The 57671-nt window shown below is 39.0% G+C and carries 45 protein-coding genes (1 of these 45 running past the window's edge); 20 read left to right on the top strand and 25 right to left on the bottom strand.

Going from position 1 to position 57671, the window contains the following annotated elements:
- The first annotated feature begins 201 nt into the window (after positions 1 to 201).
- Positions 202 to 1563 (top strand): DEAD/DEAH box helicase, encoded by a 1362-nt coding sequence (locus tag H9565_RS12555; protein WP_215440128.1) that lies wholly within the window; start codon positions 202 to 204, stop codon positions 1561 to 1563.
- Positions 1564 to 1648: 85 nt separating this feature from the next.
- Here the strand turns inward: H9565_RS12555 and H9565_RS12550 are convergent, their stop codons facing one another.
- Positions 1649 to 2035: a hypothetical protein gene (locus H9565_RS12550; RefSeq protein ID WP_215440126.1), complete on the bottom strand. Its 387-nt coding sequence runs from the start codon at positions 2033 to 2035 to the stop codon at positions 1649 to 1651.
- Positions 2036 to 2169: 134 nt separating this feature from the next.
- Here H9565_RS12550 and H9565_RS12545 point away from each other — a divergent pair, with 134 nt between their 5' ends.
- The gene (locus H9565_RS12545) at positions 2170 to 2715 is read left to right on the top strand and encodes a pyridoxamine 5'-phosphate oxidase family protein (RefSeq protein WP_215440123.1); all 546 of its coding nucleotides are present in this window, start codon (positions 2170 to 2172) and stop codon (positions 2713 to 2715) included.
- A 23-nt stretch (positions 2716 to 2738) separates the two neighbouring features.
- Here H9565_RS12545 and H9565_RS12540 read toward each other — a convergent pair whose 3' ends face one another.
- From H9565_RS12540 to H9565_RS12530, 3 genes are all read right to left on the bottom strand, one after another.
- Entirely contained in the window at positions 2739 to 3743 is a 1005-nt protein-coding gene (locus H9565_RS12540; RefSeq protein WP_215440121.1) for a sugar kinase, read from the bottom strand.
- A 138-nt stretch (positions 3744 to 3881) separates the two neighbouring features.
- Positions 3882 to 4235, bottom strand: a complete 354-nt coding sequence (locus H9565_RS12535; protein ID WP_215440119.1) for a TerB family tellurite resistance protein — start codon at positions 4233 to 4235, stop codon at positions 3882 to 3884.
- Between the two features lie 8 nt (positions 4236 to 4243).
- Complete coding sequence (locus tag H9565_RS12530; RefSeq protein WP_215440117.1) at positions 4244 to 4579, bottom strand: TerB family tellurite resistance protein; 336 nt, start codon at positions 4577 to 4579, stop codon at positions 4244 to 4246.
- A gap of 367 nt (positions 4580 to 4946) precedes the next feature.
- Between H9565_RS12530 and H9565_RS12525 the strand changes: the two genes are divergently transcribed.
- Complete coding sequence (locus H9565_RS12525; protein ID WP_215440115.1) at positions 4947 to 8921, top strand: chemotaxis protein CheB; 3975 nt, start codon at positions 4947 to 4949, stop codon at positions 8919 to 8921.
- A 15-nt stretch (positions 8922 to 8936) separates the two neighbouring features.
- Positions 8937 to 9332 carry a response regulator gene (locus H9565_RS12520; RefSeq protein WP_215440114.1) on the top strand — a complete coding sequence of 132 codons (396 nt, stop codon included), beginning with the start codon at positions 8937 to 8939 and terminating at the stop codon, positions 9330 to 9332.
- 21 nt (positions 9333 to 9353) lie between these two features.
- Here H9565_RS12520 and H9565_RS12515 read toward each other — a convergent pair whose 3' ends face one another.
- Positions 9354 to 11591 carry an FUSC family protein gene (locus H9565_RS12515; RefSeq protein ID WP_246560585.1) on the bottom strand — a complete coding sequence of 746 codons (2238 nt, stop codon included), beginning with the start codon at positions 11589 to 11591 and terminating at the stop codon, positions 9354 to 9356.
- 199 nt (positions 11592 to 11790) lie between these two features.
- Between H9565_RS12515 and H9565_RS12510 the strand changes: the two genes are divergently transcribed.
- Together H9565_RS12510 and H9565_RS12505 are read left to right on the top strand one after the other, a co-directional pair.
- Positions 11791 to 13716 carry a DUF294 nucleotidyltransferase-like domain-containing protein gene (locus H9565_RS12510; RefSeq protein ID WP_215440110.1) on the top strand — a complete coding sequence of 642 codons (1926 nt, stop codon included), beginning with the start codon at positions 11791 to 11793 and terminating at the stop codon, positions 13714 to 13716.
- Complete coding sequence (locus H9565_RS12505) at positions 13716 to 14372, top strand: 3'-5' exonuclease (protein ID WP_215440107.1); 657 nt, start codon at positions 13716 to 13718, stop codon at positions 14370 to 14372. The genes H9565_RS12510 and H9565_RS12505 overlap by 1 nt, the downstream gene beginning before the upstream one ends.
- 5 nt (positions 14373 to 14377) lie before the next feature.
- On the opposite strand, the gene H9565_RS12500 is transcribed toward H9565_RS12505, so the two are convergent.
- Together H9565_RS12500 and H9565_RS12495 are read right to left on the bottom strand one after the other, a co-directional pair.
- Positions 14378 to 15328, bottom strand: a complete 951-nt coding sequence (locus tag H9565_RS12500) for a phosphoribosylaminoimidazolesuccinocarboxamide synthase (RefSeq protein ID WP_215440106.1) — start codon at positions 15326 to 15328, stop codon at positions 14378 to 14380.
- A gap of 36 nt (positions 15329 to 15364) precedes the next feature.
- A complete protein-coding gene (locus H9565_RS12495) occupies positions 15365 to 16318 on the bottom strand; it encodes a PhoH family protein (RefSeq protein ID WP_215440104.1) in 954 nt (317 codons plus the stop codon).
- A gap of 290 nt (positions 16319 to 16608) precedes the next feature.
- Between H9565_RS12495 and H9565_RS12490 the strand changes: the two genes are divergently transcribed.
- The 4 genes from H9565_RS12490 (at position 16609) to dnaN (ending at position 21248) form a co-directional block, all read left to right on the top strand.
- Positions 16609 to 17442, top strand: a complete 834-nt coding sequence (locus H9565_RS12490; protein WP_215440102.1) for an SAM hydrolase/SAM-dependent halogenase family protein — start codon at positions 16609 to 16611, stop codon at positions 17440 to 17442.
- Positions 17443 to 17603: 161 nt separating this feature from the next.
- A complete protein-coding gene (gene gldF, locus H9565_RS12485; RefSeq protein ID WP_215440101.1) occupies positions 17604 to 18335 on the top strand; it encodes a gliding motility-associated ABC transporter permease subunit GldF in 732 nt (243 codons plus the stop codon).
- Positions 18335 to 19999 (top strand): gliding motility-associated ABC transporter substrate-binding protein GldG, encoded by a 1665-nt coding sequence (gene gldG / locus H9565_RS12480; protein WP_215440099.1) that lies wholly within the window; start codon positions 18335 to 18337, stop codon positions 19997 to 19999. Before gldF ends, gldG begins: the two co-directional genes overlap by 1 nt.
- A gap of 130 nt (positions 20000 to 20129) precedes the next feature.
- The gene (dnaN, locus tag H9565_RS12475) at positions 20130 to 21248 is read left to right on the top strand and encodes a DNA polymerase III subunit beta (protein ID WP_215440097.1); all 1119 of its coding nucleotides are present in this window, start codon (positions 20130 to 20132) and stop codon (positions 21246 to 21248) included.
- Between the two features lie 72 nt (positions 21249 to 21320).
- Here dnaN and H9565_RS12470 read toward each other — a convergent pair whose 3' ends face one another.
- Together H9565_RS12470 and H9565_RS12465 are read right to left on the bottom strand one after the other, a co-directional pair.
- Positions 21321 to 21686 (bottom strand): DUF4870 domain-containing protein, encoded by a 366-nt coding sequence (locus H9565_RS12470; protein WP_215440095.1) that lies wholly within the window; start codon positions 21684 to 21686, stop codon positions 21321 to 21323.
- Positions 21687 to 21820: 134 nt separating this feature from the next.
- A complete protein-coding gene (locus tag H9565_RS12465) occupies positions 21821 to 22273 on the bottom strand; it encodes a hypothetical protein (protein ID WP_215440093.1) in 453 nt (150 codons plus the stop codon).
- Between the two features lie 139 nt (positions 22274 to 22412).
- Here H9565_RS12465 and mnmE point away from each other — a divergent pair, with 139 nt between their 5' ends.
- Entirely contained in the window at positions 22413 to 23810 is a 1398-nt protein-coding gene (gene mnmE, locus H9565_RS12460) for a tRNA uridine-5-carboxymethylaminomethyl(34) synthesis GTPase MnmE (RefSeq protein ID WP_215440091.1), read from the top strand.
- 118 nt (positions 23811 to 23928) lie between these two features.
- Here mnmE and H9565_RS12455 read toward each other — a convergent pair whose 3' ends face one another.
- The 3 genes from H9565_RS12455 to H9565_RS12445 all read right to left on the bottom strand — a co-directional run bounded on the left by H9565_RS12455 (position 23929) and on the right by H9565_RS12445 (position 29543).
- Positions 23929 to 26250: a hypothetical protein gene (locus H9565_RS12455; protein WP_215440089.1), complete on the bottom strand. Its 2322-nt coding sequence runs from the start codon at positions 26248 to 26250 to the stop codon at positions 23929 to 23931.
- Positions 26251 to 26594: 344 nt separating this feature from the next.
- Entirely contained in the window at positions 26595 to 28121 is a 1527-nt protein-coding gene (locus H9565_RS12450; RefSeq protein ID WP_215440207.1) for a sulfatase family protein, read from the bottom strand.
- A gap of 300 nt (positions 28122 to 28421) precedes the next feature.
- Positions 28422 to 29543 carry a BspA family leucine-rich repeat surface protein gene (locus tag H9565_RS12445; RefSeq protein WP_215440088.1) on the bottom strand — a complete coding sequence of 374 codons (1122 nt, stop codon included), beginning with the start codon at positions 29541 to 29543 and terminating at the stop codon, positions 28422 to 28424.
- A gap of 284 nt (positions 29544 to 29827) precedes the next feature.
- Here H9565_RS12445 and H9565_RS12440 point away from each other — a divergent pair, with 284 nt between their 5' ends.
- Positions 29828 to 31642: a hypothetical protein gene (locus tag H9565_RS12440; protein ID WP_215440086.1), complete on the top strand. Its 1815-nt coding sequence runs from the start codon at positions 29828 to 29830 to the stop codon at positions 31640 to 31642.
- Positions 31643 to 31827: 185 nt separating this feature from the next.
- On the opposite strand, the gene H9565_RS12435 is transcribed toward H9565_RS12440, so the two are convergent.
- From H9565_RS12435 to H9565_RS12425, 3 genes are all read right to left on the bottom strand, one after another.
- Positions 31828 to 32250: a hypothetical protein gene (locus H9565_RS12435; protein ID WP_215440084.1), complete on the bottom strand. Its 423-nt coding sequence runs from the start codon at positions 32248 to 32250 to the stop codon at positions 31828 to 31830.
- Positions 32251 to 32370: 120 nt separating this feature from the next.
- Entirely contained in the window at positions 32371 to 32853 is a 483-nt protein-coding gene (locus tag H9565_RS12430; protein WP_215440082.1) for a hypothetical protein, read from the bottom strand.
- 226 nt (positions 32854 to 33079) lie between these two features.
- The gene (locus tag H9565_RS12425; RefSeq protein WP_215440080.1) at positions 33080 to 33664 is read right to left on the bottom strand and encodes a hypothetical protein; all 585 of its coding nucleotides are present in this window, start codon (positions 33662 to 33664) and stop codon (positions 33080 to 33082) included.
- A gap of 324 nt (positions 33665 to 33988) precedes the next feature.
- Between H9565_RS12425 and H9565_RS12420 the strand changes: the two genes are divergently transcribed.
- From H9565_RS12420 to H9565_RS12410, 3 genes are all read left to right on the top strand, one after another.
- Positions 33989 to 35338, top strand: coding sequence for a hypothetical protein (locus tag H9565_RS12420; RefSeq protein WP_215440078.1), 1350 nt, complete (start codon positions 33989 to 33991; stop codon positions 35336 to 35338).
- A gap of 286 nt (positions 35339 to 35624) precedes the next feature.
- Complete coding sequence (locus H9565_RS12415) at positions 35625 to 37355, top strand: tetratricopeptide repeat protein (RefSeq protein WP_215440076.1); 1731 nt, start codon at positions 35625 to 35627, stop codon at positions 37353 to 37355.
- 13 nt (positions 37356 to 37368) lie between these two features.
- Positions 37369 to 38037, top strand: coding sequence for an SCO family protein (locus tag H9565_RS12410; protein WP_215440075.1), 669 nt, complete (start codon positions 37369 to 37371; stop codon positions 38035 to 38037).
- A gap of 34 nt (positions 38038 to 38071) precedes the next feature.
- Here the strand turns inward: H9565_RS12410 and H9565_RS12405 are convergent, their stop codons facing one another.
- On the bottom strand, positions 38072 to 38827 hold the full coding sequence (locus tag H9565_RS12405; protein ID WP_215440073.1) for a DeoR/GlpR family DNA-binding transcription regulator: 756 nt from the start codon (positions 38825 to 38827) through the stop codon (positions 38072 to 38074).
- Positions 38828 to 39025: 198 nt separating this feature from the next.
- On the opposite strand from H9565_RS12405, the gene H9565_RS12400 reads away from it, so the two are divergent.
- From H9565_RS12400 to H9565_RS12380, 5 genes are all read left to right on the top strand, one after another.
- Entirely contained in the window at positions 39026 to 42115 is a 3090-nt protein-coding gene (locus tag H9565_RS12400; RefSeq protein WP_215440071.1) for a SusC/RagA family TonB-linked outer membrane protein, read from the top strand.
- 10 nt (positions 42116 to 42125) lie between these two features.
- Entirely contained in the window at positions 42126 to 43430 is a 1305-nt protein-coding gene (locus H9565_RS12395) for a RagB/SusD family nutrient uptake outer membrane protein (RefSeq protein WP_215440069.1), read from the top strand.
- 129 nt (positions 43431 to 43559) lie between these two features.
- Complete coding sequence (locus H9565_RS12390; RefSeq protein WP_215440067.1) at positions 43560 to 45026, top strand: sodium:solute symporter; 1467 nt, start codon at positions 43560 to 43562, stop codon at positions 45024 to 45026.
- Positions 45019 to 45852, top strand: coding sequence for an N-acetylmuramic acid 6-phosphate etherase (murQ, locus tag H9565_RS12385; RefSeq protein WP_215440065.1), 834 nt, complete (start codon positions 45019 to 45021; stop codon positions 45850 to 45852). The genes H9565_RS12390 and murQ overlap by 8 nt, the downstream gene beginning before the upstream one ends.
- Before the next feature lie 214 nt (positions 45853 to 46066).
- Entirely contained in the window at positions 46067 to 46426 is a 360-nt protein-coding gene (locus H9565_RS12380; protein WP_215440063.1) for a hypothetical protein, read from the top strand.
- 2 nt (positions 46427 to 46428) lie between these two features.
- On the opposite strand, the gene H9565_RS12375 is transcribed toward H9565_RS12380, so the two are convergent.
- The 9 genes from H9565_RS12375 to H9565_RS12335 form a co-directional block, all read right to left on the bottom strand.
- The gene (locus tag H9565_RS12375; RefSeq protein WP_215440061.1) at positions 46429 to 47049 is read right to left on the bottom strand and encodes a Pycsar system effector family protein; all 621 of its coding nucleotides are present in this window, start codon (positions 47047 to 47049) and stop codon (positions 46429 to 46431) included.
- Positions 47050 to 47059: 10 nt separating this feature from the next.
- The gene (locus H9565_RS12370) at positions 47060 to 47713 is read right to left on the bottom strand and encodes an NAD(P)H-hydrate epimerase (RefSeq protein WP_215440059.1); all 654 of its coding nucleotides are present in this window, start codon (positions 47711 to 47713) and stop codon (positions 47060 to 47062) included.
- Between the two features lie 2 nt (positions 47714 to 47715).
- Complete coding sequence (locus H9565_RS12365; protein WP_215440057.1) at positions 47716 to 48450, bottom strand: hypothetical protein; 735 nt, start codon at positions 48448 to 48450, stop codon at positions 47716 to 47718.
- Positions 48451 to 48600: 150 nt separating this feature from the next.
- Positions 48601 to 50238 (bottom strand): sulfatase family protein, encoded by a 1638-nt coding sequence (locus tag H9565_RS12360; RefSeq protein ID WP_215440056.1) that lies wholly within the window; start codon positions 50236 to 50238, stop codon positions 48601 to 48603.
- Positions 50239 to 50254: 16 nt separating this feature from the next.
- Complete coding sequence (gene bglX / locus H9565_RS12355) at positions 50255 to 52528, bottom strand: beta-glucosidase BglX (protein ID WP_215440055.1); 2274 nt, start codon at positions 52526 to 52528, stop codon at positions 50255 to 50257.
- 112 nt (positions 52529 to 52640) lie between these two features.
- On the bottom strand, positions 52641 to 54035 hold the full coding sequence (locus H9565_RS12350) for a glucoamylase family protein (RefSeq protein ID WP_215440053.1): 1395 nt from the start codon (positions 54033 to 54035) through the stop codon (positions 52641 to 52643).
- The gene (locus tag H9565_RS12345; protein WP_215440052.1) at positions 54028 to 55395 is read right to left on the bottom strand and encodes a glucoamylase family protein; all 1368 of its coding nucleotides are present in this window, start codon (positions 55393 to 55395) and stop codon (positions 54028 to 54030) included. The genes H9565_RS12350 and H9565_RS12345 overlap by 8 nt, the downstream gene beginning before the upstream one ends.
- A gap of 41 nt (positions 55396 to 55436) precedes the next feature.
- The gene (locus tag H9565_RS12340; protein ID WP_215440050.1) at positions 55437 to 57230 is read right to left on the bottom strand and encodes a LamG-like jellyroll fold domain-containing protein; all 1794 of its coding nucleotides are present in this window, start codon (positions 57228 to 57230) and stop codon (positions 55437 to 55439) included.
- 25 nt (positions 57231 to 57255) lie between these two features.
- On the bottom strand, positions 57256 to 57671 hold the 3' portion of the coding sequence (locus tag H9565_RS12335; RefSeq protein WP_215440048.1) for a RagB/SusD family nutrient uptake outer membrane protein. 1123 nt of this gene lie beyond the right edge of the window; only the last 416 of its 1539 coding nucleotides appear in the window; its start codon lies off the right edge, out of view — the gene reads right to left on this strand; the stop codon is at positions 57256 to 57258.

The following is a 57671-nucleotide window of genomic DNA, read 5'->3' as shown; positions in this document are numbered from 1 at the left end:
CTGTTGGATATTCATTCCGTTAACTAAACGGTAGACTCATCTTTTCTAAATTAGAGTCTACCGTTACTTATCGGTTGCTGAAACCTTATCTAAGCTATAGAAAATTACTTCTCTCATTTCCTTTATACCTAACTATCTTATCCACTAAGTATAATCCACTTCAAGTGCTAACAAGAGTGTTTTTTTCCATTACTTTGCAAAATGGATAATTTCGAAGATTTCAAAATAAAAAAGCAGTTACAAAAGGCCATTGTAGACTTGGGGTTTGAAACACCAACACCCATTCAACAAGAATCATACTCCCCTATTCTTGGTGGCTCTGATTTTGTAGGAATCGCCCAGACCGGAACCGGAAAAACAATTGCGTTTCTGTTGCCTATTTTACAAAACTTGAAGTATTCGGACCAGTTGCATCCTAGAGTGCTAATTCTAGCTCCTACCAGAGAATTGGTAATTCAGATAGTTGAACAGATTGAAAAACTAACACCCTACCTAAGCGTAAGAACTTTAGGTGTATACGGTGGTTCTAATAATATAAACCGACAAAAAAGAGCCGTTGCTGAAGGTCAGGATATTATAGTAGGTACCCCAAGAAGAACTTATGATTTGGTCCTTTCTAACGTATTACGACTAAAATCAATTAAAAAATTAGTGATTGATGAAGTTGATGTTATGCTGGATTTTGGATACAAAACACAGCTAAGAAACATCTTTGAATACCTGCCCACAAAACGTCAGAACATTCTTTTCTCCGCTACTATGACCACGTATGTGGATCAATTGATGAACGATTTTTTAATCAACCCAATTAAGAAAACCATATCCATTAGCGGTACGCCATTGGAAAGTATTAGCCAAGAAGCATATGCAGTACCCAACTTTTACACCAAGGTAAATTTATTGAACCACTTATTGGCGGACAAAGACGAGTACCATAAAGTATTGATTTTTGTTGCCAGTAAAACCAGTGCCGATCGTCTTGCTGAAACATTGGATTTTGAATCTGAAATTTCAGTAATACACTCCAGCAAAGAACAAAACCATAGGACTAAATCCATAGAAAAATTTGAGAGCGGCAAAAGCAGGATTCTTATTGCTACCGATGTTATTGCCCGTGGTATAGATATTGAAAAAATTAGTACCGTAATTAGTTTTGACACCCCTTTTTATCCAGAAAATTATATTCACCGTATTGGTAGGACAGGTAGAGCCGGAGAACAAGGAAGGTCTATTCTTTTCTATAGCGAAAAAGAAGCCGAACTAAAGGACGCCATTGAAACGCTTATGAACTATACCATTCCGTTTAATGACTTTCCTGAGGAAGTAGAAATAAGTTCTGAACTCACCCCTGAAGAAACGGATAAACCCTTTGACCCCAACAAAGAACTAGAAGAAGACTCCGAGGTTAAAAGAGGCGCTTCCTTCCATAAAAAATCTTCTAAAAACAGTAAAGTTAAATACGAAGTAAAAAGCTACGAGAGAAAACTAAAAAAGAAGTATAAAAAGCCACAAAAACGAGGGGATAAAATTCAAAACAAGAAAAGTAAACGAAAAAAAAGATAATGTCTGTTCGAGTTTGGGACTTGGCTGGGTTTAGCCCCTGTGTACATGTACTTAAAAAACCGTAACCCCACCAAACTTCCTATTCCTAATCGGTTTTGGCCTGTAGGACATTGCTGAAAGAAGGCTGCGTTTCCGTAATACTCCCCGCCCCTTTTTTATTCACTTTAAAAATAACGTCCTTTTCCGTGGTGAATAATAAAACTGAAAAAAAATGAGTTTTCAGGTTAGATTTTAAGATAAGAAATGCTTCGTCCAGAGTAAGCTCTTCTTCTTTATCCTCCGTCTCTTTTGACCTGTAGCTAAATTTCAACAAGACTTTAAAACCATCTTTGGCATAGAGAGGTCTCAAAAAAATATTCTTAAGATTTGGTTTACCTATGGTCTTTGCCATGGTCAACTTAGCAAAACTCCCCTCTTGGGCACTTTCTTTTACCTGATTCCAAAAAAGAAGAAACTCATCCTGATATGTCATACATAGAGATTTTGAGGTAGCTTTTTGCATTTCAAAACTACTACTATTTATTTGATACGGTAAACTAAAACTAGAGACCTAAAGTTTCATGCTAGCCTTTCTTTCCATAAATTTACAATACAGTTACTAAAGCAATGGGAAAACAATTAGACTCTATCACTCCTGAACTAAAAGGGTTCATTGAAAAACAAAAAATCTTTTTTGTTGGCACCGCTGCCGATAGCGGAAATGTAAATGTGTCCCCAAAAGGTACGGATTCGTTTAGGGTCATAGATAAAAACAAGATTGTCTGGTTGAACTTAACCGGCAGTGGAAATGAAACGGCCGCCCATCTACTAAAGAACCGTCGCATGACCATTATGTTCTGTGCTTTTGAAGGAAAACCTTTAATCTTACGCCTATACGGAACGGCCAAAATCTATCATAAGCGAGATACTGATTATCATAAGTATATAGAGCGTTTTCCAAAAAATATTGGAGCTAGACAAATTATTGAGATGCATGTAGAACTTGTACAGACCTCTTGCGGTTTTGCCGTACCATTTATGGAATTTAAAGAAGAACGTACTACTCTAAATGATTGGGCCTCAAAACAAGGGGAAGACAAAATTAAGACCTATTGGAAGAACAAAAACACCACCAGCATTGACGGCTTTGAGACAAATATTCTAGAGCCTTAACCCAAAATAGCTTATTCCCTATCCTATCTCACTAAACGCCCCGTTATATTACCCGCCAATATATTGTTTACTTCGCTTACCGTAGCAAGGTTAACATCTCCTTCGTAAGTGTGTTTTAGGGCACAGGCAGCGCTTCCAAACTCCATGGCCTTATAATCATCAAATTTTTGTAAACCATATATCAATCCGGCAGCAAAAGCATCTCCTGTACCTATTCTGTCCACCACATGGGTAATGTCCAAATCTTCTGTTTCCCGGAACTCAACACGGTTCCACATTCTAGCCCGGATTTTATGCCAAGAAGAATTTAATGAGGTCCGTATTTTATCGAACACTTTTTCAATCGTGGGGAAAGTTTCCATCAGTTTTTTGCTAGCTTCAATGAAATCATCGTTACTATATCCAAACTGTGTACCTAATACCTCGTTTATTTCATTAACACCACCAATAAAAATTGTAGAATAATGTAGCAGTTCAGTTAAGGCTTCTTTGGGGTCTTGTCCATACTTCCATAAATCACTACGGTAAGTAGGATCGGCAGATACGGCCATTCCTTTATTTCTTGCCAATTTCAAGCCCTCTTTAAGCGTATCAAAGGCTCCTTGAGATAATGCTGGTGTTATTCCGGTCCAGTGCATCCACTCCCCTTTTTCCAAGGCTTTTTCCCAATTTACCTTTGCCGGTACAATTTCGGAAAATGCGGAGTGAGAACGATTATAAGAAATCATACTAGGCCTAATTACGGCTCCAACCTCAAGAAAATATACTCCCAAAGGGCGTTTTGAAAGAACTATAGAAGAAGTATCCATACCAAATTGGCGAATATACGCCAGTGCGGTTTCTCCAATGGAATCTTCGGATACCACACTAATATGCTTTACCTCTCCACCAAAATTGGAAATGGAAATGCCAACATTTAGCTCGGTTCCGCCAAAATAAAACTCAACAATATTAGACTGTATAAATTTTTTGTTTCCCCGCGGAGAAATACGCATCAACACCTCCCCAAATGTTATAATCTGTCCCATACCCTAAATTTTGGGACTAAATTACCCAATGTGAAGGAAATAATAAGGGCCGATTACAAAAGATTTTCTGGCAAGGCCTCATAGGTATGCAAGAATCCAAAAGACCAATTTATCATCTAATAACAAGAAACCTATTAATTACTCAGTTTCCCCTCCTATACCAATATTTTTGAACGTCTGTATAATGAGCTGCATTTCGTTTTCATGTAGGTGATTGTCCGAAATGGCCATATCCTCAAGAATTTGAGCCAAAATTTTCTTTTTAGGATATGACATGTTATGCAATGCCACTAGCGCCTCATCTGTACTGGTTTCTTTGGCTTCATTAACCAAATTAGGGCTCATTCCTATTCCTTCCTGAAGTTCTTTCATTTCTGCCAGCTCGCTAGGATGAACCTTGCCATCTGCTAAAATAACCTCATTGCTCATTACAAAAATGGCTTTCTTTTCCGTTTGAGTAAATTGTACGTTATGTATTGTTCCATTTTCCATAGTTGTGTTTAGTTACAATTGTTCATAGATTTGAAGATATAGGCCATAAGGGTCTTTTCCGTAGTGTGCTTAAACCCATCTGAAATTGCGGTCATCTCCAGAATAGTTTCAAGGTTACTTTTCTTTTCCTGAGACATTTGTTTCAGAATTAAGATGGCCTGCTCACTTTCAATATTTCGGGCTTGCATAATAAAATTACTGTCAAAATCAATTTGTTCCATTAATTGCGTTACTGCGTTGATTTCTCCAGTATGTACTTGTCCATCTGCTAAGATTACAGAATTTACAACATGTACCATAGCCAGTTTCTCTGCCAAGGTAAAGGCTTTTGTTTCTTGTTGCATTAATTGTTAATGGTTTGTGTTAGTAGCCGTAATATAATGAATTATCCGAAAGTGCTACTCCATGTGTTTTAAAAATTCGATGCGAAAAACACACAAGTTTTAGGATTTGACATAATCACCTTCAACCTATCACTAGCAAATGCATATTTTGATTCTAACGTTTTAAAAACAACTTCACATCTAATTAAACTCTACCAAGTAAATTTTAAACAAGATCATTCAAAAGGAAACTAGAACAAAACCATATTTAGTTGAACTATAAAACGTTGCTATTAAACAGTTACCAAAATGGATAAAATTATTTATTTACTATTTATATTATTGTAAGATATTCATTACTTTTATTGAGACGAAATCAATCTACTAAATGATAGAACCTAATATCTCAGGTATTGACCAAGAACAAAATAAATTAAAAAACAAATTCTCAATAATAGGCATAGGGGCCAGTGCTGGTGGATTAGAAGCATTAAAGTCTTTTTTTGACAACCTTCCTTTAAAATTTGCCCATAGCTTTGTTGTTGTTCAGCATTTAAGCCCCGATTACAAAAGTTTAATGGGAGAGCTTTTGGCTAAGAACACAGACATGCCCATTATTGAGGTTACTGAGAAAACCAAAATAAAGTCAGGGACTATCTACCTTTTGACACCTAAAAAAAACATCTTTATTAAAGATGGTTATTTAATTTTAGAAGACAAGCCAACCACTAGGACCTTAAATCTACCTATAGATTTATTCTTTAAATCTTTGGCGCGTGAAATGACCAATAATGCTATTGCTATCATTCTAAGCGGCACAGGTAGCGATGGTACTTCCGGAGCAAGAGATATTAAGGAATACGGCGGAATGGTAATGGTGCAATCCCCAGATCAAGCAGAGTTTGAAAGTATGCCTCAAAATGCAATCAACACTAACTTGGTTGACTTTGTCCTGCCTACCGAGCAAATGGGTGAAGAACTTCAGAGATTCCTTCAACACCCAGCCGTTTATGGTTCCTTGGAGGAACATATTCTAAACGATGAGGAAACACTGGTTAAAATTCTGAGCTTTTTAAACAGTCAGACTAAATTAGACTTTGAATACTACAAAAGACCTACCCTAGTACGTATGATCGCCCGAAGGATAGGGATAAACCGTTTAGAAACCCTTCCAGAGTATAAAGACTATTTATTTGAAAGACCAGAAGAAGCGCATTTTCTGGTAAGGGAGTTTTTAGTTGGGGTCACCAGTTTTTTTAGAGACGAAGCTGTTTGGAATGTTCTTGCCACCGAAATCATACCAAAAATAGTAGCTAACAAAAAAAAGGGAGATACCATTAAATGCTGGTGTGTTGGGGTTAGCAGCGGTGAAGAAGCCTATTCTTTGGCTATTATTATTAATGAACTCCTGATAAAGTACAATAAAAAAAATGTAGTTAAAATTTTTGCTACCGATATAGAAAAAAACCATCTGAACGACGCTGCGAAAGGCATGTACAATGAAAGTACTATTGCCAATATTTCCGAAAGACGGCTAACGATGAATTTCACCAAAAAAGGAGATTATTACCGTGTTAACGAGAACATTAGGCGTATGGTCATATTTAGCAAACATAATGTGCTCAAAGACCCTCCTTTTAATAAAATGGATATTTCTCTGTGCAGAAATATGCTTATTTACCTTCAACCTGCAGCACAAAACAGAGTTCTTGATGTTTTGCACTACTCACTTAATTTAAATGGAACCTTAGTTCTAGGTAGTAGCGAATCTCTAGGAAGGCAGAAAAACTCATTTGCTGAAATACATCGGAAACAAAAAAATTACAGTAACATAAGACCTGCAAAAATACTTGGTCTACAACCTTACGGCCCAAACAAAACCCAAAAAAATCCGTTTGGTCTAAAAACCATGAGTTACGAGCGAAATACAAGGCAGCTTATGGTAGAAGCCTTAAGTGATAATTTAGACCTTGCCGCTATTCTAATAGACGGTAATTTTAATATCGTTGATGCTTTTGGAGACCTCAATAATTATATAAGCTTACCGAACAAGGGGTTTAGCATGAACCTATTAAAAATGGTTCCTGAGAACGTGGCAACAGTTTTGAGCTACTCTTTAAGAAAAGTTGCAGGAACCAACCAAAATTTAAGGCACGAGAACCTTAATTTCTCAACTGAAAAAAAGCCCACCATTGTTAACATGCATGTGGCATCCTTTAATAACCCCCTAAGTAGCAATCCTCCGAATTTTTTAATCATCATCAAACCTTCGGACATACAAAAAATAACAAGCCCTACTCATAACGAGAACGAAAGCACAAATAATAGTTCAAGGGAAATAGAATTAGAATCCGAACTAAAAGAAACAAGTGAAAGTCTTAAAAACATGATTGAAGAGGTAGAGACTAGCAATGAAGAGTTGCAGGCTACCAATGAAGAGCTCTTGGCTTCTAATGAGGAATTACAAAGTACCAATGAAGAACTACAAAGTGTAAATGAAGAATTACATACCGTAAATACGGAACTTCAGGAAAAATTAGAAGAGCTAGCTCTATTAAATTCAGATTTGGACAACCTTTTTCAAAGCACGGACATAGGAACCATTTTTCTGGACAATCAACTGAGAATAAGAAAGTTTACCCCTAGCGTTGCCAAGCATTTCAACCTAATGGAAAGTGATGTTAATCGCCCTCTAGAACACTTTGCCAGTACATTTCATAAGTCCAATTATAAAAACTTCATTTCAGACATTAAAGCTGTAGTCGTAAATGGAGTTTCACAGCAAAACGAGGTGAAAGATGCAAAGGGGCGTTGGTTCTTGCAAAAAATAGTCCCTTTTCGTGATTCCATCGGAAATATTGAGGGGGCAACCCTTAGTTACGTAGACATTAACGAACCTAAATCTGCGGAACAAAAGCTTAAAAATCAATTACTTGCATTTGAGCAAACATCAGACAGTTTTTGGGATTATAACTTAATAAACAATACCTATTACGTTAGCCACTCAATCCGCCATATTCTAGGTTACGAGGCAGATGAAGTTGAAGAAACTCCTGAGTTCTGGAACCAACTGGCCCATCCGGAAGATTTAGAGACCCAAGATAATACCATGCAAAAACATTTGCAAACCAACGGTAAATACCCATATGCAGTAGAAATAAGATACAAACATAAAGCTGGTCATTATGTAACCTTGTTCTTAAGGGGTAAAATAGTAGAGTGGACAGAAGACCACAAACCTAAGAGAATGTTGGGTACCACTACCGATGTTTCTATGATAAAAAGAATGCCTCAATTAGAGCAGGAACTGCTTGATAAAAATATGGTGTTTGAACAGGTTCTTGAAATAACCATGGCCGGTTTTTGGGATTGGAATATACAAGAAAATACAGAGTATTTGAGTCCTACTTTTAAACGAATGTTCGGGTATGAAGATGACGAAATGGAAAATACACCTGAAGCATGGCAAAATATCATGCACCCAGAAGATCTTCCAGGCGTGCTAGAAACGTTTGATGCCCATGTTAAAAGTAAAGGAGAAGTACCCTATGATAATGAAGTTCGCTATTTTCATAAAAACGGAAGCATTGTATGGGTTTGGTGCAAAGGTCAGGTAATAGAATGGGGTGAAAAGGGGGAACCTATAAGAATGGTTGGTAGTCATATAAACATTACTAACTTAAAACGCCTATCTCAAAGCAACAAAGAGCTAGAACGTTTTGCTTATGTTGCAAGTCATGACTTGCAAGAACCCTTACGTACCATACGAGATTTTGTAACGCTATTTAAAGAAGAATATATAACTTTATTAGACGATAAGGCCAATACGTATTTGGCCTTCATAGAAGAAGCCTCGTCAAGAATGGGCGAATTGGTAAGGGTTATACTTGCCTATTCAAAAATAGGGAGCAATACCAGGCCTGAACCTGTAGACCTAGAAACCATAGTAGGGAACGTAATGAAAGACCTTCGTATGCGTATTAAAAATACAGGTGCAAAAATCAAGGTTAAAGACCTCCCCGAAATATCAGGACATAAATTAGAACTTCACTCCCTTTTTCTTAACCTTATTGGTAACTCAATAAAATTTACTGATAAAAACCGAAATCCGATAATTGAGATAGGAACCTTGCCCTCAGAAAAAGGACATCATATTTACGTAAAGGATAACGGTATTGGAATGGAAGCAAAAAATCAACAACAGATTTTTGAAGTATTCAAAAGATTACATAACCAAGAAGATTACGAGGGAACCGGTATTGGCCTTGCCCATTGCAAAAAAATTGTGGAACTACATAACGGTAAAATTTGGGTGGAGTCCAAAATTGGAAAAGGAAGCACCTTTCACTTTAATCTAAATTAATAACTTGTCTGAACTATGATAAAATCTATTGTACTTGTAGATGATAACAATGCTACGAACTTTATTCATGAGACCTATTTAAGACGCGTAAATTGTGCCGAAAGAATCTACTCTTTCACCATGGGCAAAAAAGCTCTTGAACATCTTATGAATTCAAAAGTTTTTCCCGAACTCATATTTGTGGATATTAATATGCCCACCATGGATGCTTGGGAGTTCATGGAATTATACAAGGAATTGGATGTAGCGCTTAAAATCAACACAAGGGTTATTCTCTTGACCACCTCCATAATCCCATCTGATAAAGAAAAAATGGAGATGTACCCAGAAATTGATGCTATGATGTACAAGCCATTAAACGAATTAGCTATTAAACAGATTATGGTTGAACATTTTAACCTTACTCTTTAGCTATAATAACACGTTGCGGAATTAACTTGCTGTTTCCGCAGGCTTCATTTCGGCTTCTATTTTCAAAGCTAAGTTCAACATTTTACCACTTAGCGTAAACAACCATCGTAATTGACCAAGTATTAAATGTGCCTCTTGCAAATTACGCTCCTCCCCCACTTTTACGGCATTTTCAAAATCCCATGCTATTGTCTTAAACTTAGAACGGTTACTTTTAAAAGATTTCTCGTGATGTTTCAACGAAAAATCATCTTCTATTTTCATATGGGCCAAAGTATCTGTGGTACGACCCAAATTTTCCATTATATGCGCTACCGCAGACCTAAAACCTTCTGATGCTTCCGTAGTACAATGATTCTGTATATACGAACTTAAGGAAGCCAAGGAAGACAAAAAAGAGTGACTCAGAGTTACCAGTTCATAAACCTCATTTACTTTTTTTTGTTTTGATTTGGGTTCTTGAACCATTTGTTGAAAAGCGGCACTTAGATTAGAAGTCTCTTCAAAAGCTTTTTTCCGGCTTATTCTCAGTGCGGTAGGCTCCTTTTCCTTTTGATCATAAATAAGGGCTATTTCATTTAGAAAATTTTTATTGGCCGTCAGGCAGGTTCTTAAGTTGTCATTAATATTTAAAAAACTCCATGAAGGCCAAAGTACCAAAGTGGCAAAAAATGAAAGTAACGCTCCTAGAACCGTATCCAAAATCCGAAACTGAATGACCGTAACAATGTCCGGCAATAAAATTCCATAAATAAAAATTACGCTCAGCGTAACAAAAGTAGCTGCCGTCTTATAGTTTCTCTGCAGCATAGAAAAGGCCATGACCAACGAGGTCAGCCCTAGAATCCCAAAAACATAAGTATTCTGCACCAAAGCTACAATTACAAAAGCAATGGTAGCACCAATTAACGTACCTATAATCCTATCTTTTGAGCGGGTCTTGGTTAGCCCGTAACTAGGCCGTAGTATAATAATAATGGTCAATAAGATCCAATAGGGTTTCTGAAAGTCAAAGATGGTTCCTATGCTGTACCCAACCATTACCGTAACGGCCAAACGCAAAGCATGTCTAAAAATGGCCGATTTAAAATTAAAGTTACGAACCAACATTTTGAGGTCGTAATCTTGCAAGGTCATAAACTTGCGTACGTAACTCTCATCTATAAATTGCAACTCCTCTGTTTTGGCCTCATTGCGCAACCAATTGATTTTTCCAAGCAACTCTACCTGCTTCTCTTGATACTCGTAAAGATTCTGAAGCATTAAATACGGGCTTAGATTTTCCTTTTTAGGAATACTTTTAAGTTGATTTATATTAGCTGAAATCCTATCTAAATACGGCTGTAGTTCTACTGGTGGCGGCAATTTTTTTCCGTGCCTTCCGGCAAAAGCAATACGTTCTAACTGTTCCGCGATCTTAAAAATAAGCTCTTGAAAACCGCTTTTGTATTGACTGTACGTTTTAAAGACCACATCCATTTGGCTATAGTTAATGGGGTTGGCAATTGCCGCTTCCAGCATTTCCACCAATTGTGCCAGAACCAGTAATTGTTTTCCGTGGTAAACGGAATACCGAGATCTTTTTCGGTTAAGGACTAACATCTCCCTTAAGGTTTCATGCTTTTCTATAAGCTGCTCTTGTAGTTTGTTCAGTTCGGACAATAATTTTTTCCGGTCAGAATCTGGTTCTACCAACTTCCCCCTAACTCGCAAAAATTTGGCTGTCAGCAGATAGGTTTCCCTAAATATTTCCTCAATTTCACCTTTAGGGTTTATATAATGCCAAACCATAACCACCAACAAGTACCACAAACTACCTATACCTACAAAAAATGCATATTCATAGGTGTTAAGCACCTGAGGTTCATGGGCAAAACTAAGAACCAAAGCCAATAGACCGGAAAAGCTGACTAAAGTAGCCCTAAAACCAAAAATAGATATATAGGCAAGCAGGAAAGAAAGTACTCCTAGAACTGGAATCAAAATATAGGCCGGCAAATTCAAATACCCCCCAATAAAACTAATGATGACCACCAATACCGTAGCGCAAAGTATACCTGTAATTTTTTGCTTAAAGCTTCCATTAGCATTACTAGGTGCACTCCATAAAGCTCCAAAACAAACGGCAAGACCTATTTCTAGTTGATTAAAGTAAAGTCCCAACAAAATAGGGAAACTAACCGTAACGCCCACCAAGACCGCTTTTGAAAAATCAGTGCTTTTCAAAAACTGAAAAAGTTCCCTTAAACTGTTTCCCATGTTTCCATACATTTATCTAAAACCATGCTTTACGGTTCAAAGATAGAAGATAACTTTGGCGTACCTGAATATGCAGGGCAATCTTTATTCAAAGCAACTTCCTTACAACGGATAGAAAGTGTAAAAGGATGCAATTTGTTTGGGCATTTTCCTTTTTTTAATGCACTTCCTGATATAACTTTAACTTTAAATTTGCCGCATGAAGAATACCATTTCTATTAGAGTTGCCGATTTTCTTAAAAACTACCCGCCTTTTAACGAGGTAGCCATTAAGGAACTAGAAAGTCTATCTGAAGAAATAAGTATTGTCTACAAGATAAAAGGTGAAGTAATCTTTGCCATAAACGAAGAGGCCCACCCCTATTTTTATGTAGTTCATAAAGGTGCCGTAGTACTTACCAAAGAACCCAATGACGAAGTTGTAGATTTGTGCGATGAAGGTGATATTTTTGGTTTACGCCCCCTTATTGCCAATGAAAACTACAAAATTGGAGCCAAAGCATATGAAGAGACCATCTTATATGCAATACCAATAGCGGAGTTTAAACCCATCATTAAAGATTACAAGGAAGTAGGTAATTTTTTAATTGAAAGCTTTGCCTCCAATACCCGAAATCCCTATTCAAAAAGTTACAGGGGCAAGCTTTACGAAGGCACTCCCCAAGCCAGTGAAAATGGCGTAGGAGACAAAGAATTGCTTGATTTGCAAGGCGTACCCTATTCAAAAAAACTAATAACCTGTTCAGAGAATACCACCATAAAGACCATAGCGGTTAAAATGACCGAAAAAAAGGTGGGCTCCGTATTAGTAGTAAAGGACAAACTTCCCGTGGGCATCATAACGGACAAGGATTTAAGGAATAAAATCGCCACTGGTCTTTTTCCAATAACCACGAGGGCCAAAAATATCATGAGCTCACCGGTAATTACGTATCCAAAAAAAATGACCGTTACCCAAGCACAGATGGCCATGATGAAAAGTGACATCAGCCATTTATGTCTTACGATGGACGGAACCCCAAATGCAGAGGCCGTTGGTATCATTAGTAAACATGATATTATGTTTGAGCTGGGCAACAACCCCGCAGTGCTTTTAAAAGCAATAAAAAGAGCAAACGGATTTAAAAAATTAAAGGCGGTACGCAGAAGAATCATGAATCTACTGCAAGGGTACCTAGATCAAAATATACCCCTCACCTTAACTTCCAAGATTATTTCGGAGCTAAACGATGCCTGCATCAAGCAAATTATAAAAATAGCCTTGGATAAGATGGATGCCCCCCCACCGGTTAAGTTTGCATGGCTGGCCATGGGTAGCCAAGGCCGAAGTGAACAATTGCTACACACCGATCAGGACAATGCACTGGTCTTTGAAAATGTACCCGAAGACCAACTCACAGAAACAAGAGACTATTTCTTGGCACTGGCAAGAATCGTTACCAAGGGGCTTTTTGACATTGGATACGAATATTGTCCGGCGGAGATGATGGCCTCCAACCCGGAATGGTGCTCAAGCTTGCAAGAATGGAAAGAACGTACACTCCATTGGATTACCAATCCTGGACCGGACCAAGTGCTCTTATCCTCCATATTTTTTGATTACAACCTTTCTTATGGCGATTCTAATTTGGTAAACGAGCTAAGTGCGCACCTTTTTGAAACTACGGAACAATACCCCAATTTCTTTTTGCATTTGGCAAGCGGAGCACTTCAAAGTCCGTCTCCCAGTGGTTTTTTCAGAAGCTTTTTGGTGGAAGAAGATGGTGAATACAAAGATTTTTTTGATTTAAAGCGAAGGGCCTTAATGCCTTTGATTGATGGAGCAAGGGTCTTAGTGCTCTCTCACCAAGTAAAGTCCATCAACAATACTGCAGAACGCTTTGAAAAGCTTGCGGAACTGGAACCCAACAACCAAGAACTATTTTTGGCCTGCTCCTACGCTACCAAAGCCCTATTAAAGTTCAGGACAAAACACGGTCTTTTGCATAATGATTCCGGGCGTTTTATTGCTTTGAACAAACTTACGAAGGAAGAAAAAATAAAATTGAAGCGTAGTTTTAAGACCATAAAAGATTTACAGGAACTTCTTAAAATTCGTTTTAAGGTCACAAACCTATTGGGCTAATGGATTTCTTCAAAAAGCGAAAACAGAACTATCCTGACTTTTGGATGGACTATGAGGCCAAGTTTGATATGAAAGTGGATTATACCCTGTCCGAAATACGTTTTGTGGTGTTTGACACGGAAACTACAGGCTTTGACTATGATACGGACCGCATTCTATCTATTGGAGCGCTATCTTTAATGAACAATAGCATAGCTGTTAACGATAGTTTTGAAGTGTTTCTCTACCAGCATTTTTACCATGCCAAAAACATAGAGATACACGGAATTTTACAAGAGGAAAGACAAGAGCGCATAACGGAATTGGAAGCCCTGATTCTATTTTTGGAATATATTGGAAATTCGGTTTTGGTGGCGCATCACGCAGGCTTTGACAGAAATATGATTAATCATGCCCTGAACCGTCATGGTATGCCGGATTTGAAAAATAAATTTCTGGATACATCGGTATTGTACAAGCGTACACTAATCAAATCTCCTTTGCTTCCCGTTAAGCCACAATACTCATTAGACGAACTCGCAGAGAAATTCGATATATCAAAAAAAGACCGGCATACTGCTTTAGGCGATGCCTACATTACGGCAATCGCTTTCATTAAAATTGTTCAGAAACTAAAAACCAAGAAGAACTTTTCCGCAAAAAAATTACTTAAATAGTAAATTCATCTCTTTAAGTAATCTAACACATTACCCTCTATACGATTCTGTATATCAGATATATCTGCTTTAACAAATGCTTCTCCAGTAATATTCTCGTAAAGTTCTATGTATCGGTCAGAAACAGACTCAATATACGCGTCTGTCATTTCGGGTAAAGTCTGCCCTTCTAAACCTTGAAAATTATTCTGAATCAACCACTGACGCACAAATTCTTTGGACAACTGCTTTTGAGGTTCACCCTTTTCCTGCAACTCTTTGTATGTATCCGCATAAAAATAACGCGAAGAATCAGGGGTGTGAATCTCGTCTATCAAAACAATTTTACCGTCTTTGGTCTTCCCAAATTCATATTTGGTATCCACAAGAATTAGCCCTCTTTCTGCAGCAATTTGAGTGCCTCTTTCAAAAAGGGCCCGTGTATATTTCTCAAGAACCTCATAGTCCTCTTTTGAGACAATACCTCTTTTAAGAATATCCTCTTTAGAAATATCTTCATCATGATCACCCATTTCGGCTTTGGTGGCCGGCGTAATAATAGGCTCCGGAAATTTATCGTTTTCCTTCATACCTTCCGGCATTTCTACACCGCACAACACACGTTTGCCCAATTTGTACTCCCGGGCCGCATGACCGGACTGATACCCCCTTATCACCATTTCTACCTTGAAAGGCTCACAAGCATGCCCTACCGCAACATTTGGGTCCGGAGTTGCCATTAACCAATTAGGAACAATATCCTTGGTAGCATCCATCATTTTAGTAGCAATCTGGTTCAGAATCTGTCCTTTATACGGAATACCCTTGGGCATAACCACATCAAAAGCAGATAAACGGTCTGTAGCTACCATAACCAAAATTCCATTCTCTAACTCATATACTTCACGCACCTTTCCTTTATAAACACTTTTCTGGCCGGGAAATTCAAAATTGGTATCTGTAATGGTACTGCTCATTGGGTATTGGTAATTTTCTGTTGTAAAAAGTATTTATTAATTCTGGTGCTCAATATTCTTGTAGGCGTCAATAACCTTTTTCACAAGTCTATGGCGTATAACATCTTTATCGTCTAGATAAACAATTTCTATACCTTCAGTATTCTTTAGGATCAAAAGAGCTTCTTTTAAACCCGAAATAACCCTTCTTGGCAAATCTATCTGCCCGGGGTCTCCCGTAATCAAAAATTTAGCGTTCTTACCCATTCTGGTAAGGAACATTTTCATTTGGGCATGGGTGGTGTTCTGAGCCTCATCCAGAATTACAAAAGCATTATCCAGCGTACGTCCGCGCATAAAGGCCAAGGGCGCAATTTGAATGATGTCACTCTCTATTAAATGGGCCAATTTCTCCGATGGAATCATATCTCTTAGTCCATCGTACAACGGCTGCATGTAGGGGTCTAATTTTTCCTTTAAATCCCCTGGCAAAAATCCTAAATTCTCACCAGCCTCTACCGCAGGTCTTGTTAAAATAATACGCTTTACCTGTTTCTCTTTCAGCGCTTTAACAGCAAGAGCAACCCCGGTATAGGTTTTACCTGTACCAGCGGGACCAATAGCAAAGACCATATCATTTTTCTTGGCGGCATCTACCAGTTTACGTTGGTTAACGGTCTGTGGTTTTATCAACCTGCCATTAACACCGTGCACCAAAGTTTCCCCACTATTTTCAGGAGACTCATAGTCCGAAGAGGTATTGCTCGTAAGCACTCTTTCTATGATGTTTTCATCTAGCTTGTTGTACTTTCCAAAATGTACGGTAAGCATATCAAAACGGCGCTCAAATTCCTCTAAGAGTTCTTCATCGCCATAGACTTTGATTTTACTTCCACGCGCCACTATTTTCAACTTTGGAAAATACTTTTTAAGCAGGTCTATATTTTCGTTCTGTTGCCCAAAAAATTCCCTCGGGCTTATCTCGGTAAGTTCTAATATGAGTTCGTTCAAAAAGTAGAGGTGTTAAAATGAAAGCCTGTGAACATAATATTTCGCTTGGCTGTTTTTTTGTTATAATTTTGTTTAACAAACTTAACGAAAATTTCAGTTTGCCTAACTAAAACATATCAACATTACTGTATGATAGCGAACTTAAATAATCTAATTCATTTATTTTCTAACAGCATCCTGCACACCTTTCTTCACAGGTTTAGCGTGGTCATTACGGTTTCACGCCCTATTACCCTATTGTCTCAAGTTATCCCAACTCCTATTTTTCCTGATGTAAATGAAAATAATTTATGAATCCGATTATAACGCTAACCACAGATTTTGGTCTTAAGGACTATTTTGTAGGCACCCTAAAGGGAACCATTTACAAAGAACTTAGCGATGCCCGAATTGTTGATATATCCCACAACATTAGCCCTTTCAACATTCAAGAATGCGCTTATATTTTGGAGAATTCGTACAAACATTTTCCGGAAGGCACCATACATATTGTGGGTGTAGATTCCGAACCCACTCCGGAAAACCAACATATAGCCGTTCTGGTGAACGGACATTATTTCATTAGCGCCAATAACGGGGTCATTGGTTTGATTACAAGTGAAATACAGCCCGAAAAAGTGGTAGAATTAAATATTCCCAACCCCAGCCATGGTTCTTTTCCCGTCCTGGACGTTTTTGTTCAGGTAGCCTGCCATATTGCACGTGGAGGCACATTAGAAGTAGTAGGGAGGCCTTTTGACCAACTGAAAGACCTTCGTGAATTTTCGCCCACGGTTACGGACAATGGCAATAAAATAATAGGTAGTGTCATTTACATTGATGCTTATGGAAACGTGGTGACCAATATTAGCCGAAACTTCTTTGAAGCGTACCGCAAGGGGCGGGATTTTGAAATTACCGCTCGTACTACAAAATTCACCAAACTCCATAACAAGTATAGCGACATTATTAATTTTGACTTGGATAAAAGTCAACGTAAGGGAGCAGGAGACCGTTTGGCCTTATTCAACAGCGCTAACTACATTCAACTGGCTATTTACAAAAGCGATTCCAATACCGTTGGTGGCGCCTCCACCCTCTTAGGCTTGGATTTTAGGGATACCGTCACCATTACTTTTTCATAACAATTGTAAAAAACAAGCCCTGTTGTGGCCAACAATTGCCGTTTAATTTGAAATTGTTTGTAAATTTGATGTTATGCTTTTTAACATAAGCTGAAAAACAACCTCAAACTTAACTCTATAGTGTTCTTAAAAAAAGGAGCATTTATAATTTGAAGTCACCTATGCTTGCCATTTTTAAACGCGAAATACAATCGTTCTTTACCTCTCCCATTGGGTATTTGGTCATTGGACTTTTCCTTACCCTAAACGGATTATTTCTTTGGGTCTTTAAAGGCCCATTTAATATTTTTGATTACGGATTTGCAGATTTAAGCAACTTCTTTCTATTGGCGCCTTGGGTCTTCCTTTTTCTGATTCCGGCCATTACCATGAAGAGTTTTTCCGAGGAGAAAAAACTGGGCACCTTAGAACTACTTTTTATTAAACCTCTTTCTATCTGGCAGACCGTTTTAGGAAAGTTTTTTGGAACCCTTACTTTAGGGATTATAGCACTTGTGCCCACATTGCTGTATGTGCTCACGATATCCCAACTGGGTACTACCGTAGGAAATCTAGATATGGGGCTAGTGATAGGCTCCTATTTTGGCACGCTGTTTTTAATGAGCTGCTATACCGCTATAGGGCTGTTTACCTCTACGTTGTCCGAAAATCAAATTGTTGCTTTTATCATGGGATTGATACTCTGCTTTCTATTTTATTACGGATTTGAAGGTCTATCAACCATTTTTGGAAGCGGAGATACCTCGGTTGCTATAGCAAGTCTGGGTATGAAGCACCATTTTGAAAGTGTAGCAAGAGGAGTTTTGGATACTCGTGATCTAGTCTATTTTATTACGCTAACGCTTTTCTTTCTTTTTCTAACCGTTCTTCAACTTAAAAACACCAATCGGTAATGAAAAAATCCCTTACCCCTATAGCTGTAGCACTTGTTATATTAGTTGTGATCAATGCCGCTGCCAGTTTCTTATATACTCGTTTTGATTTAACCGAAGACAGGAGATATACACTATCCGAAGAAGCAATTCATACCGTGGAGGCTTTTGAACGCCCGGTGATTATAGATGTACTTTTAGACGGAAACCTCCCCCCTGAATTTGTTAAACTAAAAACGGAGACGCGTCAGTTACTTGAAGAATTCGAGTCCAAAAACAACAACATAAAGTTCAGTTTTGTAAACCCGCTTGAAGACGCCGCACAGATTGATGGCACTATAACCGATTTACAGTCTCTAGGGTTGACGCCCGCCCAGATTACAGTAGAAGAAAATGGTAAGACCTCCCAAGAAATAGTTTTCCCTTGGGCCATGGTCAACTACAACAACAAAACGGTAAAAGTTCCACTTCTAAAAAACAAACTAGGAGCTACTACGGAAGAACGTGTGAACAATTCCGTACAACATTTGGAATACGCCTTTGCCGATGCTTTTTCCAAAATAAACATTACGGAAAAGAAACAGATTGCCGTGCTAAAAGGAAACGGAGAGCTAGATGACATTTATCTAGCCGATTTCCTGACCTCTATTAAGGATTACTATAACATTGGGGCCATAACGTTAGATTCCGTGGCTACCAACCCTCAAAAAACCCTAGACCAGCTTAAAAGCTACGACCTGGCCCTAATCGCCAAACCAACAGAAGCTTTTACCGATGCCGAAAAATATGTATTGGACCAATATATCGTAAATGGCGGAAAATCCATTTGGCTCATAGACCAAGTGAATATGGAGCTAGATAGTCTTTTCAATGAAAGTGGTTCTGCTATGGCTTTGCCAAGAGATTTAAACCTGAACGACTTTTTCTTTAAATACGGGGTGCGCATCAATCCCAATTTGGTGAACGACATGTATTTTACCCAAATTGTACTTGCCTCCGGAGAAGGAAACTCTTCCGAATACAATCCTGTGCCTTGGTTTTACAATCCTATGGTTTTCTCTAAAAATGACCATCCCATAAATAATAATCTAGAGGCACTACGGTTTCAATTTGCCAATTCTATAGATACGCTGGCCAACAGCAATAAAAAGACCGTACTGTTAAGCAGTTCTCCCCTATCCAAACTAGATGGCACACCTAAACAAATTAATTTAGATGTAATAAATATGTCACCCAAAAAGGAACTCTATAAAAAAGGAAACAACCCTATGGCGGTTCTTATTTCGGGGGAATTCACATCGGCATTCAGCAATAGGGTCAAGCCCTTATCGTTAAACGGCACTTTGGAGAAAGGAAAAGAAAACCAAATGTTAGTAGTATCGGATGGTGATATTATCCGTAATCAAATACGAAATAATAGACCTTTGGAATTGGGTTATGATAAGTGGACGAACAACTATTATGGTAACAAAGAATTTTTAATAAACGCCCTGAATTACCTTTTAGACGAAAAAGGACTTATAAACATTCGAAATAAAAAAGTTGCCGTACCCTTTTTGGACGCACAAAAGATGACAGACCAAAAAACTAAATGGCAGCTAATAAATATTGGCCTTCCCATAGGGTTGACACTTCTTTTTGGAGCTTTTTTCAACTATTTTAGAAGACGTAAATACGGGGCCTAGATGTTAATAAGTTTGTTTCGCTAAAAAATGCATTTCAAATATCTTTGTTTCATTCAGGTTTTAGAAGACTTGGTTTAAATTCGAGACATTTTAGACACTATATCCCACAAATTGAAATAACGATTCTCCTATGAAATTCATAGTATCCAGTACGTATCTCTTAAAGCAGTTACAAGTTTTAGGTGGTGTTATCAACAATAGCAACACACTACCTATTCTAGACAATTTTTTATTCGACCTAGACAACAACAAATTAACGGTCTCGGCTTCTGACCTTGAAACTACAATGAGCTCCGTACTAGATGTAGATTCGGATAACCAAGGTACCATTGCCGTTCCGGCAAGGCTTTTATTGGAAACCTTAAAGACTTTTCCTGAGCAACCGTTGACCTTTGTTGTAGAAGATAACAACACGGTAGAAATTAGCTCTAACCACGGTAAGTACGCTTTGGCTTATGCAGATGGGGCAGAATTCCCTAAAGCGGTGGAACTGGCCAACCCAAGCTCTACTACGCTACTTGGTGACATTTTAGCTACCGCAATAGACAAAACCATATTTGCGGCCGGTAACGATGATCTTAGGCCTGTAATGAGCGGTGTGTTCTTTCAGTTCTCTCCGGAGAATTTAACTTTTGTTGCTACGGATGCGCATAAACTGGTGAAATACCAACGTACGGATGTTACGGCTTCTCAAGTTGCCGAATTTATTATGCCTAAAAAACCTTTGACTCTTTTAAAGGGAATTCTAGCAGGCAGTGAATCTGACGTAGTAATCGAGTATAATGACAGTAATGCCAAGTTCAGTTTTGAGAACACGGAGCTTATCTGTCGTTTGATAGATGGAAAATACCCTAACTATGAAGCGGTAATCCCTAAAGAGAACCCTAATGTGCTTTCTATTGCAAGAAATCAATTCTTAAGCTCCGTAAAAAGGGTTGCTATTTTCTCCAATAAAACTACGCACCAGATACGTTTAAAAATTGCCGGTGCTGAACTTAATATTTCTGCGGAAGATATTGATTACAGTAACAAGGCCGAGGAACGCTTGACTTGTTCTTACCAAGGTGATGATATGCAAATTGGTTTTAACTCCCGTTTCTTGACCGAAATGCTGAACAACCTAAACTCGGACGATGTATCATTGGAAATGAGCTTACCGAACAGAGCAGGTATTCTTACTCCTATTGACGGACTTGATGAAGGTGAACACGTAACCATGCTTGTAATGCCGGTTATGCTGAACAGCTAAACGATATGCACCAAAATATAAAAGCCCCAAGAATTTCTTCTTGGGGCTTTTTAATTATATAGGTTTTCACTTCTATGAAATAAACGGAATGGTCATAAATGTATTCGGTTTTTCACCGTTACTGGCTCTTACCGCATTTACTATAGGCATAATAAAAGCTACAATTCCAATAAAAATCAAACTTAAGATACCAAGACCTAAAAGTAATATGGCAGGGATGCTTAAAATGGTAATTAGCAGTACGCTCAATTGAAAATTCACAATAGCTTTACCATGCTCATCCATACCCGTTACGGAATCTTTGGTCGTTAGCCACAGAATTAGCGGCACTACCAATCCGCCAAAACCTGTAATATAGGTTAAGAACTGCGATAAATGTGCAATTACCAATAATTGATTATTCTGTTCAAGTGTTTTTTGTTGATTGATGATTTCCATTTTTTGATTGTTTTAGGGGTTCTATAGATAAGACGAACAAAAACACAAAATGTTACAACTACCCGAACTTGCAAACGAAAAAATCCCGTAAGAGCGGTATCTTACGGGATTTTGAATTACTTTTTTGTATGCAATTAAAGCTTTTGCTCCAACTTGATCAGCTTTTCCCTGCTTTTGTTTATGCTCATTTTTAATTTGCTCAGCTTCTTTTCAATTTTGGCAACATCATTAGGAGAAAGTTTTCCTTTGATTTTGTCCACTTCCATTTTGTCGCTGATCTTAGAAACCTTCTTCTCGTCCTTTTCCAATCCCTTTTTTAAGGAGTTGATTTGGCCGGTCAGTTTTTCGTATTTCTTATTGGCCTTTTCAGATTTCTTTTGCGCTTTTTTTGCTGCTTTTGCTTCTTTTTCAGCAGCTTTTGCCTCTTTTTCGGCCGCTTCTATTTGCTTTCTAATTTCCTTGGCCTCACGTTCCGCTTGCTCAACCTGAGAAATTGAATCCATCTGAACCTCTCCTTCTTCCTGCGCGAATGAAAAAGTTGTAACCCCAAAAAGAATCACCACAAATGTTACTAATCGCATCTTCATAATTATATAATTTAAATAGTTAATGGAGGACGAAGGTACTTATTTTCCGTTATTCAAAAACATTCGACCCATAAATTTTTGATGTGCCGCAAAGAATTTCCATCTACTTGTTTTTGCCTATTTTTGCAAAAACTTTTTGATGATTCCTAACGATAATATTATAGCATTGGCCACCCCTTCAGGAGCTGGTGCAATTGCGGTAATCCGTATTTCCGGGGCAACCGCAATAGATACGGCCGCTGCTTTTTTTAAATCTGCCTACGGTAAGGATTTAAGAAAAAAGAAAAGCCATACCATTAGTTTAGGACACATTATAGAAGACGATAAAATACTGGATGAAGTTCTGGTCTCTGTGTTTAAAGGCCCTAATTCCTACACTGGGGAAAATGTAGTTGAAATATCCTGTCATGGCTCATCGTACATTCAGCAACAAATCATACAATTGTTCCTAAGAAATGGCTGTAGAACAGCGGATGCAGGGGAATTTACCCTGAGAGCGTTCCTTAACGGCAAGATAGATTTAAGCCAGGCCGAAGCTGTAGCGGACCTGATTGCCAGTGATAATGCCGCGAGCCACCAAATTGCGATACAACAGATGCGCGGTGGTTTTAGTAACGAAATTAAAAGCCTGCGTTCCGAGCTTTTAAACTTTGCATCGCTTATAGAATTGGAACTGGATTTTTCAGAAGAGGATGTTGAATTTGCGGACCGCACCCAGTTTAACGACCTTCTTGCCCGTATCCAAAAAGTTCTAAAAAACCTGATAGATTCTTTTGCGGTAGGAAACGTGATTAAAAACGGTATTCCCGTTGCTATTGTTGGAGAACCTAATGTTGGAAAATCCACCTTGCTCAATGCTTTTCTTAACGAAGAACGTGCGTTGGTTTCCGATATAGCCGGAACCACCCGTGATACCATTGAAGACGAAATTGCGATTGGCGGAATCGGTTTTCGGTTTATAGATACGGCCGGCATCCGAGAAACCCAAGATGTGGTGGAAGGCATGGGCATTAAACGGACATTTGAAAAGATTGAACAGGCCCAAGTAATTTTGCTTTTAGTAGATGGTTCTAAAATTCTGGCCGATGAGGAAAAACTGAAAAACATCACCATCGACTTTGAAAAAATAAAAAACCAGAATCCGCTAAAACCACTTCTCTTATTGGTCAATAAAGCCGATACGCTTTCCGAGAGCGATAAACAAAAAATAGCCCAGCACTTAGATTCCGTTAATTACTTATCCGCCAAAACAGGTGAAGGTGTTGAAGAGCTCAAAAACCGACTGTTGGAATTTGTAAATACCGGAGCGTTGCGCAACAATGAAACCATAGTGACCAACACGCGCCACTATAATTCCTTGCTTAAAGCATTGGAAGAAATTGAAAAAGTACAATTTGGCATGGAGGAAGAACTTTCTAGCGACCTAATGGCCATTGATGTACGTGAGGCTCTTTATCACTTAGGAGAAATCACAGGGCAGGTAACTAATGATGAGCTGTTGGGTAACATTTTTGCTAACTTTTGTATCGGGAAGTAATAAGGTCAAACAACATCCGATCAACATCTTATTAAACTCTAATTATCAGTTAATTATAATAATGGAATGTCACTAAAATAAGATTGGCTCGTAATAACCTTAGCACTCGACTCCCGAGCTATAGCTGGACATCTTTTATAGCCCGAACTCGAAATTTCCGATGTGTTCCTGAGCTGTTATAGTGATATGACGCATTACCATCGCTGAATTTTACAAGACGCGCTTGATGCTTATCAAAAGGCGTAGCGCTCCAATACAACTCAGCTACGAATTTACCCTTGTTGTCTGCACCCTGCCCAATAGTTTTATAAAGGAGACGTAATTCATCTAGCTCGGGTAACCGCCAGCCTTCACCTAATTGTTCGTGAATATTCATGGCATCTTTCCATGCCATTGGACCTTTATCTTCCAAATATGCTATTTTTCCGGTGTTACTGGATGGGTCAATCGCAAAAATTACACCCTCGTTATGCATATCCCCAACGCCTAGTTTTAACGTGCCCCCTGCGCGATTCTCCTTTTTATTTATAGTTCCCGCACCAGCGTCAGAAACTACTTTTACCTCCTTATTTTTAACAAGTGAAGAGGGTTCTTTTGCGGAATCTTCTATTTCTAAGTTAGCAGCTGTGCGATTCTCTTGATTACTTTCAGGAGAGACACTGGCATCAGAAACTTCTTTTACTTCCTCAACTTCCGATAGTGTATAGGATTGTTTTTCAGAACCTCCAACAAACAGGTACGTTAATACTCCAAAAATAACTACAGCAGCAATTAAAAACTCAGAACGGATTTTTCTCTTTTTGTTTGCACCTATGTTCTTTATAATTTTTTGAAAGAATTGATTAATTGCCGCAATACTTTTGATAGCAAAGCCTTTTACCGCAAAGAAATAACTTTTAGTTACGCTCTTTAGGACTGCAAACTTTTTATACAGTTTCTTATCCCATTCCGCCTCTCGTGAGCTTTTTACTATTGCATTCCATTTCTTCTCCCCTACAGCCAACCAAACCTTTAATTTTTCATTGCTCGTTCTCTCTTCTTGAATATTTTGAGGCTCAACCTTCAACTTTTTATTGAAAAAATGAATAGACTTTGCGAAGAGTACAGTAGCTGCATTTTTAAGGGCTACAAACTTTTCATGTAGTTTCTTGTCCCACTCCAACTCTCGCAAGGTTTTAACTATTGTATCCCATTTTTTGTCCTCTACAGCCAACTGGGTTTTGGGCTCTTCATTGAGACGAGTTTCTTCTCTAACTACCTCTACAACTTCAACCTTGTTCTTGCTATCAAACCGGTAATTATATTTTGCCAGATCTGATTTTCTTGTAACAGTTTGGTCTACCAGGACCGTTTCCTCTTGTTTTTTTGGTTGTTGTATCTCTTTTAGAGGCGCTATTACTTCACGCTCCCTTTTCTCTACAACCGCTACTTGAGTTTTTAACTCTTTAGTAACAAACCTTTCCTCTTTAACTACACTTAAGGCCGGGGCCTCTTTCTCATTATTAAAGCGATAGTTATATTTTGCAAGTCCACTTCCTATTAAAACTCTTTTGGGAGCATTTACTGCTTCTTCATGTCTTTTTTTCCGTGCAGCCTCTTTTAGAGTATTTAATACTTGCTCTCGTCTTTTTGCTTCTATTTCTATTCGAGCCTTTTCTAATTCACCTTCCTGAATTTCTTCTTGAACTATTTTTTTGGCCTGAATCTCTTTTTCAATTCTACTCTGGTTTTCCGCTTTCTGCCTTAACCATTTCTCTTTTCTAAGCTGTTCTTTTACTTCAGCTTCTTCATGAAGTCTATTCTCGCTTTCTACTTTTCTTTTTGCTTCAACCTCTCTTGTAAAAGCGCTTTCTCTATTGGCTTTATTGTCATCAACTATTTCCTCACCAAAATCAATTGCCATCTGACCTTCTCCTCCCAAATTAAGTATGCCCTGTTCGTCTGTACTTACAGTAGCAATGCTTTTTTTAATGGATGAGCTAAGCAAGCCCATAAGGAAATAGACAACCTGCGTAAAAACCTTATCCGTTGGGTTCCATTCCCCTATTGAAATAACATCTTTGCGAAAGATCTGTACTTCTCCAAAATTAAAATTGTAATGATCAAAAGTAAATTCGTTCTTCCAAGAACAATCATCTAGAAGTATGGGGATTAGTTTAGCCTCACCCTTTTTATATCGGTCTATAATAGTTCTAAATCCATCGTTTTCAACAAATTCAGAATTCATAAACGCATTACTCAAAAGAAGCAGAAATACATCCGTATGGTTCAATCGCTCTACATCTATAGGTTCCCATTGCTGCTTATCATCAATGGCATCATTACTCCATATAGCGGTGTGGTAGTCTTTTTCTATAGATTGTAAATGGCGTAAAAGATTCTGTAGCTCCCCTTTATCTTGGCCAGTACAAATTGCAAAGATATTTTTTGTTAAATTCATTTTAAAAAGGAGTGATTGTAAGTAAAATCTTTATAATAAATTAAGTTTAAAACTACTTCTAGCTTTAATTTGAGAAATTGCACATTTAGCGGCTAAAATTAGGGATAAATATTGTCTAAACCGTACTATCAATAAATTATTTCGGTTTTGAAAAATTACGTAAAGTATCACATAACCAACCCTTTTGCGGAAATTTTAAAATTATTCAGGGTAATTAAGAGCTAACGCTTGAATTAGAAAATGACAGAAAGTTAAAAAGCTGAACAATCAAATGATTGTTCAGCTTTAAAAGACTTAAGTATGGGGCATTTAAAATATATAACCACCTACTTGTTTAATTCAAACTAGTTCCAATTTTCATTAACTACCTTTTCTATTTCAGGGTATTGAGAATCGTCTTCTTTTACCTCCTTTCTTAAAGTTTTGAGTCGGTCTTTTAAATCAGAAATAATAGAAGCATACTTTTCATCATCATATCTATTATCCATTTCTTCCGGGTCATTTTTAAGATCATAGAATTCCCAGGATACAGGAGTAACAAAATCGGACATAGATTCAGGGTTATGAGCCCATTCCTGCTTGTTTGTATTCCTTTGCATATAATCTCTACCGTAATAAAAGATAAGTTTATAGTCTTTGGTGCGTATTCCAAAGTGCGCAGGATTATTATGCTTATGGGCCATGTGCATCCAATATCTATAATAGGTGTCTTGCTTCCACCCTTCTGGTTCTTTACCTGTTTCAAGAATAGATTTAAAACTGGACCCTTGCATATAATCAGGAACTTTACCTCCGGCCATTTCAATCATAGTAGGCGCAAAATCGGTATTATTGACCATAGCATCCGTACGAGATCCCGCCTTTATTGTTTTAGGGTAACGAACCAAGAATGGCATACGTTGAGACTCTTCATACATCCACCTTTTATCAATATAATCATGTTCGCCAAGCATAAAACCTTGATCGCCCGTATAAATAATAATGGTGTTATCCATAATTCCTTCTGCCTCTAGGTAATCAAAAATTCGTTTTACATTATCATCCACACCTTTTACGCATCGTAAGTAACGTTTTAAATACTCTTGGTATGCTAATTTCTTATACTCCGGATCAGGAATACTGGGGTCTATCTTCATATGCATTCCCATATTTCTAATGACATTTCTATGTCCTATAGAGGAGCCAATAGTATCTGTAAGGGAATTGTTCTCCCCTCTTGTAGCTATAGATCCGTTGTTACCATTATACCACATACTGGATGGTTCCGGAATTTCCACATCTTCCAAATACTCCTCATATCTAGGCGCATATTTAAAAAAATCATGGGGAGCTTTAAAATGATGCATTAAAAAGAATGGCTTGGATTTGTCCCTTTTGTTTTTTAACCATTCCAAGGAGATGTCTGTAATAACATCTGATGAATGTCCTTCATAGGTTGTGGCATTCACCTCTCTTACCAAATCCTCTTCAAAACGAATTTCTTTCTTTTCTCCGCCTTCCCTGCTATAAAGTGTTGGGTTATGGTAATCTCCTTGACCCGGTAATACATTATAGTAATCAAAAGCTTCTGGGGCATGTTTTAAATGCCATTTTCCTATCATTGCGGTTTCATAGCCCTGTTTTTTAATCTCTATAGGCAGGTATTGGTTTTCCGGACTTAATTTACCACTTAAGTCCACTACCCCATTTACTTGCCCAAACTGACCGGTAAGAATACTGGCCCTAGAGGGCGTACAAATTGAATTGGTACAAAAGGCATTTTCCAATAATACCCCTTCTTTTGCCAAGCGATCAATTGTTGGTGTTGGATTTAAACGTGCCAGTCTTTTACCATATGCCCCAATTGCCTGGGAAGTATGGTCATCGGACATTATGTAAAGTATGTTTGGCCGTTCTACTTTTCCTTTCTTTTTGGTTTGACAATAGGAAAGCGTTACGGTAAAAAACAGGAAATAAATTAGTGGGTTTTTAAATGCTTTGTGTTTCAAGGTTCTCGGTTTTGGTTAAAAATGTAATTTACTAAAAACTACCAAAACTTAAATAAAAAAGTAGCCCTTATACAACAGGAAAAACATCTCTATCTTAGAAAACTAATTCATTCATTTGTACCATAAAAAATGTCCCCACAAAATAACAATGTGGAGACATCTATACCTTATAATTAGTTTGGTTTAACCTCCAAAACAAGTTCCCGCCGTTGGTAGCTGACTCTCTACCAATGAACTACCATACCAAAATGAGTTGCACTCCGTAACATTGTCCGTAGCCCATCCAGATAAGTTTTGACTAAATAATAAAGCGTCTTTAAACATATTCTCCATATTGGTCACTTTACTTACATCCCATTCAGATATATCTTGATTAAAAACATCCGCGACAAAAAACATCCTGTGCATGTCTGTTACATTACTAACGTTCCATTCTCCTATAGGACTGTTAAAAACATCAGCGCCATAGAACATATTCTGCATTAGGGTAACTTTGCCCACATCCCAAGTAGAAATGTTTTGGTCGAATTCTTTCGCATGGAAGAACATATATGTCATACTGGTCACATTACTTACATCCCATGTAGAAATGTCTTGATTAAAATTATTTGCATCGAAGAACATATAACCCATATCCGTAACATGGCTTACATCCCAATCCTTAAGTTCGCTATTAAAATACGTAGCGTTGGCGAACATAGCATACATATCCGTAACTCTGGATAAATCCGGCACATCAGTAGCATTGAATATTACATTTTCGCAATTATTGAATGCACGGTTCATACTCTCCCATTTAATTGCCCCCCAATTTTCCACGGTTCGTAATTTTTTGGCGTTCAGTTTCCAGTCACTATGCTGATAAATTGCAGGGAAGTCTCCCGTTATTTGTATTGTATATACCCCCGGTATGGCATATTCATGTCGAGCATTCTCACTCAATCCTGTTTCTATTGTTCCATCGCCCCAATTAACCGTATAATTATAGGGTGTACTCACGTCTGGATTAGTTCTAATCAAGATATCATCAGTTTCATATGTGGTTTCCCAAGTAGTTATAAAGGCATTTTCATCGTAAGGGTCATCTTGAGGACCTTCTATTATCTCTTCCTCCTCTTCTACAACCTCCTCTTCTTCCTCTGAATTCTCTTCTTCTGTATTTTCTTCATTTGTTGGGTTTTCAGAAATAGTTTCTTCGTCTATAACCTGCATGTCTTCAGTAACACTGTCCGAGCTACAAGAAATGGCAAAAATGAGTACGAATAGGCCAAGTATAATTCTTTTAAAAACGTTTAGATGGGACATATTATAATTGAGTTTAAATTATTTCTAAATCGAAAAAACTAAATAACGAGCTCAAAGTTGACCTTATTGTCTATCATACCTGTTATTCGTTTTACTACATATGTATGCCACTCGTGTCAGGTATGAAATATATAATGTGTCTGATTAAGTTGTTTTACACGAAGTAAATCATGTTTTAAAGCTGATTAAAATCATGTTTTAAGAGTTACATAAATCCCAATTTTGTTGGCTATTGCCAAAAAGCAAATTTGTTCTACACACTTAAATCACCATAAAAATATTCTATGACATACGCACATTCATTTCACATTCCGGTTATGGGTATAGGTTTTACTATTGATTCTCCATTAAAAGTTTCACAATACGGGATTGACTCGGTCATATCACTGGTAGATGATATTCTTTTGGAAAAGCTACGAAAAATGTACTCAGGAAAGCATAATCTACCCTATACAGAAATCACGGACAAACAGGAAGATTTTAGGGCAAAACGGATCAGTTCGTATTTAGATATGATACACGACTTGGCCCAAGAAAAGTTCGAGAACTTTAAAAACTCAACTACCGAAACAGCTAATGGCATCCGGTCTTATTTCAACACCTTACCGGACGATTCATCTTTTAAAAATGAATTTTTACGGCTTTCTGAACACACTTTTAATTTTTCCGAAATTAAAGAATGGGTAAAACACCATATGCCCATGGGAAGTATTGATGTGAATATCATGACGAAGGTAGATAAGGACAATTACGTTAAAAAACAGAAGCTCACCTCAGAATTTAACGATGCCCATGCTGCGCTACGCGGATATGCACAGAGCAAACTGAATTCTTCGGTCATCCTTTCCGCAGGTATGAACCCAAGACTGTACAGCTATCTGGAACAATTTGATGATTTTTATCCGGACAGCAACGGTAACATTAAAAAGAAAATTGTTCTTAAAGTAAGTGATTATCGTTCGGCACTGATTCAGGGGAAATTCTTGGCAAAAAAAGGCATCTGGGTTTCGGAATACCGTATAGAATCCGGGCTCAATTGCGGGGGACATGCCTTTGCTACGGATGGCTATTTAATGGGGCCTATTCTAAACCAGTTTAAGGAAAACAGACAAGAATTAACAAATACGGTCTTTGACCTGTTGACTAGCTCACTGCAATTGAAAGGGCGTTCCGTTCCTAACGACCCCCTACCCTTAAAAATCACGGCACAGGGAGGCGTTGGCACAGCAGAGGAACACCAATTTCTGTTGGACAAATACCAAGTGGATTCCATAGGTTGGGGTTCCGCTTTTCTTTTGGTCCCGGAAGCGACAACAGTAGACCAAGACACTTTAGACCAATTGGCAAAGGCCAAGGAAAAAGACCTGTACTTAAGCAATATTTCGCCATTGGGCATTCCTTTTCACAGTTTAAAAGGAAACACCAAAGATGTTGAAAAAGCGGCCCGTATTGCCGATGGAAAACCGGGAAGTCCCTGCCCCAAAAAGTTTGTAGCGCTGAACAAGGATTTTAACGAAAAGGGACTTTGTACGGCATCCCGCCAATACCAAAACCATAAACTAAAAGAACTTAAAAGTAAAAACTTATCGCAAGCTGAATACGATTACCATTTTCATAAGATTACGGAGAAATCCTGCACCTGTGTTGGCCTGGGAACATCGGCTCTGCTTGCCTATAATCTGGATACAAAAATTGAAGGCGAGGGCGTTTCCGTTTGTCCAGGGCCCAATATGGCCTACTTTTCAAAAGTATCTACGCTAAAAGAAATGATAGATCATATCTATGGCAGGGCGAATGTAATGTCACATCCCAATCGCCCAAATATGTTCATTAAAGAACTGCATATCTATTTGGAATATTACAAGGAGCAGGTTTCGGAATATAAAATGATGCCTGCCGCCAAACGCAGAAAGCAACTACTATCTTTTAGCTGTAATTTAATGGAGGGTATTGGGTATTATGAAAATCTATTTGGGGCAAAAAAAGATAAGGCACTCCCCTATTATAACCTTGCGCTACAACAATTAAAAGAGTCACGGACTACCCTGTTATTACTAACTGAAAAAATTGAAACACCTAAAGCGAATGTAACTTTTTAACCCTAGTTCTGCGGAAATAGTTTTACAAGGTTCTATAAGAATCCAAAATAGAGAAGCCTTACCTGAAACGGTAAGGCTTCTTTGATATTCTATATTTTATAATTATGATAACTCTTGGAAGTTGATGCAAAACTGGTTTGAAGTAAAATAGTTTGATTGATGGTTATCCTTAATCATAATCCTTACTATTGGCTTTGATATTTGTAACTACATCCTTCTATACAAATAGGTCCACTAGTGGGGGTTAGTACAAAGTAACTTTTATAAAACTCAAGGTTATATGTTATAAAACCTTCTGTATTAACTAACTCTGCATCAATTTCATCACAATCATAGTTCAATAGTAACCTACCTTCCTCTATGGAATACATACCGCCATTACAATCGGGAAATCTATTTGAGGTGAAGCTTCCGTCATCAGAAAAGCTTATTTCTTCTCCATTTTCAATGGCTACCCAATAGTGCGGGCCCGCATCACTAATATATGCCTCTGTTTGTTTCCATTTTCCAGCTATTAAAGATTCATTGGCAGGTACGGGCTCGTCTTTTGTTTTATCACACGCAATAAAAAGCAGCAGGATTGCGACGGCATAGTATTGAAATTTCATTTGGCATTCTTTTTCACTAAGATGCGATTGTGATGTAGAGGTTGCGCGTATTATTAACAGTAAATGTTTTAGGGGCCTTCAAGACATGAGTTTCTTAAAAGGTTACTTTTCTGCTTTCCTTTATTTTTTCTGTCTAAAAATACTGGAAACACTTTTTTGTTCATCCCCATAGAAAGTTACGTCTATGGTAATGTCCCATTCCGTTTCGGATATTTTCTTTCCACTTATAGTTCCCTTTGGCGGAACGTCTTTCTCTCCATTATCCGAAAAATCACAAAAACAACTTTCGGAATACACTGCATTTATATCCTCGAGTTCATCATCTGAAAAACTGAATTCTGTGGTTGATGGGTCAATCTGGAATCGAATATATTCTGAATATTCGTCATCAGCAATATTAACATCATCTGCAGCATTATACTCATATGAAAATACCACATCAGCACCCTCAGTTATGCTGGAGAATTTCATGTAAAATCCTTCACTACTCTCTATATTTAATTGAGCATTCTCTACAAAATTGTAGGCAAATGTTTCGTCCGTTTTTTTTGAACAAGAGATTATGGACATACATAAAACCAATAGTGTAATACTTTTTTTCATCGTAATTAGAAGTTATATTTTTAATTCTTTAAAATGGATACTTACGTTTCAGTTGAGTATTGTACTAAAACATTATGTTCTTCCATATTTCTAAGCTGAAAGCTATTTGTTTCATTTTATTCCAAAGCTACATCCATAAGACTCACTATCATGTTATAAGATCACAGGCTTTTCGATTCTATCCATAAATCCACATTTAATTTAGATCAAACTTTTTTATCCATTTTTATCCACCGTAAATTGCTGGGTTGGTAAGTATTCCTGCAACTATATTTGTGGCAACATCAGTTCCAAAACTCTTTAGTTTTTTTATAATATCTCTTTTTTTATCATCAGGTTTACCGTCCTTATCAATTATATTTTGTAATTCTTTGAGCTGGGTTCCTGTTAGCTCATCTTTAATTGCATCAAGGATGATATTGATACTTATTTTTTGTTTTACAGATTGAGTTTGATTTATTGCAATATTGATTTCGTTACTATTATCCTTTGGCTTTTTAAATTCAGGTAGACCAAAAAATTTTAAGTCAGTAATTATTCCATTTATTAAATGGATACATTGTTTATTACAACTTGATATATTATTTGAACTCGGTATATTTTGAGCGCCTCCCGGACCAACAAAATATAGTTCATCAGACGAGCTATATCTAACATTGTTTATTTGCTCCTCTTGCTTGCTTTCTGCACCATAAATCCGAGTAACCAAATTTATCGCGTTAGCTTTCCAACCATGTAAATCATCTTCGTCATCTATCTTCTTTTCTTTTAAGGTTTCTAAAACTTCTATAAATTTTTCAACTTTTTTCAATTTGGAAATATTATAATTAATAAAATGTACGCTAAAGCATCCGATAACACGTAAATCTATTTCACCGGTAATTTACTCAAATCTAAAATACGGTCAATATCTGTAAGAAAAAATTTAAAAAAAATATAATGTAGTACATAAAACCCCTACAGCCAGTGCCATTCATCTCATCCCTGTTTTTTACTGTGTGTAAGCCCTAAGTCAATTCTTTCAACATCTGTTTTAACAATAATTCACCGCTCCCCTAATCTGTTAAAAATCAAAACCGTAAGAACCATATACCCAATTTAACCGTACATTTTTAAGCCCCGAAATCTATTTCTTATGAACAAAGTGAAAATGTACCTGTTATTTTTTTGCATTGGTTTCAGCGTTATGAGCTGTACTAGTGACAACTTAAATTTCATTCCTAATGACGATTCCGAAGAACAGGAATCCGAAACTCCGCAAGAAGAGAATTCCGATGAGGAAACAACCGAGGAAACTTCTGAGGACGAAACCCAAAATTCGGTTGATGTAGCCACAGAATTGGTGGCCAATGACTTAGAGCCACACCCCATGCAAGATGTGGCCAAACCCGGGTATCTTGAAACTATTGTAGACCCTTCTTTTGGAACAGTTATCCGAAGAATTTCCAATGGTGGCGACGGTACCGTTACAAAACCTATGTACAGCACGGTACAAGCTTGGAACGCAGATGAAACCCGAATGATACTGTATGACCAGACTAATGGAGTACATCAATTACTGGACGGTAAAACCTATGCTTTTATTAGGAATTTGGACGATGTTCGCCCTGATGATATAGAGCAATTATTTTGGGATTTTAATGAAGCCGATATTCTCTACTACTTGGATAAGTCTACAGATGATTTTATTAAATATACCGTCTCTTCCGGTAATAAAGAGGTTTTGGCCAACTTAAAACAACTAACGGGTTGCAATGGAAGCATTAGCATGGGCAACGATGTGCAAATGATGTCTTGGGACTCTGATGTTATCGGCTTTCGATGTGATAACAACAAAACGTATTCCTACAAAATATCCACTCAGCAATTGACAACTTTTGATATTGATGACGTTAATTATGCTGCCGTTATGCCTGCCCCTAGTGGTAATTTATTTTACCACAATGTATCATCCTATGATGCCAACGGTAACTTTGTGGCCAGACTCAACAAACAAAAACCGGAACATTCCAGTTTAGGCAAAATGGCCAATGGAACGGACGTAGATTATTCCGTAAGTTTTGGCGAAGGCCCACGTGGCGGATGCTTAGGAAATATCATAGCTTTTGATTTGAATACGGGTGATTGCTTACCGGTAATATCCGAAGATTTGGGATATGACTATCCAAAGAGCGGTACGCATATTTCTGCAGTGGCACATAAAAATCCGGGATGGATAGCGGCCTCTATGATCGGTTTTGAAGAAGACGGACAAAAATTGTTGGACCAAGAATTGGTTATCGCAAGGGTTGAACCGGGCAATATAGAGGTATACCGTATTGGGCACCACCGTGCAGATGAAGATGAATTTGATTATTGGGGAGAGCCCCATGCTGTAATTAGCCCTACCGGAACCCGAGTACTTTTTGGGTCCGATTGGAGCGGTAGTGAAGATGGCAAATCCGTAGAATCCTATGTAGTTGAATTACCTTCGTATCAACCCTAAAACCCCTGTAGCTAATACAGAATAAAATATAAACAACTAAAAACGGGCCCTTACTTAAAGGGTCCGTTTTGGTTTGTACAAACACCATTTACACAGAATATCCGGTAAACCGAACAGAATACGGTTCCTTTCATACAAAACCACATCGTTATTCTTCATTACTCCCTATTTTAGTTACTGTCACACAGCCATATTGTTTTAGACTACCGTTAAAAACCAATTGTTAATGGCTTAGCACCTGCATCCCCCTTCTTACGATTACAGAAGAACCCACTAAAAGACCGCTATGAAAGCAAAAATTAGTCTACCAATGGTTACCGTATTGTTTTTTTTGACCATCTACTTTATAGATGAAGATGCCAGGTATAATGAAAGAACGGACCGTAATAGAGCGGCTTTAAGTTTTACGACATGTACCCCTGCAAAATTTATGCTGGATGGTGTGGACACCACAAAGCAGATTTCACCATTGTTCAATAACTTGGGGAATCTTCATTTTTCGATATCAACACAAAATAAGCGGGCACAACAGTTCTTTGACCAAGGCATAAAATTGTCCTATGCCTTTAACCATGCTGAGGCCCATCGTTCATTCTTGGAAGCCGCCAGACTGGATTCTAAATCGGCTATGGCTTATTGGGGCCAAGCCTACGCCCTAGGCCCAAATATTAACGACCCCTTACCGGACGAACAACGAAAAAATAAAATTAACGAAGCGCTGGTCATGGCTCATAAGCTAGCACCAACCGCAACCGCAAAAGAACAGGCTTTGATAAAAGCGCTTACCGCCAGATACAGTACGGACCTAGATGCGGACCCAGACCTTCTAGACCTTGCTTATTTTAAAACAATGGAAGAAGTTGTAAAACGGTATCCGAACGACGCCAATATCCTCATCCTATTTGCACAGTCCGCAATGAACACGTCACGATGGAACTATTGGGACAAGAGCGGCAACCCAGGCCCAAGTATAGAAGCGGCAAAAGTAGCCTTGGAAAAAGCTATGGAACTTGAGCCTGAAAACCCCGGTGGACACCATTATTACATTCATATGGTAGAGTTACCTCATCCTGATATGGGCGTAAAAAGTGCCGACAAATTGGCTTCCCTAATGCCCGGTGCAGGCCATATTGTGCATATGCCCAGCCATATTTATATTCGGGTAGGAAGATATCTAGATGCCGTAAAAACTAATCAAACCGCTATTGTTGCAGATGAGGATTATATTTCCCAATGCTTTTCCCAGGGGCTTTACCCGCTAGCCTATTATCCGCATAACATTCACTTTTTATGGTCGTCCGCAAGTCTTTTAGGTGCTAGCGAAATTGCTGTGGATGCCGCTAAAAAAACAGCTGAAAAGGTTCCTACGGGCGAACTCAAGGAGCTACCGTTTCTGCAAGATTTTGCGGCTACGCCCCTATTGGCCTATACCCGATTTGGTAAATGGAACCAAATTTTGACCATCCCGGCCCCTGATCCGGAAATTAAGCACCTTAACCTTATTAGACATTACGCCCGCGGTATCGCTTTTATTAGAAAGGGCAACATTAAAAAAGCCCAAGAAGAATTAGAGAAGCTCAAATCCATAAAAAAAGACCCTGAATTGAAAAACCTTGTTGCAACAGCCAATAATGCCTCCATCCATTCGGCCAATATAGCTTATGAAGTGGTGTCCGGTGAATTGGAAGCCCTAAAGGGGAATTATACCCAAGCTATAGCACATTTGGAAAAAGCGGTAGCACTAGAAGATGGACTCACCTATACGGAACCCGCTGCCTGGCATATCCCTACCCGACAAAATTTAGGCGCAGTGTTATTGAAAGCGAAACATTATGAGAAAGCCGAAAAAATATACAAGGAAGATTTAGATATCCTAAGACAGAACGGATGGTCCTTAATGGGGCTCTATCATGCTTTACAATTCCAAAACAAATCAGAAGAAGCCAACAGCATTAAAGCCGAATTTGATAAAGCTTGGGAGCATGCCGATATAGAAATTGAAACTTCCGTCTTATAATCCCAAAAATATAATGAACCTACTCAAGAAACTAAAACACCCGCTTTCTACTATTCTGTTTTTTACTGTTTCTACGGGTATATTGTTGTATGTTCTAGTTTCTTTGAACACTAAATTACCGATTTACAATGCAACGGATTTTAATGCGAAATTAGTTGACGTTTCCATGCATGGGAGTTTGGAAAAACACACGATAGCCAATTTTGACTTGGTTAACCAGAACAATGAAAAAATTACCCAGGAGAACTACCGCAATAAAATTTATATTGCTGATTTCTTCTTTACTCGTTGTCCAACGATTTGCCCCATTATGGCCAACAATATGAAAAAATTACAGGACGAATTTCTGAAAGAAGAAGATATCATGCTCCTTTCCATATCCGTTACGCCTGAGATGGACAGCGTGCCTGTTTTAAAGGAATACAGTAAAAGACACGGAGCCATAGCTGCTAAATGGAATATTACCACAGGAGATAAAAAACATATTTACAACCTAGCGAGAAAAAGTTATTTTGCCGTTGTTGACCACGGTGATGGCGGTTTTCAAGATTTTATACATACCCCTAATTTTACACTCATCGATAAAAAAAGGAGAATCAGAGGTGTTTACGATGGCACGGACAACAAACAATTGGCTCGCCTCATTGCCGATATTAAGACTTTACAAAATGAGAGTCCGTAGTAGTTTAACTATTTGTAACCCTAAAATTATAGTATTATATCAGTTCCACCCCATTATCACGGTACGTACGCAGCAACTCTGCTTCGGGTTCAAGTTCCGTAACCAAGGCATCTAAAGTGTTGATATCACATATTTTATAGCGGTTTACCGTATTCAGTTTTTTACTTATGGTTAGGGCCACTAATCTTTTTGAGGCGTTGATCATGGCTTTTTTCATCTGAGCAATTTCCCAATCCGCTTCGGTGATTCCTTTATTGGAGTCAAGGTAGCCCGTACCCAAGAAACAAAGGTCTACGGTAATGTCCGCCAAACTATTAATGGAAAGACCACCGGTTACCAACTGAGATTCTTTTGATAACTTGCCCCCAATTAAATTTACCTCATGGTGATGAGACATATTGTTCAACAGTTCTATCGCCATTGGCAAACTAGGAGTAAAGAACGTAAGATCCATTTTTCGCGGAATAAGTTTGGCCAATTCAAGGTTGGTAGAACCCCCGCTTATTAAAATTACATCGCCATCTTTTAGAAGCGATACTCCCTTTTGAGCAATCTTCACTTTACTATCTTGCTCAAATATTTCCCTAGAACGGTCTGTATATATGGTAAAGCCGTTGGATATGGCTCCGCCATGAACTTTCCGGAGTTTGCCGGAATCGTCCAATTCCTTTACATCTCTTCTCACGGTATCCATAGATACATTTAAAATTCCCGCAAGATCGGTCAGAAGTACTCGGTTATGCAATTGCACTTCCTCTAGTATCACCTGATGTCTATCGCTTTTTCTCAAATTTCTTTGCTTTAATTCCCACAATAATATCAAATTAAGAATAAAATCACATCAAATGCAACAAAACATTGCAAACAATGCTTAAAATTTAAGATTATCGGATAAAACTTCTTTTTTTGCTGTTTTTATGCAATAATTAATTGCAATTATTGAAATATTCTGCTAGGTTTGTTCAAACAACAAGCTAAAGACTCTATTATGAAAAAAACGTATCATGTGCTCTTTGCGCTACTGCTAGCTTTCTTCTCGCTCAGTTCATTTGCGCAATCAACAACAATTTCGGGAACAGTCCTTGCCGAAGATGGCTTTCCGCTTCCCGGTGCCAGCATTCTAGTAAAGGGAACAACCACAGGAAGTTCTTCCGATTTTGACGGAAACTTCAGCCTTCAGGTAACTGATGCCGCCAACCAAGTATTGGCCATTAGCTATATTGGCTACAAAACACAAGAGGTTGTCCTGACAGGCAAGGACCAAGTAGTTAACGTAACCCTTACCGAAGACTCCAATGCGTTGGACGAGGTTATTCTAGTAGGTTCGTCCATTACCCAATCCAGAAAAAAATTAGGTAATGCCATTACCACGGTAAAGTCTGTTGAGCTGGTAAAAGCGGCACCCGCAAATATTACTTCTTCCTTGCAGGGAAAAGTTCCAGGTGCCCAGATTACACAAAATTCCGGTGATCCTGCCGGAGGGTTTTCCATTCGTTTAAGAGGACCAAGCACCATAAAAGGTTCTTCTGAGCCCCTTTATGTTGTAGATGGGGTTATTACCAGTAACCTTACTACTAATGTTACTAACTTAAATGTTGATAGTGGAGATGCTTCCCCAGGTCAAAATAGAATGGTAGACATTAACCCAAATGATATAGAAAACGTGAATATCCTAAACGGCGCAGCCGCCGCTGCAATTTACGGATCTAGGGCATCTAATGGTGTAGTTGTGATAACCACCAAAAAAGGTGGCGTTTACGAAGACGGACCCGAATTTTCCTTTAAGTCTACTTTTAACGTGAATACGGTTCGAAAAAAACTGGACCTGAACCTAAGAGGTGAAGAGTTTGAAACCGTGCCCAATAGCGCCCTTTCTGGTAGATTATGGCCTATTTTTGGTTTTGACCCGAATGATGGCAATGCTTTAACCACTTACAGGAACTTATCTACAAATAAGTTTGAAACTACTCGTTACGATTATCAAGACGAAATTTTCCAGACCGGATTTGGAAGTGACAACTATTTCTCAGCTAAAGGCGGTAACGAGAAAATGGGATATATGGCCTCTGTGGGGTACCTTAGCAATCAAGGTATAATAAAGAACACTCAATTTGACCGTTTTTCCGCTAGGATAAACTTCAATCACAAAATAGCGGATTGGATTTCGTATGATCTTGGTCTTTATTACGCAAACAGTAAATCTGATGAAAAACCGGATGGCAATGTATTTTGGAGCCCTATCAACTCCATGAACATTACCAATAACACTTTTGATATTACCCAAAGGGATGCGAACGGTAATCTAATGGCCGTAGAGAACACTCGTGTAAATCCGCTTACCATCATTGAGTCTTTTGATATTACCCAAGAAGTGAACCACTTCATTCCCAACCTACATTTAAAAATCAATCCTATTGAAAACCTTACGATAGACCAGATTATAGGTGTAGATACGTACAACCAAAAAGGGCATATAGACATTCCTATTTATCCGTACGCCAACGTTAACCCTGCTTATTTTGACGATGGTTATTTAGGTGATGCCGAAGCCAAGGTATTTAACTGGAACTACGATATTAACGCTAATTACAATATTGACATTACGGAAAAACTAAACTCCGTTACCACGGCCGGTTACAGCTTCCAATCCAGTGAATTATCTTTTGAAGGTACACAAGGAAGAGGCTTGGATGCAAACAATGAACCTACCATTCCCCTGTACACTCAACCTATTGACACCAATCTTGATATCTACGGATTCTTTCTTCAGGAAACCTTGTCATGGGACAATAAACTATTCTTGACCTTAGCGGGAAGAATAGATGGCGCCACTAACTTTGATGTGGACGAAAGGTCTAATTTTTATCCAAAAATTTCTGGGTCCTACGTATTGTCCAATGAACCTTTTTGGAATACAGACGGTTTTCTTAATTCCGCAAGACTAAGAGCTTCGTACGGTGAGGCCGGTAACTTAACAGCAATTAGCCCTTATGAAAGATTCGGAAGCTATAGCTCCAATGATTTCTTGGGGTCCTCTACCCTGCAACAAAACAACAGATTGGGCAACGAAGGTTTAAAACCAGAGCGCACCAAAGAGTTTGAAATAGGTACGGACCTAAGTTTTTTCAACAATAGAGCCTCTTTATTGTTCACTTACTACCGTCAAAATATAGAAGACTTAATCGTTGGCCGGGTATTGGCACCTTCAGTAGGAGGTTCTTCAAGAACAGAGAATGTTGGAACCATGCGTAACAACGGTATTGAGTTCTACGCACGGGTTACCCCGGTAAAAACAGATGACCTTACATGGGACCTAAATTTCAATTTCAGTAGTAACAAAAACAAGGTTTTACAGACTATTGGCGGCGATATTACCATTGCCAGTGTAACCGGTGCTCCCCCTGTTGTAAAAGAAGGCGAAGCTTTAGGTGTTTTCTACGGCACCTATTATGCCAAAGATGACAACGGACAATTGTTATTGACCGGTGCCTCTACAGATGGAAGCCCTGAAGGTGTTCCACAACCGGAAAGAGGTGATCTAGCCACGGGAACACCCATGCGTGATGCCAATGGCCAACCTACGGGAGATGTACTAAGAAAGGTTATTGGAGACCCTAACCCAGACTATATTCTTGGTGTTGGTACGGACCTGGCTTACAAAAACTTCTCTTTTAGTATGCTTTGGGAAGCCGTACAAGGTTTTGATGTATTTGATGCCGATAAAAGAACAAGACAAGGTGTTGGTTTGGGACGTTTGGCGGAACAGGAACTTAGTGGCGAGTTGCCAAGAGGTTACATTGCCGGTGTATACCCCATTGAAGAATTTAGAATGGAAGACGGTTCTTTTGTAAAACTCCGCGAAGTTTCCTTAGGTTACGAATTTCCTGAACTTTTCAATTCCACACTAGAGAACGTAAAGCTCTCTTTGATCGGGCGTAACTTGGTATCTTTTGACAATTTCTTTAGCTATGATCCTGAGACCAATGCTGGTGGTCAATCTAACTTACTGCGTTCTGTAAACTTCGGTAATGTTCCTATTCCCATGACCATCTCATTATCCCTAAGTGCTAACTTCTAAAAAAACTGATATGAAAAATATACTAAACCTTATGGCTATCGCCTTGATGATTGTTACATCATCTTGTGATACCGAATATTTAGACCCCAACTCCACGCTTGAACCGGATGTAGTAAACAACGTGGATAATTTGGTAAAGTTGATAAACGGAGTTCAACAAAGATGGAGTACGGACCGTGCGGGCATTATTTACAATTACACCCATATTTCAGGTCTTAATACAGATGAGTTAAGACTCTTGAACCCCGGAAACCTTGGTGAAAACGAAATTTTACTTGGTGGTGATGACGTAAACGGAGGAAACGAGGTTTTAATCAACATGTGGACGAATGCAATGTTAACCCGAAAAGAGGCGACTACAGTGATAGATGCTGCCGATGATGTTAGTAAGAGCGCCTCTGCTTCGGGTTCTTTAAAGGCTTACGGGCTTTTCTATAGAGCTATGGCCCATGGAACCCTAATCCAATTTTTTGAAAGCATTCCCTTAGAAGTTATAGAGAACGCCCCTTTTGAAGACCGCACTACGGTTCTACAAAGTGCCATTGCAGATTTAAACGAGGCAAAAGGCTATATAGATGCTGGATTAGATGCTACTGTAACTTCGGATGTATTTAGTTCTGTAGACCTTGAAAATTCAGTAAACGCTATGCTGGCAAGGTTTAACCTAATGGCGGGTAATTATGACGCCGCAATAACAGCGGCCAATGCGGTAGACCTATCGGTTAAATCTACTTGGGTATACGATGCTTCCATTCCCAATCCGTTGGCATTTTGGTTCGGGTCACAAAACGTTACACAAGCCAAGGACCTAACATTTGGATTACCATCGGAACTTTTACCGGATGAAAATGATGCGCGTATTCCTTTCTACATCACTGCAGAGGATTTAGAAGCCGAAACCCCAAATTACCAAGTTGTTGGTTTCTGGAGTGATAACCTTAATGAAATACCTGTGTATTTACCAGGTGAAATTCTATTGATCAAAGCAGAAGCCTATGCTCGGAACAATGAACTTGCCAATGCGGTAACCGAATTAAACGCAGTTCTGACCAAAACAGAAACAACGGATATTTATGGTCTAGGTGCAAACCTTCCTGCATACGCGGGGCCTGTTGCTCAAGATGACATTTTAGATGAAATCTACAAAAACAGAAGGGTGGAACTTTACCTGACAGGTTTATCTCTTGAAGACAACCGAAGATTCCAAAGACCTGGCCCAGCTGACGCCAATGCAGAAAGAAACCGTAATTATTATCCTTACCCAAATGCGGAAAGGGACAATAATACAAACACTCCTGCCAACCCAGCACTATAAACCATCAACAGCTTCTTAAATAACTGGGGCAGCGTAAAATACTGCCCCATTTTTTAAGCTTTTAAAACCCAAACTAACACAGAAGCAACCGCTACGCTTCTACTTCCTTAATCCTAAAGTCCACACTTTTTGAGCCCAACGCTAATCCTAATAATTATTGCCATTTACTTCTATGCATTAATGGCCATATCTTATTTCACTTCAAAGAACGCAAGTGATGAGACTTATTTTACCGGTGATAGGAAATCGCCTTGGTATTTGGTAGCATTTGGTATGGTAGGTGCCGGACTATCTGGGGTCACGTTTGTTTCCCTACCTGGAATGGTGGGCAACAACAACTTTCACTTTTACCAATTTATACTCGGCAATGTAGTAGGTTATCTCTTTATTACTTTTGTATTGACACCACTCTACTACCGTCTAAAACTTGTTTCAATTTACTCATACCTTAAAGACAGGTTTGGAAACAAAACTTACAAAACTGGATCCCTGTTTTTTCTGGTATCCCAATCCTTTGGTGCCGCTCTACGATTATTACTTGCAGCCAAGATTCTTCAATTTGCCGTTTTTGACCATTTTGGAATTCCGTTCTTTTTAACGGTTATCCTCATACTAGTATTGGTATGGCTTTACACAAATAAATCCGGGATAAAGACCATTGTATGGACGGACACCATGCAAACCGTTTTTCTAATTCTAGGTGCTGTAATCACCATTTACACCATAACCTCTTCCTTAAACCTTAGTATACCTGAAGCTATTGAAAGTGTTGGCAACCACCGTCATTTCAAAATTTTCGAATGGGACGCTAGCTCTGGAAACAACTTCTACAAACAATTTATAGCCGGTATTTTGGTGGCCATAGCTATGATCGGTCTAGACCAAAATATGATGCAAAAAACCTTAACGTGCAAGAATGTTTGGGACGCTCAAAAAAACACGCTTACCTATAGCCTTATTTTAGCCGTAACCCAGTTCCTGTTTATGGGGTTGGGCATCTTAATGTACATCTATGCACAAGATGCGGGCGTAATTCTAGAAATGGCAGATAATGGACAACTGATTGATACGGATACCCTCTTCCCTAATTTAGCCTTGAATCATCTAGGGATTCTAGCCGGCATCTTTTTTATATTGGGTATTATAGCCGCCTCCTTTTCTAGTGTAGACTCTGCCTTAACGGCACTTACCACCTCTTTTACTTACGATTTCCTTGATATAGAACACAAATCCAGCACTGCAAAAAAGCAACTGAAAAACTTGGTGTTAATCGGTTTTTCATGTGTCATTTTTGTTATAATCATGGTATTTGCAAGTAGTGAAGGGGATGTGATTTCTCTAATTTTTAAAGTTGCAGGCTATACGTACGGACCACTTTTAGGCCTGTACCTGTTTGGCATGTTCTCCAAAATTTCAGTAAAGGATAAATGGGTGCCCGTAGTTTGCATTTTTGCCCCTATTGCAACCTACTTTTTGGGAGTCTATTTTAAAACTGAATTTCAATTTGATTTTGGATTTATAAACATAGCTGTAAACGCCGCTATAACTATTGTAGGGCTACTATTAATTCACAAAAACATAAAAGAAAATGAGTAAACCCATAACTGAACAACCCTCAAAATATGACAATCTTGAAAAGATGGAGGTTTTGGAGCTGCTCAGTGCTATAAATGCTGAAGACAAAACCGTTCCCTTGGCTATCGAAAAGTCTCTTCCGCAAATTCGAGATTTTGTGACCGTCGTGGTGGAAAAAATGCAACTTGGGGGAAGGCTTTTTTATATTGGCGCCGGAACAAGCGGAAGATTGGGTGTATTGGATGCTTCTGAGTGTCCTCCTACTTTTGGAGTAACGGACAACCATATTATCGGTCTTATTGCTGGAGGCGACGTGGCCCTAAGAAAGGCCGTAGAAAATGCCGAAGACAATACCCAACAAGCTTGGAAAGACCTTGAAGGTTTTCATATAACGAATAACGATGTTCTTCTAGGTATAGCTGCATCCGGCTCTACCCCCTATGTAATTGGTGGTATAAAAAATGCCAAGGAAAACGGAGTACTAACAGGTGGTATTTCTTGTAATGAAAATTCATCATTGTCCCACGAAGCGGATTTCCCCATTGAATTAATCGTAGGTCCCGAGTTTGTAACGGGCAGCACACGAATGAAGGCCGGTACAGCCCAGAAATTAGTGTTAAATATGATTTCTACCTCGGTAATGATTCAGTTGGGAAAAATCAAGGGAAACAAAATGGTAGACATGCAACTCTCCAATAAAAAGCTGGTTGAGCGCGGTACCAAAATGATTGTGGAGGAACTTAAAATTGATACCGATTTAGCCCGACTATTATTAAAAAAACATAAAAGCGTTAGAAAAATAATTGACCTATATAAAGACCGTCTAAATACAAATAGTTTGGACTAAAGCCTTTTTGCCCCAAAAGTAGTTTAGTTGTTAAGCGGAAATGCCAGATGCCTCGATTGGTATTTTCAACTACGTAGACTGGCCGGTAAACATTTGTTTATCGGCCTTTCTTTTATCCTACCATAAAGAATTTCTTTTCCGTGAACACTATGTACCATCTCTAAAAACCCATCAACCAAATTTTCAATAGTTTTGCGCTCCTAAGAAAATGATTATGACGGTTCAGGACCTTGTTGGAGAATACAGCATTATGGGTAGCAACCAAGATGAAGAATCTAATAGCTACAAAGGGAAACTGGTTTTATCCTTGGATGAGAACTCTAGAATAATTGCACATTGGACTATTGGAACTGAACAACACCAATCCGGTACGGGATTTTTTAAGAACAATATTTTAGTTATCAACTTTAGATATTCCGGCGAAGACCAAAGTATTTATAAAGGTGTTGCCGTATACCAATGTATCAGTAAAGATATTTTAGATGGGTTTTGGTCAGAAAAACATGGAAATCCTCTTTATTTGGGAGAAGAGCGTTGTTTTAGAATTAAAACAAACAATGTACCGTTAAATTAAGATTACATAGAGAACATAATATGACAAGCTATAAATCCTACCACCGCCAAAATAATTCCAACTAAAAAAACGTGAAAAGAAGTTCTTAATAATTTAAACTTTCTATCTATTGTTTTTCCCAAATGGTAAGTATCCTTTGCAATGGTTTTATACAGCTCATCGCCTTTATACATTAAACTGGTAAGTTCTTCTGTATATTCCTCTTCATTCATGCTATTAAAATTACCATAGAATAATAAATTATTGGTGCTTTTACTACCGTGCGTAAGCTCTGGTCTTGTAGCAAAAACAGCATAGCCAATAGAAAGTAAATTAGTTCCCAACATTATCGTTGCCGGAAAAATTAAATGAGGATCCTTATCTAATTGGCTAAGTACGGTACCAATAACTATAGATAAAATAAGTGCGTTAATAGATATAAGTATGTTGGACTTTCTATCAATCATCGTATTTAATGTATACTGATTTTTAGACACCAAACGAAACAAGGTTTCCGCACCTCGCTCTGAACGAGGTTCTATCTTTGAAAGTTTCTTCTTTAACTCTTTCAGCTTCTCTTTATCAATACCCAACTCTTTTCTTAATTGTTTATCAATTTCTTTGGCTTCCTGTTTGTCGTTCATCTTATAAGGGTTATAAAGCTATAAGTTGATTTTCCATAAAGTTGGGCATTTTTATATTAAAATGCTCATAAACCAATTTTGGAATTCCCAAATCGGCCAGATACACCTCTACATCGCTTGGCAATTTTTCCAATATAGTTTTTGGAGCTGCCAAGGTCATTACTTGATTTGCTTTAAACCCAACTAACTTTCCATCTTTAGAAATACCAACAGGAATATCCAATGATATTCTAAAGGCCGGTGATGTGTTGGCCAATTCAATGCTTTTTGCAAATGCATCTGACAGCGGTAGTCTCTGAGAGAACCCTAGATAGGCATCTACCCAAATATCCGTAGTTTCGGGTATACCTTCTTTAGCCCCAAATAACAACGCTCTTTCTAATTGTGCTTTCGGCAAATCTTTGGTAATAGGCACAACCAAATCTAAATTCACATTAAATCCCCAAGCAGAAAGTCTACGAGCAGCCACTAGTCCGCCGCCGCCGTTATTCCCATTACCAATACCAATTGTGATAACAGAGGTCTCAGTTGCCTTTTTGGTAATTAATCTTGCTAATTGAAGCCCTGCGTTTTCCATCATCAATTCAATGGACAGGTTATATTTTTCAACCGCCCAATAATCCATCTCTTTAAAGGCTTCTAAGGAAAGACTGGTTACCTGCATACTTACTTTTTGTACGAATTAATAGCTTCCTTGAAAAACTCTACCGCTTGTTCTTCGTTAATTTTTGTGGCTGGCAGAACGGCTCCTTTAAAACTATCATTTTTCCATTCTCCCCGAGAAAGTGAATTAAACTTAGTTGTATCTAAAGCGCTATGACCTTTATACCCGCTGATATAAAAATAATGCTCGTTGACCATATCGTCTGGGATAGCTAAACCAAATCCTACAGAAATATCTGAATTTAGACTGGCATAAGCCCCAGTATCAAAATGATGCGGCCATATACGAACATCGGATTCCAAACCCGTTTCTTGAAGTGTGTTTATCAAGCCCAACTGTGCTATTGTCCTCAAGACTCCTAGTTTTATTAAAGATATGGCATTCAACGTATAAGTAAAAGTATCATCTACTGAATACGGTAAATCATAATGGAAATCATAAATGTACTTTTTACCCAAAAAAGTATCCGCAGTGTGAGTTAACCACTCCAATACTTGCCTGTGCGTTTTCCCTTCCAACGAAAAAGAAACATCCTCATCCGGAGAAATCCACTCTAATGAAAAGTTATTATAACTTAAAGCGAGGAGATTTCCTTTCGGCGATAATGGGTGGGTTTCCAATTGTTGCTTTGCAATGGACCAACCTAGATTGGTATGACTATCATCGGCTTTCTTATCTACAAAACTAATTCCCGCTGCTGCCAAATATTGGGCCGCTAAATGCATCGTTTTTATCATTTGGTCTGTTTATTTAAATTTTTGGTTGGCTCAAGCTTTTACGGTAACATGGGATAGGTTTAAATATTGGTCGCAGTAGTTGGGCTTTACTTTCAATCCTACCAAAGGAACCTTTTGTACATAAGGCTTTAACTTAATAAGAAAAACATATTACTTCTTAACCCCCCGTAATCTTTTTAACTGTTTATAAGCTTTGTCTATGGCTGTCTTTGGGGCTCTGTCAAATTCCTTATCCGTTATTTTATAAACCTTTTGTATACTATCTAGTTTATAGTGCATTTGTTCTATAACAGAAGAATATGTCCGGTCATCAATGAGATTGGTCAACTCCCTAGGGTCTTTGTATAAATCATAGAATTCCCAGCTATCTATATCATCGTAAAAATGGATGAGCTTATACCGTTTAGTTCTAACTCCATAATGCTTTTTGACCATGTGAAAAGCCGGGTAATCATAATAATGATAGTAGAGCACATCCCGAAATTCATCAGAATTCATACTCCCATCCAACAAACCTTTGAACGATTGTCCTTGCATGGCATCACTTTGGTTTTTCACTTCGGCAAAGTCTAGGAACGTTTGTGCAAAATCCAAGTTCTGTACCATAGCATCTATTTTGGTCTTTGGGGGAATCGTTCCTGGCAACTGCATCAACAAGGGTGTGCCAAATGAGGTTTCGTACATAAATCGTTTATCGAACCACCCGTTCTCTCCCAAATAGAATCCTTGATCGGAAGTGTAGACCACCAACGTATTTTTATCTAGTCCGCTTTCTTCCAAGTAATCTAAAATTTCCCCAACGCCTTCGTCTACCGCGGCTATAGTAGCCATGTAATCACGTAAGTAGCGTTGGCCTTTCCATTCGGCAAGGGCCTTTCCTTTTAAGTTTGCCTTATGAAATGTATTGTTTTTAGGTAAATAGGCTTTATCCCAAGTTATCCGTTGTTGGGTTGACATTCGCTCAAAATCCGTAGTCCATGGGTTGTGTGCCAATTTAGTGCTGCCGTACCCTTGGGTCATTTTTAAATCATGCCCTTCGTACATGTCTTCATAAATGGTCTGCAATTGCGCTTCCGCTGCGCTTTGCTTTTCAAAGGATGGAAAATAAGTGTCGGGAAGAGGAAACTGCACGGAGACATATTTATTCATGTGACGTAAGGCGGGCATCCAATTACGGTGAGGGGCCTTATGATGTACCATCATAAAAAAGGGAAGACTGTCTTTTCTTTCATTTTTCAACCAGCTTAAAGCATCATTGGTAATAATATCCGTGGCATAGCCTTCTATACGGGTGGTGTCTCCATTTTCAACAAAATCAGGATTATAGTAATTGCCCTGATCAACAAGTATCTTGGAATAATCGAAACCTTGGGGTGCACCGTCCAAATGCCATTTTCCTATTAATGCCGTCTGATAACCTTCTCGCTTAAGTATTTTGGGCAAAGTAGTTTGGTTACCGTCAAAACGGTCTCCGTTCTGTCTAAAACCATTTATATGACTGTGTTTGCCCGTAAGAATGACCGCCCTACTTGGCCCACAAATGGAATTCGTTACATAGCTATGTGTAAAAAGCGCACCATTCCTCGCTAATCGGTCTATATTGGGTGTGGGAGCCAATTGTCCAATAGGATGACCATAGGCACTTATGGCCTGAATAGCATGATCATCGGCCATGATAAATAGGATGTTTGTCTTTTTAGCCTTCTCTTCCACCTGTGGAGAGCTTTCTTTACAACCCATAAGAATAAAAGCGAAAAGTACTCCCGGAAAACATAATCGTAAAAGCATAAAAACAGAATTGAGACTATTTTAATGTGAAAGAGGTTTTTAAATCTGCGGTAGCATCAGTTCCTACAAAAACTTGGAACTCCCCTGGCTCGGCAACAAATTCCAAGGCAGCGTTATAAAACTTCAGGTCTTCGGGTTGTAGGATCAGTTTAACCGTTTTTGTTTCACCCTTCATTAAGAATATTTTCTTGAACCCTTTTAATTCGCGCATGGGCGGGGTTACCGAGCGTACTACATCCCGAAGATATAATTGCACCACTTCTTCCCCATCATATTTACCTGTGTTGCTTACATCTACCGAAACCGTAATAGACATGTCCTGTCCAATTTCATCTTTATTCAACTGAATATTTGAATAGCTGAAATCGGTATAACTCAGACCATGACCAAAAGGTAAGAGCGGCGTATTTTCCACATCCAGATAATTCGATTTAAATTTCTGAAAGTTATCTCCCTCTATGGGTCTGCCCGTGTTTTTCATACTGTGATATACTGGAATTTGCCCAACATTCCTGGGCCAAGTTGCCGTTAGTTTTCCTGATGGATTATAATCCCCAAAAACTACATCGGCTATAGCATTACCCGCTTCTATACCTGGGTGCCATACTTGAAGTATACTTGCAGGAAGCTCCATTTCATCGGCAATGGTCAAGGGTCTTCCGCTCATAAGGACAATTACCAGAGGCTTTCCAGTCTTTGCCAATTCCCTTAAAAGTCGCTTTTGGCTTTTGGGAAGTGAAATATCCGTTCTACTGGCCGCCTCTCCACTAAACTCACTGGCCTCCCCTACCACGGCTACAATGACATCGGCATCTTTGGCTAAATCTAACGCCTCCTTTAAAAGGGTCTCCGAAGAGCGCTCGTCTATTTCTACCCGTGTTCCAAAAACATTGGCCCGTTGGGCCAAATCGGGATTATCCGTAATATTGGCGCCTTTGGCATAGCTTATTTTGGCTTTGGGGGCCACATTCTTTAACCCTTCTAAAACGGGAACGGATAACTGTGGGTCTCCCGTTGGAGCCCAAGTGCCCAGCATATTGTTCTTGTTATTCGCCAAAGGTCCTATCAACGCTATTTGGGCATTCTTCTGTAACGGAAGTATTTTGCCCTGCTTCTTTAATAGTACAAAAGAGCGCTTTGCAGCCTCACGGGCCAGATTTCTGTTCTCGTCCGTAAGAATATCTTTTGCCGGTCTACTTTTATCGGAATAGCGGTAAGGGTCGTCAAAGAGTCCCAATTTATATTTGGCGGTCAATATCCTGCGGCATGCCTCGGTTATTGCGGACTCGGTAACCTTGCCCTCATCCACTGATTTTTTCAAAGTGGTAAGAAATCCTTCGCCCACCATATCCATATCAAGCCCTGCGTTTAAAGCTAAAGCGGATACCGCTTGTAAATCTCCCAATCCGTGAGCGGTCATCTCATTTACCGAGGTGTAATCGGAAACCACAAAACCTTTAAAGCCCCATTGTTCGCGCAATAAATCGGTAATTAACCATTTATTGCCCGAAGCCGGAATACCATCAATATCATTAAACGAAGTCATGGCACTTCCCACTTCCGCATCTACGGCCGCCTTGTACACGGGCAGATATTGGTTGTACATTTTCAACTTACCCATATCTACCGTATTGTAATCGCGTCCGCCTTCTGCGGCACCATAAAGGGCCAAGTGTTTTACCGTGGCCATCATCGTATTTGGCGCTGACAAATCAGCTCCTTGATACCCTTTTATCATCGCTTTGGCAATGGCACTCCCCAAATACGGGTCTTCTCCAGCCCCCTCGGCAATACGTCCCCAACGAGGGTCTCTGGCAATATCCACCATAGGAGAGAAATTCCAGTTGATTCCATCTGCCGTGGCCTCCTTAGCTGCAGTTTCGGCCATTTTTTGAATAAGTTCCAAATCCCAACTAGCTGCTGTTCCCAGTGGAATGGGAAAGGTGGTCTTATACCCATGTATGATGTCCGAACCAATAAGCAAGGGAATCTTTAACCGTGAATTTTCAATGGCTATTTTTTGTGCTTGTCTGACTTTCTCTGGACCGGAAACCCCAAATAGACCTCCTACTTGGCCTGCCTTGATTTTTGCCTCTACATTTTCGCTCACCACAGAACCTGTAGCAATGCCACCTCCCGGGGTCAGTAGATTAAGCTGACCAATTTTTTCTTCCAATGTCATTTTGGAAAGAAGCTGCTCCACCGCTTCTATCTTTTCTTGGGAACGAACGAAAGTCGTAAAGCCCAGCACGAGTATTAAAAAACAGATTCTTCTCTTTATATCTCTCATTTTCTGTTATTTATATTTTTATATCGAATAAAATTTTGGCAAAACCATCCCTTTGACAAATCAGTTAAAACCGATTCCTCACATGGAATTCGTTGATTCTTAAAGTAAATTCCTAATAGGTAAAACCTAAATTATTGAGTCCGCGCTGCACATCCTTATTTTGCATAAAGAGTTGCCATAACAATCCCGATCTATGGTTCTCAATCATTACTAAAATGGGACCTTGGTCAATGGCCAAATACGCATCGGCTACCCAAAAATCATATTGCGGACTAAAAGCATCATAAAAACCGGCAGGCCCTAAAAGCTGGTCCTTTTTACCATAGAAATACCGCAGTGCCTTCATGGATTCCTCCGGTGTATATGGCATAGAGCTCAAAGCTGCTGTAGGCGAAATTACACCTGTATCATTGGACGGGCTATGGGCGTTATAGCCTAAACTTCCATCCGCATTTCTACTGTAACTGGCGGTAAGCCCCCAGCAATCTTCCCCATAATCTTTATAATTTTTAGGGTTATCCACGCAGTAGGCATAATTGATTTTTGCATGGTTTAGCGTAGCATCACCATAATTCACAAAGGCATCGGCCAAATTACTGGGATCTAGCCCCATATAGGAGTAGTGTGCCCAGAACAATGGCCCGCCTTTTTGGGAACTACCTGCATGATTAACAATAAGTGGAATTTCATAAGCCGAAGTGCCATTGGCTATAGCACCACTGGACGCCCAACCATTTTCATATGTTTCTTTGGTAATGGAAAAATCAGGGGAAGCCGCTGCCATGACATAGGTTATCAATACTTCATTATATCCCTTTAATTCTAAATTGATGTCAAAACCAAAATCAGGACTCCAATGCCAATACAACGTATTTTTATTTTGCGTGAACCAGTCCCATTCAACATCTTTCCAAAGTGCATCTGCTTTTTCGGCCACTGCTTTTTCTTCGGAATTACCCTCTTTTAAATATTCTTTTACGCAGATAAGCCCCTGTGCCAAAAAAGAAGTTTCCACCAAATCGGCCCCATTATCCTTTTCACTAAAGGGAAGCGTTTTCCCGTTACGCCCATCTAACCAATGGGGCCATGCGCCATGAAACCTGTCGGCATTTTCCAAAAAAGAAATAATCTTAGACAGTTTTTCAACGCCTTCGTTACGGGACACGAAACCTCTTTCCATAGCGACCAAAATTCCCATAAGTCCAAAACCGGTGCCTCCAACGGTTACTGTATTGACGTCATTAGATGGTTCTTGGGGATGATACCTTTCACGCGCAGCACCAGATTCCGTTTGGGCAAAATCCCAGAAATATTTAAAAGTTTCTTTTTGGGTCAAGTCGAGAAGCTCCTCATCCGTCAGCTCCACTTCTTCCTCCTCTACTTCCTGTTCGTCCTCAACAGGTGTTTCCGGAAGTTCGGAAATGCCGATTGCACCACCACCTCCATCATCCGAAGCACATGAAACGAATAGTAACGACACCAAAATTGAAACAAATAATTTACTCATTTGGAATATTTTCCGAACTAAAACCTAATTTTTTCAATCCGCTTTGAACATCAGTATTCTTCATAAAAAGCTTCCAAAAAAGTCCGCTTCTGTAGTTTTCTATCATTACTGGAATAGGTCCTTGGTCTATAGCCAAATATCTTGGCACATACCATTTATCCTCTAAACTAAAGGCATCATAAGGTCCGTATTTACCAATCAGGGAGTCTTGTTCCGTATACATATATCTCAAGAAGTCCTGACTTTGTTCCGGTGTGTAAGGCATTGAGGAAAGTGCAGCTGTTGGAGAAATAACACCCAAATCCTTATCAGGTCTGTGGCCTGCATAGCCTTTCATGGAATAACTTGAGGTCAATCCCCAAAGGTTCTTTCCGTATCCTTTGTACTCATGTGGATTTTCAACCGCATGACGATACTGAATTAACGCGTGGTTTTCGTTCAATTTCCAATAATCCGCATATTGATCTGTTAATCCCTTTGGGTTCAAACCTAAATAGGAATAGTGTGCCCAAAACATGGGACCTACTGGAGACCTGTCATGCTCATAATGATTAAGCACAGTACGAAGGCCGTAAAAAGTAGTGTCATTTTTAATTCCTCCACTTTTTGCCCAACCTTGCTCATATACTTCTTTATTAATTGCATGTGTAGGCGAAGAAGCCGCCAAGATATACATGACCAGAGCTTCATTATATCCGCCCACGGGAAAGTTCATCTCCCATTTGTATTCTGGAGACCAATGCCAATAAAGTACATTTTCTCCTTTGGTATACCAGTCCCATTCTACTTCTTCCCAAAGTTTTTGAATTCTGGCCGCCAATTCTTTTTCGCGGGCACTGCCCTCCTCAAAGTATTCCTTAACGGTCAATAAACCTTGAACCAGAAAAGCGGTTTCCACCAAATCGCCACCGTTATCCATTTTACTGAACGGTGTCATCTTACCATCGGGCATAAGCCAGTGAGGCCAAGCCCCATGGAACCGGTCTGCTTTTTCAAGGAAACCAATACTTTTTTCATATCGCTCCAGAGCCTCTTCACGCGTAATAAAACCACGCTCCACACCTACCAAAATGGCCATTAAACCAAAACCTGAACCTCCGGTAGTAATTATATCCTTATCATGCGCGGGATATACATTATCAAGGTGAATACGTTCTCTGGCTAAACCAGATTTAGGTTCCGCTCCTTCCCAAAAGTAATTGAACGTTTGTTTCTGAACGGAATCCAATAATTGGTCATCCGTTAGTTCTTGTTCAACCTTAGATTCGGTTTTGCTGTTTTTATTATCCGTTTTGGAAGGGTTGCCACCACAACCCACCAAAAGCGTGCCTGTTACCAAGGCAATTGTAACTAATTTCATATATTTTTATAAAGTGATTATTGAACTTCTGCTGGGTTTCTTTACATTCCCGAGTTCATAATTTCCTGTATTTCTTCTTTTGTAAGGGCCTTGTCAAATAAACGGAGCTCATCAATCAGGCTTTCGTCTGCCAAGTGGCCCCATTCCGTAAATCTTGGTGCACCAGAACCTATGGATAGCAAATCACATCCGGACCAATCTATTCCACCACTTATCACGTTTTCCGAAACTATTTCACCATTAATGTATAGAACCGCATTTGAACCTGAAATGGAAAATGCCAAGTGTACCCAATCTGCAGATGTGGGATCTATAGCAGCTAAATCGCCTCCATCTAACCAAGTATCAGCTTCGCCGTTGCCAACATTCAATTTAAACACCTGCCTTGTAGCATCACCTTCTCTAAAGAAACGGAAACCACTGGTCCTTAAATTTTGCACCTCTGGATAACCTTCCTTTTCCGTGTCTTCTGGAGCCATTACCAAAATACCTCCTCTACCCGGCTCGGCATTTACTTTATACCAAAGTGAGGCACTAAATTCATCTGAAGTAAGACCATTGGAGGGAACTGTAATATATGAATCCGCTGCTCCAGCGTAAGCACCTTCGCTAGCTACACTTTCTTCTGAAAAAGAGGGTGTTCCAACCACATCAGCTTCCATATCCGTAAACAGATTTGTATATGAACCTTCAAAAGGCATATAGAACATCTCTCCTGGAAAATTAGGCGGATAATTAGACACCACAATACCCGAGTCATCTTGAATGATCTGTTTTACTTCATCTTGGGTGATAGCACGATCAAATATGCGCAACTCATCCATTAGACTTAAATCCGACTTATGATTCCAACCTGAGAAGTTAGGCTCACCGGACATTATGGAAAGTATATTTACATCCGTCCAATCAATACCCGTTAAAGGTCCTTGAGAAACAATTTGTCCGTCTATATAAACTACCGCTTCCGAACCCGAAATGGTAAAGGCAAGGTTCACCCATTCTTCTGACGCTGGATCTACTTCTGCAGCTTCTCCACCATCAAACCAAGAGTTTCCATCTCCCAAACCAACATTTAACTTATAGCGTTGTTTGCCATTGGCATTTTCCCTAAAAAAGCGAAAACCACTGGTCAACACATTTCCTCCACCATCATCTAAAGGCGGACTCATAGCCAAAATACCGGCACGGTCCGGAACCGCATTTAATTTTACCCAGAAAATAGCACTCAATTCCGTATTCTTAAATCGTTCTGGATCTAGGGTCAAATAGGCCCCTTCGGCTCCTGCATAAGCGCCATCTCCCGCTAGACTCTCTTCGCTAATGGAGGGCGAACCTATTTGTTGTGCCTCTTCAAAACTTAACAGGTCTACATATCCACCTTCAAAAGGCATATATAAAATTTCACCGGGGTATTTTCTAATGTAGGCCGGTTCCTTAGTGAAGTTAACTACCTCACTAGTGGACTTACCATCCAAATCTTTGGCAATAACCGTAAGCTGATGCGTTCCATCTTCAAGTTGGTCGTACACTAAATCATTTACGATCAACTTACGGTAGTCTTTAAAACTATTGTAATTGCCTATTCTATTACCGTCAAGCAGTACTTCTACCGACCCCAACTCAATATCATCTTGAGCCTGAAATTTTACCGTAATCGTGGCCAGTTCCTCGTTTACTTTTACCGCAAGACCTTCTGCGGGCGAAGTAATGGTTATGACCGGAGCAGAAGCGTCTGCACCCGGATCAACCTCGGTTAACGCGTCTATACCTTGATCACAGCTATAAAAAAGTGCAGTGAGCATCAAACACGATAGTATATATTTTACATTTTTCATCTTTCTGTTTTGTTAGTTGATTAGATTAATTGTCCAATACAGGAAACTGGTCTACCTGTGGCTGCGGGTAAGGAAGAAAAGTTTTCTCCTCTGTAAACGTGCGGCCATCGTACGTAAGCTCATCATACCTTTTCAGGCGAATCATATCATAGTAGCGCTTGCCCCATTCCATAGCCAACTCGGCAAACTTCTCATCAACAACTTGATCCAAGGTAACACCGGACAAAGCTGGCAATCCGGCTCTTTCCCGAACCAAGTTTACCGCTTGATCAGCAGACATAACAGAACCTGTGGCCCCATGTGTAAGTGCTTCGGCATACATCAATAAGATTTCGGCATAACGAATGACGTTGTTATTCTTGTTACTTCCATAATCGGTTCGTCCTTCAATCAATTGATTAGAAGGCAGGTAGTGCTTTCCACTTGAAAAATAACCTCGGG

The sequence above is a fragment of the Zobellia russellii genome (assembly GCF_018728565.1).
Lineage (GTDB): Bacteria > Bacteroidota > Bacteroidia > Flavobacteriales > Flavobacteriaceae > Zobellia > Zobellia russellii.
This window is presented reverse-complemented; position numbering and strand designations above follow the sequence as displayed.

Coding starts and splice junctions, on each gene's coding strand:
- H9565_RS12400 (WP_215440071.1), top strand. CDS start 39,026: ATGAAAAAAACGTATCATGTGCTCTTTGCGCTACTGCTAGCTTTCTTC.
- H9565_RS12555 (WP_215440128.1), top strand. CDS start 202: ATGGATAATTTCGAAGATTTCAAAATAAAAAAGCAGTTACAAAAGGCC.
- H9565_RS12545 (WP_215440123.1), top strand. CDS start 2,170: ATGGGAAAACAATTAGACTCTATCACTCCTGAACTAAAAGGGTTCATT.
- H9565_RS12380 (WP_215440063.1), top strand. CDS start 46,067: ATGACGGTTCAGGACCTTGTTGGAGAATACAGCATTATGGGTAGCAAC.
- H9565_RS12465 (WP_215440093.1), bottom strand. CDS start 22,273: ATGAAGATGCGATTAGTAACATTTGTGGTGATTCTTTTTGGGGTTACA.
- H9565_RS12340 (WP_215440050.1), bottom strand. CDS start 57,230: ATGAAAAATGTAAAATATATACTATCGTGTTTGATGCTCACTGCACTT.
- H9565_RS12395 (WP_215440069.1), top strand. CDS start 42,126: ATGAAAAATATACTAAACCTTATGGCTATCGCCTTGATGATTGTTACA.
- H9565_RS12520 (WP_215440114.1), top strand. CDS start 8,937: ATGATAAAATCTATTGTACTTGTAGATGATAACAATGCTACGAACTTT.
- H9565_RS12350 (WP_215440053.1), bottom strand. CDS start 54,035: ATGAGTAAATTATTTGTTTCAATTTTGGTGTCGTTACTATTCGTTTCA.
- H9565_RS12440 (WP_215440086.1), top strand. CDS start 29,828: ATGACATACGCACATTCATTTCACATTCCGGTTATGGGTATAGGTTTT.
- H9565_RS12410 (WP_215440075.1), top strand. CDS start 37,369: ATGAACCTACTCAAGAAACTAAAACACCCGCTTTCTACTATTCTGTTT.
- H9565_RS12530 (WP_215440117.1), bottom strand. CDS start 4,579: ATGCAACAAGAAACAAAAGCCTTTACCTTGGCAGAGAAACTGGCTATG.
- H9565_RS12445 (WP_215440088.1), bottom strand. CDS start 29,543: ATGTCCCATCTAAACGTTTTTAAAAGAATTATACTTGGCCTATTCGTA.
- murQ (WP_215440065.1), top strand. CDS start 45,019: ATGAGTAAACCCATAACTGAACAACCCTCAAAATATGACAATCTTGAA.
- dnaN (WP_215440097.1), top strand. CDS start 20,130: ATGAAATTCATAGTATCCAGTACGTATCTCTTAAAGCAGTTACAAGTT.
- H9565_RS12500 (WP_215440106.1), bottom strand. CDS start 15,328: ATGAGCAGTACCATTACAGATACCAATTTTGAATTTCCCGGCCAGAAA.
- gldG (WP_215440099.1), top strand. CDS start 18,335: ATGAAAAAATCCCTTACCCCTATAGCTGTAGCACTTGTTATATTAGTT.
- H9565_RS12505 (WP_215440107.1), top strand. CDS start 13,716: ATGGATTTCTTCAAAAAGCGAAAACAGAACTATCCTGACTTTTGGATG.
- mnmE (WP_215440091.1), top strand. CDS start 22,413: ATGATTCCTAACGATAATATTATAGCATTGGCCACCCCTTCAGGAGCT.
- H9565_RS12470 (WP_215440095.1), bottom strand. CDS start 21,686: ATGGAAATCATCAATCAACAAAAAACACTTGAACAGAATAATCAATTA.
- H9565_RS12550 (WP_215440126.1), bottom strand. CDS start 2,035: ATGACATATCAGGATGAGTTTCTTCTTTTTTGGAATCAGGTAAAAGAA.
- H9565_RS12455 (WP_215440089.1), bottom strand. CDS start 26,250: ATGAATTTAACAAAAAATATCTTTGCAATTTGTACTGGCCAAGATAAA.
- bglX (WP_215440055.1), bottom strand. CDS start 52,528: ATGAGAGATATAAAGAGAAGAATCTGTTTTTTAATACTCGTGCTGGGC.
- H9565_RS12535 (WP_215440119.1), bottom strand. CDS start 4,235: ATGGAAAATGGAACAATACATAACGTACAATTTACTCAAACGGAAAAG.
- H9565_RS12365 (WP_215440057.1), bottom strand. CDS start 48,450: ATGATAAAAACGATGCATTTAGCGGCCCAATATTTGGCAGCAGCGGGA.
- H9565_RS12415 (WP_215440076.1), top strand. CDS start 35,625: ATGAAAGCAAAAATTAGTCTACCAATGGTTACCGTATTGTTTTTTTTG.
- H9565_RS12525 (WP_215440115.1), top strand. CDS start 4,947: ATGATAGAACCTAATATCTCAGGTATTGACCAAGAACAAAATAAATTA.
- H9565_RS12430 (WP_215440082.1), bottom strand. CDS start 32,853: ATGAAAAAAAGTATTACACTATTGGTTTTATGTATGTCCATAATCTCT.
- H9565_RS12510 (WP_215440110.1), top strand. CDS start 11,791: ATGAAGAATACCATTTCTATTAGAGTTGCCGATTTTCTTAAAAACTAC.
- H9565_RS12420 (WP_215440078.1), top strand. CDS start 33,989: ATGAACAAAGTGAAAATGTACCTGTTATTTTTTTGCATTGGTTTCAGC.
- H9565_RS12435 (WP_215440084.1), bottom strand. CDS start 32,250: ATGAAATTTCAATACTATGCCGTCGCAATCCTGCTGCTTTTTATTGCG.
- H9565_RS12375 (WP_215440061.1), bottom strand. CDS start 47,049: ATGAACGACAAACAGGAAGCCAAAGAAATTGATAAACAATTAAGAAAA.
- H9565_RS12450 (WP_215440207.1), bottom strand. CDS start 28,121: ATGTCCGATGACCATACTTCCCAGGCAATTGGGGCATATGGTAAAAGA.
- H9565_RS12370 (WP_215440059.1), bottom strand. CDS start 47,713: ATGCAGGTAACCAGTCTTTCCTTAGAAGCCTTTAAAGAGATGGATTAT.
- H9565_RS12515 (WP_246560585.1), bottom strand. CDS start 11,591: ATGGGAAACAGTTTAAGGGAACTTTTTCAGTTTTTGAAAAGCACTGAT.
- gldF (WP_215440101.1), top strand. CDS start 17,604: ATGCTTGCCATTTTTAAACGCGAAATACAATCGTTCTTTACCTCTCCC.
- H9565_RS12345 (WP_215440052.1), bottom strand. CDS start 55,395: ATGAAATTAGTTACAATTGCCTTGGTAACAGGCACGCTTTTGGTGGGT.
- H9565_RS12490 (WP_215440102.1), top strand. CDS start 16,609: ATGAATCCGATTATAACGCTAACCACAGATTTTGGTCTTAAGGACTAT.
- H9565_RS12540 (WP_215440121.1), bottom strand. CDS start 3,743: ATGGGACAGATTATAACATTTGGGGAGGTGTTGATGCGTATTTCTCCG.
- H9565_RS12360 (WP_215440056.1), bottom strand. CDS start 50,238: ATGCTTTTACGATTATGTTTTCCGGGAGTACTTTTCGCTTTTATTCTT.